The organism is Lawsonia intracellularis PHE/MN1-00, from assembly GCF_000055945.1.
In the GTDB taxonomy this organism is placed as follows: domain Bacteria; phylum Desulfobacterota; class Desulfovibrionia; order Desulfovibrionales; family Desulfovibrionaceae; genus Bilophila; species Bilophila intracellularis.
Map to the genome: position 1 here is coordinate 519,041 of NC_008011.1, position 57,671 is coordinate 576,711.

The following is a 57,671-nucleotide window of genomic DNA, read 5'->3' on the forward strand; positions in this document are numbered from 1 at the left end:
ATAACAAAAACAACTTTAAGAAACATTCCATTAACACAAGAACTAAAACAACTCTTTATAGTATAACATATGCTTTCCCTTACAGAACGTGATAAAAAAATTATATGGCATCCGTTTACACAAGAAAAAACTGCAGATCCAGTTATAAGTATTAGTCATGCTAAGGGTTCATATGTTTTTGATGAAAACGGAACAGCTTATCTTGATTGTATTTCTAGTTGGTGGGTTAATCTTCATGGCCATTCACATCCAGATATTGCACAAGCTATCTATGAACAAGCACTAAAACTTGAACATATTATTTTTGCAAAATTTACTCATTCCCCTGCAGTAGAATTGTGTGAACAACTTACATCCATTCTTCCACTAACATTAACAAAATGCTTCTTTTCAGATAATGGTTCAACTTCAGTAGAAATTGCATTAAAAATGGCATACCAATATTGGTATAACAAAAAACATCCTGAAAAAACACTCTTTTTAAGTTTTGAAGGTGCTTATCATGGAGATACATTTGGTACAATGTCTATAGGAAGCTCAGGCTTTCATAACATTTTTTCATCATTTTTTTTCAATGTATTACGTATTCCATACCCAGATACCTGGGATGGAGATAATGAAATAGAAAAAAAAGAAGCACATGCACTCCATGTCTTAGATAAATACTTATTGGAATATAAAAACACAATTGCAGCTATTGTTATTGAACCACTTATCCAAGCTGCAAGAGGTATGAGAATATGCAGACCTGCATTTTTAAACTCCATTATTAAAAAAGTTCGTAATGCAGGAATATTAGTTATTTTTGATGAAGTTATGACAGGGTTTGGAAGAACAGGAACCTACTTTGCTTTTGAAAAGCTAGATGTAATTCCTGACTTTTTATGTCTTTCAAAAGGACTCACAGGTGGATTTTTACCTCTTGCACTTACTATCACAACTGACGAAATTTACAATGCATTTTTACATGAAGAATGGAAATATGCTCTTGCTCATGGACATTCTTTCACTGCAAATCCTTTAGGTTGTGCAGCAGCACTTGCTTCATTAAAACTATTATTACATGAAAAAACGACATTAGCTATGCAGTCCATCCACCAGGCACACATAGATGGCATCTCATTTTTACAAAAATCCTGTTCAAATGTAACCAAAACACGTGTATTAGGTACTATTAGCGCCTTTGAACTTCATGATACTACTCATATTAAACAGATAGAATCCTCTTTTTTAGCTAATGGATTACTATTAAGACCACTTCATAATGTTATTTATATAATTCCACCATATTCAACAAATTATAAGGAATTAATGGATGCTTATAACAAAATATGTAAAATTTTATAAGGAAAGTCAGGTAAGAACTAAAATTACAATTTTTGTCTGATTTCTCTTATTCTATCACTATTATATTCCTTACTGTATAATAACTTTACTTGTCTTATCTAGCTTACTTAAAATTTCAACTAAATCATCTTGTGCAAAGGCAATACAACCATCTGTTCCTAAAAATCCTTCCCTTGCCACATGAATAAAAATAGCACTACCTTTACTAGGAATAGGTGGACTATCATTATAACCTACAACTATAATAAGATCATAAACATCGTCATCTCTATATAATTTTTCATGACTTATTGAATTGTTAAAACATGTTAAATCAACAAATTTATTATACTGAATAGATGTTGGATCATCACACCACCCATCATTCTTTTTTATTTTTCTACTAGGTAATCCTGTTTTTATGTTATTTCCTATTTTATCCTCTCTAAAAAATACTTTACGCAATGGAAACTTTCCTAAAGGAGTAGATTTATCTCCTTCTACCTTACAGTTTGAAGTACCATTTTTACCTATACTACACTTATATGTTTTTTCATCTAATGTTGCTTGGCAAATATTATCTTTATAAACTATATATAAATCATGAGCATTTGCATGAACTATTAAAATAAACAATATTAATAGAGTATGAAATAACTTTAGCATAATTAAGATCTTTATTATAATTATATATTAATAAATCAATATAAATAATATTAATAAAAAAATATAAATATAGAAAACATTAATTTTTTTTTTAGAATAGATATATTGTCTATCTATAACTTACTAAGTATAGTATAAAATTTTATTATTAGCTATTTATAATCTTTAGTAAATTAAAATAATAATATTATATTCGATAGGTCAATTATGGAGTATTCTATAGTTATATTATAACTCTATATAATAAGTAAAAAATTATATAGTATTAATACTACATTATGTAACTAAAACATTACGTAGTACTTCATATATTCTAATACCCAACTCCAACTACTTATTAATGACAACTATACTCTTTTCAGTGAGTTTACTAAGTAAGCTCAAGGAGATCTTATTTAGAAACCTTACATTCTGTAAGCAAATAATGCTGGTTAGCTAAACGAATAAAAACTGCACTTCCTTTCCCTAGGACAGTTGGACTATCTTATAACCAACTACAATAAGCAAATTAAAAAATCATCATGTCTATGTATAAAGTTTATTAGCATATATATCTTAGTTCTATATATTTATTATAATATTTAGCTTAAGAAGCTTCACATCAAACATTATAAAACTGTAATTTACGTGTATGTAAAACTGTCTTTAATATAGGATAGACTTTATTTTATCTAAAAAATTTATGTAATGGAAATGTTCCTAAAGGAGTATATTCATCTTCTTCTATTTTTTTTACTTGAAGTACTATTCTTACAAAGACTACGTATATACTTTTTACCATATAACGATGAAAAACAAGAATCATTATTATAAAATATTTCAATATATTGTTCTACAACAGTAGAAAAACATAATCAGAATAGAAAATAAAAATACTATACTTTTTTACTATAAATTATCTCTTAACTATATTATTAGTCCTTATAGAGAGTTATAGTATACCTAACTATATACTAAATATCTTTAGTGAAGATACGTTTTAGTTATTTAATTAATAAGGTAAAATAAATATAAAAAGGTACAAAAAGTTGAGAATAGTAATGGAGCGGGAGACGGGATTTGAACCCGCGACTTCAACCTTGGCAAGGTTGCACTCTACCACTGAGTTACTCCCGCAGATGGAGGCGGCATCCGGATTTGAACCGGAGAATAAAGGTTTTGCAGACCTCTGCCTTACCGCTTGGCTATGCCGCCATAGTATTTTATAAAAAGCAAGTAGGGCAAAAATGTTATTGTTTACTACACATAATAAGCCAACTTAAAATAACAAATAGAGATAACGTCTCTATTCCTATGTTACCTTATGATACTAGCGTAGATATATTCATAGCCAGCTGAAACATATGTCTATCCAAGTTCAATGTCAAGATTATTGTGTGAATATTATAAATGAGATCAGATATAAAGTAATAGCTATTAACAAAAAATGCTTGCTTAAAAACTCTAGATCTTCTATGTCCAAATTAAGAATAATGAATAAATATATAAGAGAAAAATGAATAGGTAAATGACATGGTAGAGAAACAAAAACGAGATAGTTTTACATCTAAAATCGGTATACTGGCAGCAACGCTTGGATCTGCAGTCGGATTAGGAAATATATGGAAATTTCCAACTGTAATAGGACAAAATGGAGGAGCATCATTTCTTCTTATCTATATTATTGCAACTATTGTTGCAGGTCTTCCAATTATGATTGCTGAAATTGCTATTGGCCGCTCTACTCGAGCAAATGCTGTAGAAGGATTCAAAAAACTTTCTTCAGGTTATTGGTGGTTAGTTGGATTTGCAGGTACACTCTCTACTGTCTTTGTCCTTGGTTTTTATACAGAAGTAGCAGGCTGGATATATGCTTATATTTTTAAAGCTGCAAATGGCTCTATAAATACAACACAACCTGTTGTTGCAGGATACATTTTTCAAGAACTTCTTAGTAACCCATGGCAAACACTATTATGGCAATGGCTTGTAATTATTCTTGTTGCTACGATAGTTTTACGAGGTGCATCAAAAGGTATTGAAAAAGCTGCAACTATCCTGATGCCGATTCTCTTTATCCTACTTATCATTATATGTATCCGTAGTATAACACTACCCAACGCAATAGAAGGACTACGTTTCCTTTTTATGCCTGACTTCTCAAAAATAGATGGTAGAGTTATTTTACTTGCAATGGGCCTTGCATTTTTTAAACTCTCAATTGGAATGGGTGTGATGCTAACCTATGGTAGCTACTTCAAAGATGATGTTAATATTCCTTATATGGCTACAAAAGTTATGCTATTAGATCTAGTTGTATCACTTCTCTCAGGGATAGCTATCTTCCCAGTAGTATTTTCTTTTGGCTTTGAACCAAGCTCTGGACCAGGATTACTTTTTATAACTATCCCTGCAGTATTTGATTCAATGCCTGCTGGACAGATTTTTACAGGAGCCTTTTTTATCCTTGCAGCAGTTGCATCTACAGGAGCTATGCTCTCACTTTTTGAAACACCTGTAGCTTGGGCAATCGACACTTTTAATCTTTCCAGAAAAAATACTACAATTATTATTATGTTATTCTTTATAGCCTTTGGAGCACCTGTTGCACTTTCTGAAAACATATTAAAACACATAACAATCTTTGGGATGAATTTCTTTCAGCTTTATGATTTTCTTTCCTCCAATATCCTTATGCCATTAGGAGGCTTTTTCCTCTGTATCTTTGTAGGATATGTTTGGAACAAACAAATGGTAATGCATGCTATTTCAAATGGAGGGACTTTACATAATCAAGGTCTTATCAAACTTCTTTTGTTTCAATGTAGATATGTTACTCCTGTTATTATTCTTATAATTATGCTACATGGGTTCAATTTATTTGCATATATATTTAATTAAATGTACAGAAATAACCAAGTAAAAATATTCTTATAGCTTAAAAAGAATATTTTTACTTGGTTTTGCTATTTTAACTTACTTATTAAGTAAACTATAAAAAAATCAGCTTTCCATAGTTAATGGTATTACTCCACTGAATATTTACAGAATTAATACCAATAGAAGCCCAATGCTTTTTAAGCATACCTGCATGCCCATAAAAAAAACCTTTACAAAAAGATGGTAAACAAACAGAAGATGGAGATTGACCAATTTGTTTTACTTTCTCATAAATAAGATGAAATAATGCTTCCCCCTGAATCATACTTCCTAATGCAGGATGTCTTGGCCCTGCTAAAATGGAAGCTTCCAATGTATCTTCAGGGGCTAAACTTAACCGAATAACAGGGATCTTTTTAGACCACGCCCTTACTAATCCCTTGCCCAATATTTTTACTGTTGTATTAATATCCCATGGCTGATATAAGCCCTTTCTCCATATATCAGCAAGTTGTGTACCATCAACAACTAAACATGGATAAAACCTTAAGCATGCAGGATTTTGTTCCAAAGATTGTTCAACGTCATTAAGAAAAACTTCTGCTGTACTTCCAGGCATTCCAGGAAGTAATTGGATTCCTAACCTAAGACCAGCAGATAATATGTTATAACATCCTTCTTTAATAATATGTTGTGTATAACCACGCCGTACAAGACTTAATGCTATATTTGAAAAACTTTGTACTCCAAGTTCAATAAGATTGATACCTGCAGCTTTAAGTTTAGTAAGTATTGCTGGGCTTACTGCATCTGGTCTAGTAGAACATCTTGCACCAGATATAAGCCCTTCTGCAAGACACTGCTTTACCATATTTAAACATAGTTGCATGCTAGCTGTAGGTAGTAATGTGAATGTTCCACCATAAAAAGCAATCTCAGGAAGTAATTTTTCACTAGAAAATGTATTTTTTTCTTTTTTCAAGCGAGTAAAAAGGTTGGCAAGGTTATCAGAAAGAGATATCTTGCTTCCTCCATATCCTAAGCCTGTTTGTTTATCTTGAGCACAGAATATACATCGATGTGGACATCCTTCAAATGGTAAAAAAATAGGTATAATACGATTATACTTTTTTTCCCCTAATACTCCAAGTTGGAAGGAATATGTTTTTATATTAGTATACATACAAATATAGCTCCAAGCATATATTAATAGTATATCCTAATTATAACTAGGTATAAAGAGAACATTTATGAGTATGTCAAATCAAACAGATTGCATTTTTTGTAATATCATACAAAAAAAAATACCCTGTGTTTCCATTTATAACTCTGATAACTTTATTGCATTGTTAGATATAAATCCTGTGAATAAAGGACATACACTTATTGTTCCAACACAACATGTAGAAACAATGTTTGATATAGACCCATCACTAGGGACAGATTTGCTTAGTATTATGCAACATATTGGCCCTGCCATTATGAAAGCGACAAATGCTGAGGGAGTCAATGTAATACAAAATAACTATGTGGCTGCTGGTCAAGAAGTTCCTCATCTTCACTGGCATATTATACCACGCTTTATAGGAGATTCACGTATACGCTGGGAAAAAGGAAAATATAAAAATCATCAAGAAATGATAGATATTGCTACAAATATTAATTCCATAATTTATAATGATTATTCATAAGCAATATCCTATTTATTGTCATACAATCATTCTTCTATCAATTCAACTTCTAGCCTACTCTTTCTGGAGAAGATATGAACAATGTACTAACTAAAGTAGATATCATTGATGCTATTTATGAAAAAATAAATAACAACAAAGCTGATATTAAAAATATTGTAGAAACTCTGTTATCTATCATGAAACAAGCCATTAAAACAGATAATACATTACTTATTAGTGGTTTTGGGAAATTTGAAGCTTATAGTAAACATACCCGTAAAGGTAGAAATCCACAAACAGATGAAGCTATTACTCTACCATCTAGGAAAGTCATTGTTTTTCGATTGTCAAAAAAATTTCGTACAGAACTTAATAAACTGTAGCATTCTATTTGTAAGAATAGAAGAAGTATAATAAATACATTATAATTCAAAAATAACTAGATTTAATTAATAAACTATAAAATAACTATGTAAGTTTGTAGCTTTCCAAGCTAAAAAGGAGGGTTTGATATTTCATAATTTTTATTAACTAGCTTTTTTTAATGCTACAAAAAATCGTTTTTCACCTCCTATAGAATATGGGTATGTTGTTTGGATATACCAACAACTATCTATATTCTTAGGAATATCATTTAAAAGTAGAACAATAACTCCTTTAAAAGATATCTTTTTTTCTATTAACTTAAGAAGAGCCTGCCATGGCATAAAGGCACGGCTTACAATTAATGCAACATCAGACAAACAGTTTGCTAACATAAATTCCTCTACACGACCACAATAAACATATGTTTGTGTAAGAGGATATTGTGCTAATAGTGTTTTAAGAAAAATTGCACGTTTTTCTCGAGACTCCACAAGCCAGTAAGAACCTTCTTTCCATATAATTCTAAGAGGGATACCAGGTAGACCAGCACCAGAACCAAAATCCCAACAAAGAGGATCTGTAGGTAGACTTAGGGAACGAATAAATATTGCCAGATGAAAACTATCTATAATAAGATTTGAACATATTGTTTTCCAAGTTGTAAATCCTACAAGGTTCATAACCTTATTCCATTTCGTCAATAAACAAAGATAACCTCTTAATGATTCAATCTCTTGATCTGAAAGGGAAAAACCTAACTGTAAACAATACTGTCTTATTTCTGTTAATGGAACTAAAGAACTGATTGGCAAAAAACTATTCCTTTATCTATCTAATATTTTTACTTAACAAAGTACAACATGTAACCACTATTTGAGTAGTACTGATAAGATAATACTATATTATAAAATTATTGTTTAATTATTATTAGAAAATAGCTTATTATGACTTTTAAAAAACTTAATAGAAATATAGATTATTAATATATCTTATTGATTCTTTAACTAACCCTATAACAAAATAATAATTTATCCATGTCAAAATCTACTAGTCATTATTTAGATACAGTACTAAAACTCTATTCAGAACTTTTAATAGCTAACTGAAGAGCTTTTTCAAGCTGTTCTGATGTGTATACATCACGAAGGACTAAAGGCTGATTTGCTTTTTCACCAGATGGGAATATGGCTGTCACAGGAATACTTACACTACCTAAAGCTCTTAATAATGCTTCAGCTTCACTATGCTTATTTGTTAAATCGACTTTTATAAGCTTTATACCATACTCATTAACCAACTGTTCAAGAAAAGATGTTGTTAATACTGTTTTTTCAAGTAGTTTACATGTTGGACACCAATCTGCTGTAAACTCTACAAGCATTGGAGTTAAACCAAGTTCTTTCCTAAACTTTGTATCAGAATATGACAGCCAATGTGCTTTTTCAGCAGGATGAAAACTCCACCACACAGACATTGCAATCATACAACTAACTACTACCCCTACAACCACTCTTTGAGTACTAGATACAGAAAGTCCACCCAAAACTCCCCAACACCATACAGCAAAAGCTGCTATTAGAAGAGTTACTATTGCTTGAATTAACATTGTTTCTGGTAAAATAGAAAGTAAATAAATAGTGGTACCTAAAAGGAAAAAGCCTACAAGTTGTTCAAGAGTTCCACACCATGCACCAGGTCTAGGTAAAAATCGAATGGCTTGAGGCTTAAAGGCAAAAATAATGTATGGAAGAGACATACCTAGCCCTGTAGCTAAAAATACAATAAATATTATATAAAATGGCTGTAACACAGCCCAACCTAGAACACCCCCTAACAAAGGACCACTACAAGGAGTTGCAAGCAAGGTTGTCATAACACCTGTAAAATAGGCCTGAATACGTGGAAAACTTGTTGTTTCTATTTTGAAATCAATAATAGGAAGTGTAAAAAAACCAAAGAGAGACAATGCTAAAATAAAAACAATAAGCATTAAACCATAAACAACTGGTACACTTTGAAAAAAGCCACCCCATGCTAATTCAAGAACTTCCACACCTAATGCTAACATAACAAACCAACTGAGAATTCCAGCTGCAAATAATAAATTTTGCTCCCTAACATAACGGAAACAATGCTCTCCTTTATACCCAAGATGAGAAAGAATAAAAGAAAACTTTAGTGTTAAAACAGGAAGCACACATGGCATAATATTTAAAATAAGTCCTGCAAGGAATCCAAAAAGTAGTGCAAGCTCAATACGTGTAGGTTCAAGCCCAGACTGAAAATAACGAGGATGCAAATCCCATGGGAAAAGACTTTCTGCAATATCTGTTGTTTGTTCTGTAGAGTCTATCAAGTGTTCTGATTCTGCTGTATGAACAACAGGATTTGTATATAATAGATATGTATCCTCCCATGGAACTTCATCAATACTAGGTAAAGGGTTAGGAAGTGTAATTGGAATAGTACGATTAACAGGCATACAATGTTTAGAAGAACATAATAATAAAGATAACTGTACTTCTGACTCAGGCGTTAATGCATCTCTCTGCACCTGCAAAAAAATAGGGAATTCGCCACTATAAACTTTCTTTATGCTTATACCAGAAGAAACATCTTCATGGATTTCTCCTTCAGGATAAAAAATTCTACTCTGAAGGATAGTTCCTGATGAATTTTGAAGGACAACTTTTGTTGGAAGTCCTTCTTTTTCATTATGAGTGTATGTATAATAGTTATCATCTACTGTTAATACCATTTTAATAATAACAGTTTCAGGAGAAGTTCCTGTATCAAGAGCATATGCAAATTTTACATCTAATGGTGAATATGTTATGTCTGCTGCTACTGGATGGCTTATCGACAAACAAAAAATAAAGTAAAATAATAGTAGATAAATAATACGATACTGTCGCATACAACCAGTATTCCTTACTATATAATATAAAAAACTTGACTTAACTTTTTACTATCGATAAACAGCTCTTCATACTTACCTGAAATATGGGCCATTAGCTCAATTGGTAGAGCAGCTGACTCTTAATCAGTTGGTTCGGTGTTCAAGTCACCGATGGCCCACCATTTTTTATACAATTCTGAGATACTCATTAATATATTTAATTATGTATAAAAGAAATAGTACACTAATTTTAACTTCTACGCCCTAACCATTATATATAAATATAATTATAAATGGTTGCCTGATGTAAATCAATAACTATCCATAAACTGCATGAAATCTATTAGATAACGCTTTACTATAACTTTCTAAAGTTTCTGATAAAAAAAGTTCACTTGTCTGTGACTTCATTCTATTTGAAGAAATATCTACTAACCATTTACGCCATGAACTATTAACAATAGCTTTTTGTATTACTTTCTTTAATGCTAGTATGTTTCCTGGTTCTACCAGTGCCTCCAAAGGAAGCAAGTCTGGCATTACACCTACATTTGTAGATATAAGAGGCCGTTTACAAGCTATAATTTCTAGTGCAGCTCTTGCTATAGTTTCTGAACTTAGTGAAGCTATTACTCCAAGATCCATTGCCGATAAATAATCAGTAATACTTTGTACATAACCTGTAATTATTACATATGGTTCAATCTTAGCTTCTTTTATCCAAACTTCAACCTCTTCTTTACTTATAGTTGTAGGAAACCCAATAAGTAATAAGCGAATAGATGTATACCCTTCTTGAATCAATAATGCGATAGCATTAATAAGCTCTTTTTGGCCTTTTACCCTATCAAAGCGCCCTAATAAACCAATGACAAAATGATTTGCTGTAAATCCATATTTAGAACGTACTATTCTTCTTCCTAATTCAGAAAAATAAAAACGTTGGTTATCAACACCACCAATAATAGTATCTATTAATGATTCTTTTACATTAAGTAATGACGTAATATGAGAACTCATTTTTGTATTTGTAGTAATTATGGCATCGGTCATACTTCTATAAAGAAGTTTATTAAAAATATTTCTCTTTGGTAAACGTTGATCACCACGAGTTCTTACTAGTGCATAGTTACCTTTCTTTCTTAATATCCCCCATAAAAAAACAGCCTCCCCTCTATGACAGTTTACGATATTTGGCTTGAACACCTTAATTTGTTGATATATACTTTGAATAAGTTTAAAAAAAATAAAAGGACATTTTGTATTTAATGGAAGTGGAATAGGAGAAAGGCCCATTTCAACAGCTTTATAGTGTGTTTCAGTATTATTAAGAGTCAAAACAAGTGTTTTATGTCCAGCTTTTATAAGAAGACGTGATAACTCAAGAGCATACCAGGCTGTTGCATTGAACCATCGAACATTAATAACTTGTATTGTTCTTAAACATTCTGGCGTTGAATAAAATAGTGATTTTGGAGTTGTTATAGCCATAATGTAAAAATATAGCATTATAATAATGCTTCATCAATCTAGATAATATTACCTTAAATGATAAGAAAAAACTATAAAAACAGCTAGTTATAAAATAGATTACAATTGAAAATATACATATTTTTTATTATCTAAAAAATATGAATAAATATAAGGGGCAGTTATGGCTCATACAAATAAACATTATCTTGATTTACCTGGCTCTTATTTTTTTACAGAGATCAACCAACGAGTTAACACATATAAAAAAACACACCCAGAAAAATCAATTATTCGTTTGAGTATTGGTGATGTAACACGTCCTCTTGTCCCTGCAGTTATTAAAGCACTTCATGATGCTACTGATGAAATGGGACAACCTTCTTCTTTTCATGGATATGGTCCAGAACATGGATATGAATTCCTTATAGGCGAAATCATAGCTAATGATTATACGTCTAGAAATGTTCATATTGAAGCAGATGAAATATTTGTAAGTGATGGTACTAAATGTGATATTGCTAACATCCAAGAACTCTTTGACCCCTCTGATACAGTAGCTATTATTGATCCTGTATACCCTGTGTATATTGATTCAAATGTGATGTCTGGAAGACTTGGAAAGCTTATAAATGGTATATGGTCAAAACTCATCTATCTTCCATGTACTATAGAAAATAATTTTATCCCTGAACTTCCAACACAACATCCAGATATCATCTATCTTTGTTATCCTAATAATCCTACAGGAACAGTATTATCAAAGGACCAGCTTACCATTTGGGTAAATTATGCAAAAAAAGAAGGAGCTATTATTCTTTTTGATGCTGCTTACGAGGCGTATATTACAGATCCTACTATTCCACATAGTATCTATGAAATAGATGGAGCTAAAGAAGTTGCTATTGAGTTTCGAAGCTTTTCAAAAACAGCAGGATTTACTGGATTACGTTGTGCTTATACTGTTATACCTAAAGAGCTTAAAGCAAATACAAGAGAAGGTAATGAACAATACCTTAATATGATGTGGAATCGTCGGCAAACTACAAAGTACAATGGATGCTCATATATTGTACAAAAAGCTGCAGCTGCAATCTATACTCCTGAAGGACAAAAACAAATCCAAGAATCTATCCAATACTATATGAAAAATGCCTTAATTATACAAAATGCAATTACACAAATGGGTATTACTGCTGTTGGTGGTATAAATGCTCCATATGTCTGGATAAAAACACCTGACAACCTAAGCTCATGGGATTTCTTTGATCTTCTTTTACAGAATGCTGGAGTTGTAGGAACGCCAGGAGTAGGTTTTGGACCTCATGGTGAGGGATACTTCCGACTCACAGGCTTTGGATCATATGAAGATACCAATAAAGCCATTGAACGTATTCAAAAGGCTCTTTTAATATAAAACAATGTAGAAATTCAATACACTTTAAAAGTTAACTACTCAACCTACACAATAAAAGTAAATGACTATCTTAACTCTGTCATAGAACACGTTTAGATTTCAGAAGAACTTTTTGTTTTGGTAATAAATTTTTATCAACTACGTTATCTATCCAATCTCTGAACTGCTTCTCACTACACTCTAGCTGCTCAGTATTTGTATATGAAGATGACGTATAAGGAATAACTTTTAACTGTTGTTTAAAAAACTTTTGTGGATACCCTACTGGACTTACAATTGCTTCTAACTCCTGGCAAACATAATGAATTTTTACAATGTTACCATTAGGAGTTTCCCATAATGTAAACATCAACATCCCCCCAGGAGGTGTCCCATTTGGAGGATAACCATGTATCTTCCACTGTAAGTTTAATAGCCCTGCAATAGATTGTATATTACCCTCATGCCCTGAAAATATAACTAATTTTGCTTTATTAATATTAGAATCTACATCTGAGCTTGTTAATGCATCAGCAATTGCATTCAATAATAAACTTCCTCTACTTGTAGCCATCTCAGGAAGCCTGTTTACAATATTAGATAACGTATTATAAATAGGGTAAAGCTGTTCTAGTTGTTCATAAGATATGTTCAAATTAGTTTGATTACCCCTTGGCCATTCTCCTTGCATAAATAAAAAACATTCTGTTGCCACAGAAGCAAAATGCAATCCTCCAATAAACTTTAATTTCTTCTTTTTTTTATTAAAAAAAACACTACTAGGAATATCTAAGATAGTACATCCTTCTGGTAATCCATACTTCTTGCAGGTTTCTTTAGGACATGGACCTAAAATATCTACAATGAGTCCTAAAGGTTTTTCAAGTTCTTTCTGTATCTCTTGAACTTCCTTATATTGTTGATAAAATTCTTGAAAGACTTTAGACATATCAACAGGATAATCTCCTGTTTCTGTTGAATTAAAAAGAGGATCCTTATTCTTAGAGTCAAAAAAAAATACTTAAGGCCGCATCCTGGTGCAAGACCATTTAAAATAGCAACAGCTGTTGCCTGTGTTCTCTCAGCAGTATTAGCACGAACATATATTAGCTCAGGATTAGGACATATATCTTGAGGAAGTAACTCATTTAACCAAGGGTCTTCGCGTAATGCTTCCCATAAATTACTAATAAGAATACTTCCTCTAGAAGTAAGATAACCATTATTTACAGGCCAATATGGCCACTCTTTTTGTGTCCACTCATCTAACTCACTATTTGGAACTATTGGAGAACGAAGTCCATGTCGAGATAGGACAACCATCTTGATTAACCTTTCTTGATCTTGCTCTTTTGCTGCTATTGGCTGAAACGTACCTAAAATTAACCCTACTAGTAAGAGAAATAAAGAAAAGTTATACATTATTACCCCAAAAAATAACTATATATTATTTTAAACTTCATTGTGTTTATAAAGATAATATGATTTTTCATTATATTGACCATTTTTTTATCATAACACTCATTAACTAATTATAAATTAGCTAAGGGAGTACCAAACCTTTAGCGATTACAAGATATAAATATAACTTTAAGAGTATAATAAACTTAAAAAGTATATCCTAATTTATTTCTACTAAGATATACTTCTTCAGTTACCTCTAGATATTACATTAATATAAAGTACGTTTTGATATTAATGGTCTAGTTTCTTTTATTATACAGTCTTTCTTAACTAAACGATAAACCCATTCTTTAAATTGTTTTTCACTGTATTCAAAAGGTTCTTTATTGACTTTTTTAGACGTTGTTGGAGAAACAGAGTACAACTGCTGCTTATAAATTTTTTGTGGATATATAGAAGGTGTTGTTACTGTTTCTAAGGACTGACAAATATAATGTGCTTTCACTATATTCCCATTAGGTGTTTCCCATAAAGTAAAAACAAGCATACCTCCAGGAGGAGTTGCGCCAGAAGGATACCCAGGAATATCCCAATCTACAGACAGTATACCAGCAATATTAGCAATATTAGTATCATGGCCAACAAATATGACTAACTTTGCTTTATTAACGTCAGAATCAGTATCTGAGTTAGTTAGAGCATCTGTTATTGTTTTAAGTATTCCACTTGCTTTAACTGTAGCCATTTCTGGTATCCGATGTATTGCATTAAATATTTTTGTTTGAAGAGGAAAAACTTTCTTAACTATATCTTGAGAAACATTAATACCACTTAAATTACCTTTAGGCCATTCTCCTAGTTCAAGAAAAAAGAGTGCAGCAGATAAAGCAGAAATACCTAATCCCCCTGTTAGATGTACCCCATTGTGTTTATTCAAAATAATTGTATCAGGAATATCAAGAACACTACACTCAGAAGATAATCCATACTTTTTACACGTAGCTTCAGGACAATATCCTAATACATCTGCAACTATCTTCAAAGGCTCTTCCAAATCTTTCCGTAATGTCTGGACTCCCCCATATTGTTGATTAAATTCTTGAATAACTTTGGTAAAATCCAAAGAACAACATCCAGTCTCCAAAGGAGTGAACAAAGGATCCCCTTCTGTAGTATCTAGTACTCTGTATTGAAAATCACAGCCTGAGGCAAAACCATTTAAAATTGCTATAGCTGTAGCTTGAGTACGCTCCATAGTATCAGATCTAACATAAATTGACTGAGGATCAGGACATATATTACGTGGAAACAATTCTTTCATCCAAGGGTCTTCATGTAACCCCTCCCATAATATACTAATAAGAACACTTCCACGCTGAGTGAGATAACCATCTTTTACAGGCCAATATGGCCATTGTTTTTCTGACCATTCTTCTAAAAATTCATGCGTCTCTACAGGAGGACGAAATCCATGTCTTGAAAGAATAACCATTTTTATTAGTCGTTCTTCTGCCTTTACCTCTTCAGCTATAGAAAAAAATACTATAAAAAATGTTGCTATTAACCATATAATAAAATTAACTCTATTATACATAAAAATCCTTTAGTAAGTCTAAGGCTAACTACTATTTTTTAACTTCAATATAGTTTTCAAAAAACAAAAATTTTATAGTCTATTTAGTAAGATATAAGTTAAATAAGGTTCCTTTTTAATTTATAAAAAGCATAATCTATCCTATAAATAAAAAAAACATTTTCTTATTAACTAAAACTAAAATATCTTAAAAAATATCATTGTTATTATATAATGTTACTAAGTAACATGAATAGATTGCAATATATATTAAATACATTCTTATAGACATAAAGAAGAGAAGTGTTATTATGAACAAGATAAATATTGACTTTTTCTTATTGCCCACACTAACATGGAATGGTATAAAGTAAACATAATATGCTGTAATTATGTAAAATTATTAACTAAACAAAGGATAGCTTCATGAACTACCCACCGGAAACTCAATATGAAGCATTGGAAAAACGAGGTGTTAGTCGTCGTGACTTTCTAAAATTTTGTTCCTTTGCAGCCGTTTATTTAGGCCTTGGCCCAACAGGACACCTAGACATAGCAAATGCAATGGAAAATAAACCTCGTCTTCCTGTTGTTTGGATAAACGGGTTATCATGTAGTTGTTGTACAGAATCTTTTATACGCTCAGCGCACCCTCTTGCTTCTGATATTGTCTTATCTATGATTTCATTAGACTATCAGGATACAATTATGGCTGCAGCAGGACATCAAGCCGCAGAAGTTTTTGAAGAAACAATCACAGAATATAAGGGTCGCTATATCCTTGCTGTTGAAGGAAATGCTCCTCTAGCTGACCAGGGTATGGCATGTTTTCAAGAAGGAAGACCTTTTCTTGAAACCCTCAAACGTGGTGCAGAAGGAGCAAGTGCTGTTATTTGTTGGGGAACTTGTGCCTCATGGGGATGTGTACAAGCTGCTCATCCTAATCCTACCCGTGCAACACCTGTACCTAAACTTATCCATGATAAACCTATTATCCGTATTCCAGGTTGTCCACCTATTCCTGAAGTAATGAGTAATGTTGTTGCATATATTCTTACCTATGAGAGACTTCCTGAACTTGACTCTCAAAAAAGACCAGCCATGTTTTACGGTAAAACCGTACATGATCAATGTGTTCGAAGAGCTCATTTTGATGCAGGTCAATTTGTAGAATCATGGGATGATCCTGCAGCTTCTCTTGGTTATTGCCTTTATAAAATGGGATGTAAAGGTCCAACAACGTATAATGCATGTCCTGTTACTCGATGGAATGATGGTGTGTCATATCCTATTGAATCTGGGCATGGCTGTATTGGCTGCTCTGAGAATGACTTTTGGGATAGAGGCTCATTCTATGATAGGATAACCACTATTCCACAATTTGGGACAAATACTACTGCAAATACAGTAGGGTTAGCTGCTGTTGGTGCTGTTGGTGCAGCTGCAGCAACACATGCTGCTATTAGCACTGCCGTACATTTAAAACGCAAAGCTAATGCAAAAGTTGAAGAAGAAAATGCTCAACCTCATACTTGCTGTCACTCTCATCAGTCAACAGATAATACAACTGCTCACACCTGTTGTAGTAACTCTGCTGATGAAAAAACACAAAATACTACAGCCTGCTGTCATAGTAAAAATGTAATGAACTCAGGTAATTCTAACGAAACTACTGATAGTTAATAAAGGATTCAACTATGAGCTATCAATATAGCACTCAAGGATATGAAGTAACTGACGCAGGAAAACGTATTGTTGTTGATCCTATTACACGGATTGAAGGACACTTACGTTGTGAAGTTAATATTAACTCATCAGGAATAATTACAAATGCTGTTTCATCAGGAACTCTTTTTAGAGGGCTTGAAATTATTCTTAAAAATCGTGATCCTAGAGACGCTTGGGCCTTTGCAGAACGTATTTGTGGTGTTTGCACAGGAACTCATGCTCTAACCTCTATATATGCAGTAGAAAATGCTTTACAAATTGAAGTTCCAGCAAATGCAAACTTTATCCGCAATATGATGCAATTAGCACTATGGTGTCATGATCATATTGTACATTTTTATCAACTTGCAGGACTTGATTGGATTGATGTCGTTTCTGCAGCAAAAGGTGATCCTAAAAAAGCTTCTGAACTAGCTCAAAGTATCTCTTCTTGGCCAATGTCTTCTCCAGGTTATTTTGCTGACATCAAAAAACGTCTTGTAGATATTATTGGCTCTGGTCAATTAGGTATTTTCAAAAATGGGTATTGGGGTCACCCTGCTTACAAACTTCCACCAGAAGCAAATTTAATGCTTGTGGCACATTATATCGAAGCACTCAACATGCAAAAGGAAGTTGTAAAAATCCACACTATTTTTGGTGGTAAAAACCCTCATCCTAACTGGATTGTAGGTGGTATGCCTTTAGCTCTAAACTTAGATGCAAAAGGTGGTGCTGACGTTATAAATATGGAAAGATTGGAGTATGTCCAGCGTATTATCAATATTTGTAAAGACTTTACTTCAAAAGTACTTATGCCTGATACTATAGCACTTGGGAAATTTTATCCTGAATGGTTGTCTATTGGTAAGGGTATATCTCATCTATCTATACTTTCTTATGGTGGATTCCCAACAATTAGCAATGACTTTTCAAATGACAGCTTACTTGTTCCTAATGGAGCTATTATCAATGGTAACTTCAATGAAGTTCATCCTGTAGATCTTTTTGCAGAAGATGAAGTTCGAGAAGAAGTTAGTCATTCATGGTATCGTTATCCTAATGATATAACATCACTACATCCATTTGAAGGAGAAACCATTCCAGAATTTTCTGTTGGACCTAATACAAAAGGAACAGAAACTGATATTAAAGAACTGGATGAACGTGCACGCTATTCTTGGATAAAAACACCTCGTTGGAAAGGGCATATGATGGAAGTTGGCCCTCTACCTAGAGTGCTTATTGCATATTATATGAAGAGAGAAGAAACAGTCACAGCTGTTGATGAGATATGTCGGCAACTTAATGTTCCTGTCACACATATGTGTTCAACACTTGGACGTATTATTGCTCGTAGTCATGAAGCAGTATGGGCTGCTGAAAAACTTCAATACTTTTTTGATCGCCTTATAGCTAATACAAAGGCTGGTGATTTAACTGTAGCCAATACTACAAAATGGGAACCTAGTACATGGCCTAAAGAAGCTAAAGGCGCAGGTTTTACTGAAGCACCTCGTGGAGCTTTAGGGCATTGGGTTGTTATAAAAGACACAAAAATTGATCGCTATCAATGTGTAGTCCCTACTACTTGGAATGCTGCACCTCGAAGTGATAGTGAACAATTAGGTCCTTATGAAGCAGCACTAATGGATACACATCTTGCTGAACCAGAAAAACCTCTTGAGCTATTACGTACTATCCATAGCTTTGACCCTTGTCTAGCTTGTGCAACACATATTATTGGACCAGATGGAAATGAGGTACTAAGTGTCCAATGTAATACAGCTGGATGTTGATAATAACAGTAGTATCCTGAATCATAGATAAAAAAGGTAGTAGTAAGATATTAAAAAGCCACCTGTTTAATCACTATATAAACTTGGCTTAACATAGGTAGGATGTATTATGGAAGAAACTCCACCACCACAAAAAGCTAAATATATTATTGAACTACCTGTTAGAATCTGGCACTGGAGTATTGTTATCTGTATTGCTACACTGATTCTTACAGGATACTATATTGGATATCCCTGGCACTCTATAGATGGACACCCAACCTATCTCTTTCTTATGGGATATATGAGAATAGTACATTTTAGCGCAGGCTTTATACTTGCTATTGGTATATTTTTACGTCTTATTTATGCATTCTTTGGTAATAACTATTCAAAACAAATTTTTGTTATTCCTATATGGCAAAAATCATGGTGGCATGGCCTCATAGGAGATTTTAGATGGTATTTATTTATAGATAAAACTCCACATGTCCACTACGACCATAACCCATTAGCTCAAGTAGGAATGTTTGGCTGTATTTTTCTTATTTTCTTCATGACATTCACTGGAATGGGAATGTTTATAATGAGTTCTGACAATCCATGGCTTGTCCATACATTTCATTGGGTTCTTGATGTTGCATACTGGGTTGGTGGGAATGGTATAGATCTCCATAACTGGCATAGACTTGGAATGCTCTTTATTATTGCATTTATCATTATCCACTTGTACATGGTAATACGTGAAGAAATAATGGGTAATACAACACTAGTTAGTGCTATGTTTAATGGATTTAAACTAGTTCGACTTATAAAACAACCCAAAAAGAATTAAGTATGGAATCTATTATTGTTCTTGGATTAGGTAACATTCTATATGGAGATGAAGGTTTTGGTGTACGAGTAGCTGAACAGCTTTATACTCGTTATGATTTCCCTGATAATATAGAAATCATTGATGCAGGCACGCGAGGTCAAGCATTATTACAATATGTTGAAAAAGCAGATAGATTACTTATCCTTGATGCAGTAGATTTTAATATGCCACCAGGAAAAATTATTTTTAAAGATAACAATGAAATTCCCTCTTACCTTACAGCTCATAAAATGAGCTTACACCAAACAAGCTTTTCTGAGATTATTGGGTTAGCCAGCCTACAAAAACTATTACCTAAGGAAATGGTTTTACTAGGTGTCCAACCAATATCTTTAGAGTATGGAACCTCTTTAACTCCAGATGTTTTTCATCTATTGGATAAAGCTGTTGAACTTGCATTGAACCAACTATTAAAATGGAATATTACGCCACAACCAGCAGTAACAAAAAAAGTATTCCAAGCAGCAGGAATTTCTTTATCAAATTTTAATTTATAACTATTGTTATATCACAATGTAATTACGTTTGTTTTTTATTTTTTAATTGATACTTCTTGTTTTAATATGAATTAATAATAGGAGGTTATCAATAGTTTATTATAGCTGACTTTATATTACATATATTTATGTAACTATACGTAAAAAATATATACTTTACTATTACTATATTGGAATAATATGACTATAGCACTATTTTATAATAAGCTATAAGATAGTTACAGACTATAAAAAATACAACAACTATTTTTTTCATCAATCAATTATCTTAAAAAAAGAAAGATAGCTCTTATAATATATGATATAACTATACGTAATAAAAAGATAATAAAAGATTATATACAAAAAAATAACAGTTATTTCCAATTTACAAGAACAAATAATAATAATAATAATAATAACAACAATAAATCTCTAACAAATATACAATATATTTTTTACACGGGTATAATAAAATATTTCTTATAAATGCTATAGTAAAATTACTAAAATAGTGTATTTAAAGGGTAACAAAAAAATAAATATACAATGCTATATGATAGTCAGTAATATTATTTGATTATGGTTTGGTTAATAAAAAATATATACAAAATATAATATCCAAAAAACAACAACCTTGTTCTAAAAGTAAAGGTTAATTCTTTCATAAGAAAATCACTAGCTAACTAAAACCATATTGTTTGGATTTTTATTGTGATAAACAATAGCCCTTATAATATAATTGAAATATTAACAAACTTTAGTATCCTTATGGAGGATATGAACTTTTCTAATGAACTAAATATACTTAAGATTAACAAATTTTGTTTTAGAAAACGTAAGAAGGCATACCAACATATGCAAGCTATTGCTGTTAGCTTATGGCGTCTTGCATTACAAAACTCTTTCCCTTCAGAATATGAAATTATTTTTGGAGCATATCTCTGTAAAAAAAACTCTCATATTCCAATAAATAAACAAGGTATACTAGATCCATACTTTCAAAAAGTCCTACAATCTTATATTGAAATTCTTAATACTCATGGTGATAGCGATTTCACAGAAGTTAGCTCTCACCTTATTAATATGTTACAACTTTCCAAAGTAAACAATGACGCAATAAAACTAAAATTAGCCCTCACAATTAGAACTATGTATAATGATATCTTTAAAAAACTTATTTAGCTCTATGCAAATTCTTACTATAACTTCTTCTACCAATAGGAGTGGTGGTACTCGTCAAGCAATATATCAAACTCAAGAATTTGCAAAGCGTGGGTATAATGCAAGGCTCTGCTTACCCCATGACTCAACTTTTTGGGAGTTACCAAAAAAAGAACAAAATCCTCTTTGGATTGCATTACCTGAAAATCATTCAAAACAAAAAATTTTTATAGAAAAATTATTATCTGAAACAAGCCCTACAGTTATTCATGCATTCCATAATAAAGCTATTAAACGTATTGCATGGTGGGGACTTTCATGGAAATATAAAAATGTAACATGTGTTGCACACCGAGGTGTCATTTATCGACCTAAAAACCCTCTGCCATACCTATCCCCTGCAATAAAAGCTTTTATACCTAATTCTAAAGCATGTGCTAAGGCACTCCGATGGCATTGTCCTCGTAAAAAAATCTATATTGTACCTAACGGGTTACCAGCCGAACGTTTCACTCCAACAATATCTCAAGAGGAAGCTCTCAAGCATATTGGAATTTCTTATATTCCTAAATTTTTATTTGGCTTTGTTGGAAATAACAAACCACAAAAAGGTTTCGACATATTATTAGAAGCGTTTTCAAAAGCACATATAGCTGATGCACACCTCTTAACCATGGGTGTAAAAGAAGAATACTGGCGTCCTCTATGCGAACAATTTCATATTGCAGAACAAGTACACTTTCTTGACCATGTAGAACATATTTCTAACTACTTACAACTCTGTGATGCTTTTATTGTTCCATCCCGAGCAATGGAATCTTCACCTAATACTCTTATTGAAGCAATGTCTATGGGACTTCCTATAATAGCTACAAATGCAGGAGGGATTCCTGAACTAGTTAAAGGGAATGGAATTATTGTTCCTGTAGCCGATGCAAAAAGTATGGCCAATGCATTAGCTCATATGCTCTCTAATCCTGCACAAAGGGAAGAATGGTCTAAACAAAGCCGTCTATTAAGTCAACAATATTCAATAACTACACGTTGTGATACACTAGAAGGGATTTATCATAAGATAGGAGCATGGTCTAACTAACTATTGCAATAAAAATAATTAACATAATAAAAAATAAAAATTCTAAAAAATCTACAAACCTACTAATAAGGTATTCTTCTAACTCTCACTAATAAGAATATACTTATAAAAATCATATAACTATGATGTATACTCTTCTGAGTCTATTAAAATAGTTACAGGTCCCCAGTTTTCAAAATATACGTCCATGTCTGCTCCAAAAACACCCTTTTGAACTTTTCCTGGTAAACGTATACACAGTTGTTCATAAAATGTTATAAAAAACTGTTTGGCAACCTTTCCTGATGCAGCTAAATGAAAAGATGGCCTTCTTCCTTTATGGCAATCTCCATATAGAGTAAACTGAGGTACTAATAGTAACTCCCCATTGATATCTTCAAGTGAATGAGCAAATTTCCCTTCTTTATTTGGAAATATTCGAAGTGTTGCAAGCTTTTCTACAAATAATAAACAAATATTATTATTAGGTAATGAACACTCATCAACAAGACCAAAACCAATTAGAACAACAAGACCTACTCCTATTTCTGTAGTGAGGTTACTATCAATATACAATCGACTGTGATGAACACGTTGAATAACTAATCTCATATTTCTATGAATTAAAATGTTATTATCTAGTTGTAACTTATTATGATATTCGAATAGCTGTTACAATAACAATGGCTTTAATTCCTTTACATTCTCCTGTAAAACCTAAACCTTCTTCTGTAGTGGCCTTTATATTTACATTTGCTAGATCAAGATCTAATAATCTTGAAAGATTACTTCTAATAGCTTCACGATATTGACTAATCTTAGGAAGTTGAGCAACTATTGTTGCATCCATATGGACAATCTTTATAGAAGATTCCAATACTTTTGTTAGCACATGATCAAGCAAAATAGCTGAATTTATTCCATCGTAACGCTTATCAGAGTCAGGAAAATGAAGGCCAATATCTCCGCCTCCAATACAGCCAAGCAATGCATCCATAAGTGCATGTAGTAATACATCTCCATCAGAGTGTGCAACAACGTTTGGTGCATTGGGAATAGATATTCCCCCCAATCTCATAGAACGAATTGGCTGATTTATTTGATCTTCAGTTACATATTTATGAACATCATAGCCATACCCTACTATAGGAACTGTAGTTTTTGGTTGTTCGACCATATATAATAAATCCTGAGGGAAACTTATTTTCCTATTTTCTATTTCACCATTAATAACTTGTACAGTATGCCCACACAACTCAAGAAGTGATGCATCATCTGTGACAGTCCACTTTTCTAATGTAGCCCTATTATGCCCTTCAACAATTGTTTTTAAATGAAAACCTTGTGGTGTTTGTACAGCAATAAGTTGTTCCCTAGGTCGTGTAACTATAACTTCTCCTTGAATAACCTGTTTAATTGTATCTGTAACAGATATACCTGGAACTACTCCAACTGCTCCAGCTTCTAATACTTCAATAACATTATTAATCAACTTTGGAGAGATAAAAGGTCTAGCTGCATCATGAATAAGGACATGAGAGCAGTTTTTTGGGAGAGTGTTCAATGCATTTTTAACTGAGTCCTGACGCAATTTCCCGCCAGAAATAACTATATATGGAAGTCTTAAATCATACTGAGCTGCTAATCTATCAACAACTTTTTCTTCATTATCTTTTACTTCTGAAGGAAAGACCAACACAACACCACGGATTCTTGCACAATGCATAAACTGCAGCACAGATTGCCAGTAAAGAGGTATGCCTTTCCATACAAAAAATTGTTTTGCTATACCTATTGTACTTAATAACCGACTACCCTGTCCTGCTGCTAAAATTAAAGCCCAAGTCTCCATTTTACACTCTCAAATATGAGTCTATAATCTATCTGACTATTATGAAGAAAACTATAATAAAGGAGTCAAGCTATAAGCCGGGTTCTGTACCCTAATGGGCGACTGTCATTCATCTAGGAATATAGTTACCTATATTCTCAAGCAACCTACCCAGGAACATTGGCCGGGTCAGCCTGTTCCCCTATTTGGTCTTGCTTCAAACGGGGCTTGCCTAGCTCGCTATATCACTATAACGACTGGTAGACTCTTACTCCACCGTTTCACCCTTACCACTATTATTAATAATGGCGGTTTACTTTCTGTTGCGCTTGCCGAAGATCACTCTTCCTGGGTGTTACCCAGCGTTTTACCCTATGAAGCCCGGACTTTCCTCTCCATAAATCCATAAAAGGATATGCAGCGACAGTCCACTTGACTCCTAATACATAAGCCCTCAATAATATATATTAACTCTCTATTTCTTCAACAGGCTCCTGCTTAATCTCTTCTTCACTAAAATGCTTACTCCAATAAATTAGGCGCTGGCAATTAGGACAATTAATAATCTTGTGTCCTCCTTGTAGTTCAATGTATGTTTGAGGAGGAACAACAATATGACATCCACCACAAACACCATCTGTGACAGGAACTATCACAGGATGTGATAAACGACGTCGAATAAATTCGTAGCGCTCAAGTATAGGACGAGGAATATCACTTGTAGTCGTTGAACGTGAACTTTCTAGCTCTGCTAAACGATTCTTTGCATCCTTTAAATATTCATCAAGACCTGCTTTCTTAAGTTCAAGTTCTTCTTTTATTGCCGTCCATAAAGACTCTATTTCTGCAAGAGTGGTTTCTTGAAGTTGCTTTTCTTCAAGTAATGTATTGCGTTCTTCTTCACGAGTACGATTAAGACGCTCCATATTATCCATTTCTCGTGCCATAGCTTGGTATTCACGAGAGTTTGAAACCTGCATTAATTTGCCTTTACTTCTCTTTATACGTCCCTCATCATCTTCAATTTCATGATGAATACGCTTTTCCCTTTCTTTAAGATGTTCTAGTTTTTCTATAACAAGAGTACGCTGGCTATCTACTGATTCAAACTTAGCAGCAAGTGTTTCTAATTCTTTGGGTGCTTGTATAAGCTCTTCTTCTACAATATAAATAGCATCATCTACATGTTGAAGCGATACAAGTTGACATATTTGGTTTATATACAGACTCACAAATTTCTCCTAACGGCTGTCTTAATCTAACTCTCTAATTTTCTTTTATACAAAAAGAACGTAATGGATCTTGAGTTGGTACAAATACCACAGTTACATCTAAAAGAACACTCTGTAAATATTGAGAAAAACGACGCATCATTTCTTCCTCAAGACAGAAATGTCCAACATCTAAAACAGGTAAAGAAAACTCTAACGCTTGATGGTACTTCACATCTCCAGTAATCAAAATATCAGCCTTCTGTCTAGCTGCTTCAGCAGCATACTCTGCTCCAGCTCCAGGACAAAAAGCTACTCTATATATTTGTCTTGGAAGTTCACCTATCAATCTTGGTACAGCTTCACCTATCAATGGATATATACGTTGACAAAAATTTTCAACAGGTACAGGTGAAGAAAAATGACCAATACGACCAAAACCATATTGAGACGACACCCCATTAGTCGTATGAATAGATTCAAGCACACTACATTCATGTAACTCTAATACTTCAGCAAGCCATGAGGCAGGACCGTAAAGATTTGCATCAAGAGATGTATGTGCTGAATATAGCAAAATATTTTTAGATAACAATAACTTTAACACACTATAATAATTATCAATAATAGTTGGGAATCGAGGCCTCAACCCTAATGGATGGTGTGATAAAATCATGTTTGCTCCTAACTCAGATGCTTTATAAACCGATTCTGGAGTTGGATCTAAGCATACAGCAAGACAAAAAATTTCATCTTGACTTGAAGCAACTTGTACACCTGAGTTATCCCATGTAGCAGCAACTGATAATGGAGCCACCTCTTCTATTATATTAATAATATTATTATAGTTCATTTACTATAACACCACTTATAACTACCTTAATACTAATATATATATATACTACCAAAAAGCTAAGGGGTCTACTTTAAAAATATCAATATGTAAATCAACTATCAAAAAAAAATAAAATATTATTATTTATCAATAGTTCTGCAAAAATCTACAGCATTTTGAAATATTATTGTTCCTAATATAGTTTGTTCTCCTCGTGGCCAGCCTGGATGATTTGTTCTATGATGAAAAGCCTCAGGATGTGGCATAAGACCAAAAATTCTTCCTGAAGTATCTGTAAGCCCTGCAATAGCAAATGGGGAGCCATTTGGATTATAAGGATACTCTTGTGTAGCCTCACCTGTAGTAGGGTCAGCATACTGAAGAACAATATGCTGCCCATCAATAAGCTGTTGTAGAATGCTAGGCTCCCTAACAATACATTTACCCTCACCATGTCTTACAGGCATAGAAAGCAAATTCTTTTCACTCAAACCACGAGTAAACACACATGGACTATCTTGATTTACTCTTAAAGAAACCCACCGATCTTCAAAACGTGCAGAATCATTATGACTAAGTGATACTTGGCGATCAAACAACTTTCCATCAAGAGATGGTAACATACCCAACTTAACTAATAATTGAAAACCGTTACATATACCAAGAACAAGACCACCTTTTGCTATAAAATTTTTTAAGCTTGTAAGTAATGAAACACCATTTTTATCAGATAGATATCGCCAACGTTGTGCAGCAGCTTGAGCAGCACCAAGGTCATCACCATCTAAAAAACCGCCAGGAAAAACTAACAGTTGATAACTATCAAGAAAAACTTCAGCTGCAACAACTTCTGAAAAATGTTTAATATCAACATAATCTGCACCAGCAAGCCTTATTGCATGTGCGGTTTCATTATGAGAGTTCGTTCCATATCCAGTAATTACTAAAGCATTAACCTGTGCCATGTAGTATCCATAGATGTAAGTAGATTTTAGTATAATAATTAATTTTATGTCGATGAAAAATTTCAGTCAATGGCTGTCTTTTTATAAACAATCATAGTATTATTTCTGTCGAAGGAAAGTTTGTAAGCTAAACTCTTGAAAATTAGGGTACAGAATTATAAGAAATTAGCTATCTTTTGTTTCCCTTGATCTTATAATGTATAATATGCATTATCTTGTTTTATTAAAAGGACAAAATACATGAAGACAAAATTTATCTTCATTACAGGAGGAGTACTATCCTCACTTGGTAAAGGTCTTTCAGCTGCTTCTATAGGAGCACTACTGACCTCTCGAGGTATGACAGTCACTATTCAAAAACTAGATCCTTATATCAACATAGATCCTGGTACAATGAACCCATACCAGCATGGTGAAGTTTATGTCACTGATGACGGTGCTGAAGCAGATCTTGATCTTGGACATTATGAACGGTTTCTTGGTACCTCGCTTTCACAAAAGAATAACTCCACTTCAGGAGCCATTTATTACAAAGTTATTAGTAAAGAACGTCGTGGTGACTATCTTGGTGCCACAGTACAGGTTATCCCACATATTACAGATGAAATTAAGTCAACAATATTAAGCCTTGCAAAAAGTTCCATAGACAATAATACTCCGGATATTGCTATCATTGAAATTGGAGGCACTATTGGGGATATTGAAGGACTTCCATTCCTTGAAGCTATCCGACAATTACAAACTGATCTTGGTAGGCAAAACTGTCTTTATATCCACCTTACATTAGTACCCTACCTTGGGACAGCTGGTGAACATAAAACAAAACCAACACAACATAGTGTGAAAGAGCTTCGTTCTATTGGAATTCAGCCAAATATCATTCTTTGTCGTTGTGAAAAGCCTATCCCTGATGATATCAAAGCAAAAATCTCTTTATTTTGTGACGTAGAAAAAGATGCTGTTTTTTCTGCTGCTGATATAAATAATATTTATGAGTTACCACTCAAGTTTTATACAGAAGGACTTGATCAAAAAATTACAAGTTTTCTTAACTTACCTACTAAACAAGCCAACCTTAAACCATGGGAACAACTTGTTAACACAATTAATAACCCTAAAGGAAAAGTAACAATCACAATCGTAGGTAAGTATGTAGGACTTACAGAAGCATATAAAAGCCTGCATGAAGCTCTTTGTCATGGAGGAATAGCAAATGAGATTACAGTAGACTTACAATATGTTAACTCTGAAATTATCACAGAAGATAATGTTAATGAAATTTTTAAAGGTGTTGATGGCATTCTTGTTCCAGGTGGATTTGGTTCTCGTGGTATCGAAGGCAAAATTGAATCTATTCGCTATGCACGCCAAAAAAATATTCCTTTCTTTGGCATATGTCTTGGCATGCAATGTGCTGTCATTGAGTTTGCCCGTAATGTTGCAGGAATAGAAAAAGCAAACTCAGAAGAGTTTAATCCTGTAGCAGCTGATAAAGTTATTTATCTTATGAAAGAATGGTACGATTTCCGCAACAATGCCATAGAATATCGTGACTCACTATGTGACAAAGGAGGAACTATGCGTCTTGGTTCTTACCCTTGTACTCTTATAAAAAATACTAAAGCTTTTAAAGCATATCAAACAGACTCTATAGAAGAACGTCATCGTCATCGATATGAATTTAATAATATATATAGAGACCAGTTTGCTGAAAAAGGAATGATATTTAGTGGAACTTCTCCTGATAATACACTTGTAGAAATTATTGAACTTCTCAATCATCCTTGGTTTATTGGATGTCAATTTCATCCTGAGTTCAAGTCATACCCTATGAAACCACATCCACTATTTAAAGACTTTATCCATGCTGCTTGCAACCATAATAAACAATAACACTGTAATATATATATATATTCACTGCTTATGACTACAGATGATCTTTATCACTCCCTGGTTTCAAAACATTTTATTTTTGCTGGACCATGTGTACTAGAATCTAAGGAACTTGCGTGCAACTCAGCTACTATTATTGCCGAACAAGCTTGTAATACAGGACTCCTTGCTGTCTTTAAAAGCTCTTGGGATAAAGCAAATAGAACTTCTAACTCATCTTTTAGAGGTCCAACGTTTAAAGAGGGTATGGAATGGTTATATAGCGTCAAAAAAGAGACAGGATTACCTATTGTTACAGATATACATCTCCCAGAGCAAGCAGCTCTTGTCGCAGAAGTTGCTGATATTATACAAATCCCTGCATTCCTTTGTAGACAGACAGACTTATTAAAAGAAGCAGCATATACTGATTGCATTATTAATGTGAAAAAAGGCCAATTTCTTGCTCCATGGGATATGAAAGCTGTCCGTGATAAAATTTTTGCAACAGGTAACAAAAAATTACTCTTTACTGAACGTGGTACAACTTTTGGTTATAATAATCTTGTCGTAGACTTTAGATCTATTCCTATTATGAAGGAACTTGGAGTACCTGTTATCTTCGACGCAACACATTCAGTCCAACTTCCTGGAGGAAAAGGTGAATCTTCTGATGGCCAAAGACAATACGTGTCAACGCTTGCTTATGCTGCTGCAGCAACAGGTGTTAATGGAATTTTTCTTGAATGCCATCCAAATCCTGACAAAGCCTTATGTGATGGTCCCAACAGTTGGCCACTAAATCAACTGGGGACATTGCTTGCTCAGTTATCAGCTATATGGAGTGTTGTAAAATGAGCTTTAATAATAATAATAATAATAATAAAATAGCAAATAAAACTTTAGAACATCAGTATACTCATACATCTTTTCAAGAACAACTATTAAAAGAACGTGCACATAGTATACGTCTCCTTATCCTTGATGTGGATGGTGTCATGACAGATGGTAGTCTTTACTATGAGGATACAGGATTATGTATGAAACGATTCAATGTACTAGATGGGATAGGTATTCGACTAGCCAAAGAGGCAGGATTATCAATTGCTATTGTTTCTGGAATGGATGTTCCATGTGTAGAGCGTCGCTTAAAGGATCTTGGTATTTCTGACTATCACCCTGGGATTAATAATAAACATGCACACATTGATAAGCTGCGTACTCAAAAAAATCTTCAATGGAGTGAAATTGCATATGTTGGAGATGATTGGGTAGACTTAGCTCCCATGACTTCTGTAGGCTTACCTATTGCTGTGGATAATGCTGTACCTGAAGTAAAAGAATTAGCACTTTATATTACTAAACGTAAAGGTGGAGATGGAGCTATACGAGAAGTTATTGACTTATTGCTCATATATCAAAATAAAAAAGAAGCTCTTCTTCATACATGGATGAATCTTAAATGAAAAAATTTTTTATTTGGACTATAATACTTATACTCATTTTTTCTTTTGCATATTGGTTATATACTCAAAAAGTCATGGATTCTTTATTCACTACAGAAAAAAAACAGGCTGGAAATGAGTTGTTAAATATCAATGATAGTGACCCAACATCAGTAGATCACTCTCTTTCTCTTGAAAACTCCTTAGGTTTAGCATTAAAAGGTGTAAATCTTTCCCAAGGAGAAAATGGAATTGAGCTTTGGCGTCTTAAGGCTTCTTGGGCTCGTCTCTCAAAAGATAGAGAATCTATACAAGTAGATAGTCCTATTGTTCAATATCTACTTGGCGATGGTTTGAATAATGATGCTATCACAGTACGTGCAGATAAAGGGAAAATAGTAGAAAATCAGAATACTATTATACTTTGGGAAAATCTTCTTATTGCACAAGATAATAAAAGCATAACAGGTCCCTATATGGTATATGATACAAAAAAACGACATATATATTTTCCTAATGGAGCTCAATTTACAAGTCCACAAGCTACAAGTGCAGCAGGAAAAGTTACTTGGGATCTTAAATCAAATATTATTAGTGGTAAAAATGGGATCAAAGTTACTATCCATGCAAAAAATATATAATAAGTTATAACGCTACATAATAAATAGATTATATGGTTAAAGGTGACTATATTGTATTTAATATTATATCTAGTATGTAAAAGCTGGAGTAAAAAAGTAATGAAGCTATATTTTGTCTCACAAGTTTTATTACTTATAGGACTAATATACACCTATAATCAACCTACATTATATGCACAACCTATAAAAAAAGGTTCGCTTGGTACTGTTGAAACAAAAATTTTTTCTGATGAATTAACTTATGACTTAGAAAAACAACAAATTACCTTTAACAAAAATGTTCATGTACAACGTCCAGACTTTCAACTCACAACAGATACATTAACTATTTATTTAGCACCACAAAAAAAATCTCAAAAAAATGAAGATCTATCTACAAACCCTATTTCAAGTAAAATATCTGCTGGCGAGTTAAAACATATTGTAGCAAAAAGAAATGTCTGTATTAAAGGGGATAAATATACAGGTACTGCAGGAAAAGTCACCTATACAGAAAAAACAGGTATCCTTCTTTTAGAGGATTCGCCAGTTCTTACTGATGGAGAAAATACTATTACAGGCGATAGTATCCGTTATTATATATATGAGAATCGAAGTGAAGTTATTAGAGGAAAAAACAAACGTGTTGAAGCTACATTTATGCAATATTCAAATGAAAAGGTAAAATAATGGCAACACTTAAAGGTGTTGAGCTACAAAAATGGTATGGAAACCGTGAAGTTGTTTGTGGTGTCTCACCAGTTATCCATCAAAACGAGATAGTAGGTCTTCTTGGCCCAAATGGTGCTGGTAAAACAACTTCATTTTATATGCTCACCGGAATCATTAAACCATCAAGTGGAAAAATTTTCTTTGAAAATCAGGACATCAGTTCATGGCCATTATATCAACGTGCACGTGTTGGTATTTCATATCTCCCACAAGAAAGTTCTGTTTTTCGTCACTTAACTGTTAGGCAAAATTTACAAATTATATTAGAATATACAACATATTCTAAAAGTAAACAAAAACAGAAAGCTGATGCTCTTCTTGAAGATTTTGGTCTTACTTATCTTGAAAACTCTTATGCTGTACATCTTTCTGGTGGTGAAAGACGTAGGCTTGAAATAGCTAGAGCACTTATCCGACAACCAAAATTTATTTTACTTGATGAACCATTTGCAGGAATTGATCCTTTAGCTATTCATGATATACAAAGTATTATTCAGCTCCTTCGTGAAAAGAATATTGGTATTCTTATATCTGATCATAATGTACGAGAAACACTAAATATTTGTGATCGAGCTTATCTTATGGTGAAAGGCCAAGTTATTCTTACAGGAACACCTGACGATATTATTAATAGTAAAAAAGCTAGAAGTATGTACTTAGGAGAAAGTTTCTGTTTATAATTAAGGCTAGTTGTAATTTCTATTTGTGATCTAGCAAAGGTTTTACATCTTTACTGTTGCAACATCATATACAGTACGATATGGTGTATATAAAGCTATCCTCACTACTTGTATATAAAAAGGCAATAGTAACCAGGATGATGAAATGGGACTAGAACTCAAGCAACAGCTTAAACTTAGTCAACAGCTTGTAATGACTCCCCAGTTGCAGCAGGCGATCCGTCTATTGCAACTATCACGGGTTGAATTAGCTGAAACAATTCAAAAAGAATTGTTAGAAAATCCATTTCTGGAAGAATCGCAGGAAGAAATAGCTTCTGAACGTCAAGAAACACGGACAGAACATGATCCTTCTGAAGCCTACGATCAGGATGTATCCAACACTGCAGACTGGGAAGATTATCTTGGTGAATTTGCAAGCACACCAAAACAACTTCAATCTCGTGAATACGAACTTTCTGAAGAGATGTCTTCTCTTGAAGCAAGATATGCCTCTCGCCCAACACTTGAAAGTCACCTTATGTGGCAACTTCGCCTTTCAACGCTTACTGATGAACAAAAAAATTTAGGTGAAGCTATTATAGGAAACCTATCTTCATCAGGCTACCTTCAGGCTTCACTTGAAGAAATAGCAAATAGCGAGCACACAGATATAGAAAAACTTAAACCTGTTCTCCATGCAATACAAAGATTTGATCCTGTGGGGGTAGCAGCTCAATCTCCTCAAGAATGCCTACTTATACAAATAGAAGTCTTAGGCTATGATAGAGATCCTATCTTGGTAGAACTTATACAAAACCATCTTGATGATCTTGAAGCACACCGATATAAACCTCTTCTACGTAAACTCCACATTACTATGGAGGAACTTAAAGAATATATTGATATAATTCAAACACTTGATCCTCTACCTGGAGCAAGTTATGGAGAGGGAGATCCTACTTATGTGAGCCCTGATGCATTTGTCTATCAAGTTGATAATGAGTTCATTATATTACTTAATGATGAAGGATTACCTAATCTTCATCTAAACCAAGCTTATGAACATATTTTAGAAGAATCAAGTGACAAAGATAAAGAGTATTTTTCAGAAAAAATTCGTTCAGCTGCATGGCTAATCAAAAGCTTGCACCAACGACAAAGAACACTATATAAAGTAGTAGAAAGTATTGTAAAATATCAACAAACCTTTTTTAAAGAAGGTATCACAAAGCTTCGTCCTCTTATATTAAAAGATATTGCTGATGATATTGGTATGCATGAATCTACAGTTAGCCGAATAACTACTAATAAATACATTGCAACACCATTTGGAATTTTTGAATTAAAATTTTTCTTTAATAGTGCACTTGGTGTTGATGATGGTAGTCAAGTTGGCTCTGAAAGTGTAAAAGCTATTATAAAAAAATGTATCAATGAAGAAGATCCTAAAAATCCTCTTTCTGATGAACGAATTGGTGAAATCTTGAAAGAACAATTAAAAGTTAATATTGCTAGACGAACAGTTGCAAAGTATCGTATGTCTATGGATATTCCATCTTCATCACGTAGAAAAGTACATTTCTAACTATTCATTATAAATAAAATAAAAAAGGATTATTATGAATATTGTATTTACTTTCAAAAACTTTGAACCATCTGATCATTTGCGTAAATATGCACGACGTCGCCTTGAAAAACTTACTCGTTTTGTAGGAAAAAAAGTATCTCTTGAAATACAACTTCTTATGGATGTCGATAAATTTCGACAAAAAGTAGAAGTACAAGTAGTAGGAGAAGGACTTAACATATCAGCAGCAGAAACAACTGAAGATATGTATGGCTCTATTGATCTAGCCATTGATAAAATTGAATCTCAAATAAAAAAATATACTGCACGCTATAGGGAACAAAGACGCAGTGGTCGCAATAAAAATATTGATATTTTCCCATTTGAATTAATTGATGAAGATGGTGTACGGACAATTACAGGACGAGAACATTTTTCTCCAAAACCTATGGACCTTGATGAAGCAGCTATGCAACTAGAAACTTCAGGATTTGAATTCCTTGTGTTTCTAAATGCAGAAACTGATCGTGTTAATGTCATTTATCATCGAAAAAATGGTGACTTTGGTTTAATTGATCCTGTTATTTAATTTATTGTTAACCATTTTTACTTTCATTTACCCAATGACTTTAAAAAAAATAATACCTAACCTACAAAAGACACAAAATAATAATAATAATAGTATTTCTTCTCCATTATTACCTCATACAGTTCAAGAATATTTTCCAGTAATTATTATTGTAGGTATGTCTGGTGCAGGTAAAAGTACTGCTTTACATGTATTTGAAGATCTCCAGCTTGTCACAGCAGATGGTATTCCACCGTCACTAGTTACAAGTATGATTCATACAGTTCAAAGTTCTTCACTAGAACACGTTCAAGGGTTAGCTTTAGGTATTAATCAACATAGAATACATACAATGCAAGAGCTTGAACATACTTTTCAAGAAATGCGTAGCCAACATATTTACTTTACGCTTCTCTACCTTGAAGCAGATATGCCCACTCTTATAAAAAGATATGCAGCTACACGAAGGCCTCACCCATTAGAACAATACCATATTGGTCTTGAACATGCCCTTGAAGAAGAAGCTAAACGTCTTATCCCTATAAGACAAACAGCAGATATTGTACTTGATACTACAACATATTCTATTCATGACTTACGAAGGTTTCTACAAAAATCTTGGAACCCTTATCCAGAAAAAATACGATCTATTAAAATTAACATTATTTCTTTTGGATTTAAGTATGGTGTACCTAACGAAGCGGATTTACTATTCGACCTAAGATTCCTACCAAACCCATACTTTGTAGAAGAGTTACGTCCCTTATCTGGAATGGACAAAAAAGTTGCAACTTATGTTCTTAATTCTGCTTCAGGAATAAAATTTAAAAAACATCTTATTAGATTTCTTTCATTCCTTCTTCCTCTCTATGATGCAGAAGGTCGTTATCGTATTACTATTGCTCTTGGTTGCACAGGTGGTAAACATCGTTCTGTTGCTATTTCAGAACTATTATTACATGAACTTACTAAAAAAAACTATACTGTTTCTATAGAGCATCGTCATATGGAACTAGGATAACTGCTATTATAGTAAAACAATCAGTATAACATAAGAAAACTCTTGCCAAGCGTGTAAATTACGCATATATACATCATACGCCGAGGTGGTGGAATTGGTAGACACGCTATCTTGAGGGGGTAGTGGGCACTCCCTGTGCGGGTTCGAGTCCCGCCCTCGGCACCACCCTTACCCTAGGAAGTTTGTTGTTATAACTAACCTAGCTTTTTAGTAGTGACTTCCTTACTCTTTTTTCTATTTAAAACCTACCTGTTAACGTATATTCTTTTTTACTATCTACATTCAAATACATTTAGCTACATCTCTAGCTATAAAAACGCTATAATAACTAACGTTAACTTATTAAAACGCATATAATAATTATAATGTTAGTGTAATAGAATATCAAAGACAGTAAAGCAATAGTTAAGATAAATAAAAAGTTATAAGTATTATTATTCAATAACCAACATTATTATATTAATTGGAGTAATTATGAAAAAACTGATTCTAACTTTTGCTTTATTATTAGTAACAAATATAACTACTTTTGCTTCTGAGCCTTTTACTCTATCAAGCCCACAAATGAAAAATGGAACTATTGCAACTAATCAAGTTTATAATAGTTTTGGATGCAAAGGAAAAAATATTTCTCCAAGTCTAGAGTGGAAAAATCCTCCTGAAGGAACTAAAAGCTTTGCTATAACTATGTTTGATATAGATGCACCAACAGGTAGTGGATGGTGGCATTGGATAGTTTATAACATTCCTACATCCACTTCCTCATTAGTACTAGGAGCAGGAAATGATCCTAAAAAACTTCCCAAAGGTGCAGTTCAATCAATAAATGACTTTGGTTTTATTGGATTTGGAGGACCTTGTCCTCCAGTTGGTGCAAAACTTCATCACTATATTTTTACTATCTATGCTCTCAATGTAGAGACAATGGATTTACCAGCAACAACTATGCCTGCAGCTATTGGATTCAATATTCATATGCATATGATTGACAAAGCTACTTTTACTGCTACTTATTCTCGTAAGTAATAATAAAAAACATAACTGATGCACCATTATCGAATACTAGATTATAGAAAACTTCAGAACAATATACTTTTCTTTGTATTTACTTTAATAACTATATAATAAAATTTTCTCTTAACAACCTATGTACGAAAAAATTAATTTCTTCAACGAAATATAAAAAGAAAACTATCCTTGATAATTCAAGGATAGTTTTCTACTAGAATCTTTTTTAATTTTAATTAGAATTGATACTTCATATTTAAACCAGCACGATAGGCATTCTTATCAACTTCTCTTTGAAGGTTCCATAGTTTTTTATCAAGTTCAAGACGAATATATGACAGTTCAAGAGCTACACTTAAGTCTTTATAGATTTTATATTCAGTATCAAAATCTACTTCCCAAGCATAATCTTTCTTTGTTAAGTAAAGCATATTATCACCACCACGTGTGTCATAAATGGTAGTAACGTATGATAAACCTAAGTGTTCAGGAACGTCTTTATTATTTGTACCCTGAATTCTAGCTCCACGGATAACATGAGTTAGATTTTCTAAGAAAGAAATATCTTTCAACTGAACTACAACACCCCATGAGCCAGCAATAGTATTTCCAAAAACAGAATCTTTGCCTATACCATAGGCTCCACTATATCCAAAACTTGTTGCTGACCAGTTTCCAACTAATGTTGGTATTCTTTTAGAGGCGCCACGTGAATCAACTTTATCTCCTGAGGCATACCAACCTATAACCCCTGGAGTTACATATTCAAATTTATATTCTGCTAATAATGCTGCATACCAACCTTGACGTTTTAAATCAATCTTATCTAGTAAGAAGTCACCAATAACAACATTTCTAAGACTTCCTAAGTCTGCTCGTCCATAAGCACCATCAACAGCTATATGCAAAGGACTTGAGCCAGCAAGTTCAGCTGATAAACCAACCCACCATGCATTACCACGCTTTTTATTTGGAAAAACATCTCCAAATGGATTACCAGCTCCCCAGCTATATCCAAATCCTGCTGGCATTGCTGGTAAAAGACCTGCTCTTACATCTTCAATATCTCCATAGCTTTCCCCTAATAAGCTCTTCTTACCTGCAAAAGCAAACATACCCCATGGAGCAATTTTTATATCAGATATTGTTACAGGAATAGTTAATCCAACTACATCTAATGTTGTACCTTTAAAGTTAGGTAGCTTTGATATTCCATAATTACTATCATAGTTTTTATGCAATGCACGCATCCAGAAAGCTGTAGCACCTAAATAATCATTAAATACAGCAGAAACAGTAACACCTGCTCCATCAGCATCTAATATTGTAGAACCTGCAACAAATCCTGGAAGGACATAAGGTTGTAAACCCATACGGACTTGCACATCTGTGTAAGGAATAACCCAATCAACATAGGAATAACGGAGCTTTATAACATTTTTACCATCTGTTCCAATAGAAGCACCATCAACACCACGTCCCCAGATAGTCTTACCTAATTCAAAGAATACAACACCCTTAAGACTCTCTGATGCAACAATGTCTATTTGAGTACGTAAACGTTGTTTAGGCGAAAAACGTTGATCTCCATCGCCCTTCATAAAACTAGATTGTTGCCACTCAAAATTGAAGTCCCACACACCCTTTGCCTTAAAATCAATAGCTTCTGCTGAAAGCGATGCTGTAAGCAATGTTCCAACAAAAAGGAATGCACTAATAAGCACTTTTTTCATAAAAGTCTTCCTTTCTCTAGTTTAAAAATTGATACCATACTTATTTAGGATAAATGCTAGATCATTAGCCTAAAACTGAAATAGACCTATCAGTAAATTCTAGTTCAGTCAACTTTTTTGTACTTTTTATCATTAAAAATGTGGAGTTATTATATATTATAACTGAAAGCGTAACTTATCTAATCTAGCTAGGACTTCTTTTTTCCCAATTACTACAATAAGTTCTTGTAGGCTTGGTCCTCCTAAAACACCAGATACAGCTAAACGAAGAATTGGACCAATCTCTTTAAACTTCAGATTGTTACTTGTGATATACTCATGGATAAGCTGTTCAATATATAATGGTTCAAAGTTTATTTCAGCTTCTAATAAATTACGTAATCTATCTAAATGCTCTTTACTTTCATTAGTGACAATTTTTTTTATATCATCTTCTTTATATGTAAGATCTGAAGCACTAATAAGCACAGGTTTCATAAGATAAACTAATTCCTTAAGAGTATCAGCTCGTTCTACATACAATGGTAACACTGCTTCAATCCGTTCTTTTGTTATATGAGTAAAACCTTCTTTTCTAACAAAAGGTAACATAAGGTTTGCAATCTGGGAGACTGGTAATCTCCTTAGATAATGAGCATTAAGCCAAAGTAACTTCTCTATATTAAAAGCAGCAGGAGCGCTATGAAGATTTGTTCCATCAAAAAAACTTATCAACTCCTGAAGAGTAAAAATTTCTTGATCACCATACGACCAACCAAGCCGGACAAGGTAATTGAGCATAGCTTCTGGTAAAAAGCCATCTTCTTGGTATTCAATAACTGCACGTGCACCATGACGTTTAGAAAGCTTCTGACGGTCTGAACCAAGAATCATAGGAATATGACCAAATATAGGTATTTCCCAACCTAGCGCATTATAAATTAAGATCTGTTTTGGTGTATTTGAAACATGATCATCTCCACGAATAATATGTGTCACTTGCATATCATGATCATCTACAACTACAGCTAATTGATATGTTGGTGTTCCATCAGAACGTTGTAAGACCATATCGTCAAGCTCTGTATTTTGGACTGTAACTTGTCCTTTAACAAGATCATTAAAGGTAACTTGACCTGCAGAAGGAACTTTTAGACGCACCACACCAGAAGGATTAGCAGATAACTTTTTCTCTCTACAACAACCATTATATCGAGGCTTCTCACCTTTTTGACGGGCTTCCTCTCTCATCTTTTCTATTTGTTCAATAGAACAATGACACCAATATGCATGACCAGTCTGCAAGAGTATATCTATGACCTCATGGTAACGCTCATTCCGTTTTGATTGATAAACAATTTCTCCATCCCAATTCAAACCAAGCCATGACATGGATTCTAGAATAGTATCTGTATATTCTTGCTTAGATCTTTCAAGGTCTGTATCTTCTATCCTTAAATGAAATATCCCATCAAAATGCCTAGCTAACAACCAAGAAAACAAAGCCGTGCGTGCCCCACCAATATGTAATTGTCCTGTAGGACTTGGGGCAAAACGTGTAACGACTTTCTTCATTATAATCCTCCATACTACAAGTAATAACATTACCCATTTAATAAAATGATTATTTCTATCTTTATGTTCTATGTTATAAAGAATGTTATCATTCTCTAATTTATTATTCTTTCTCTAAAGTAGATACCCATTCAACTTTTAATGCACCTGAACGTATATCTCTCTGGTTTCCTGGTAAAGGCTTACATAATACTCTTGCACCTGATGGAATACCACGTGTATAAGACATAAGAGCTAAACCTTTTTTTGTACAAACATATTGAGCTGTTCCCATACCTAAAACAGGAAATCCTCCAGAAAGGACCCTCCCAGTTAAAAAAGAAGTAGTATTATCTAATAGTTTCAAAGTATTCTTTCTATACCTTAATAACTGAAAAGAAAAACTTACTTTAACTTTTGATAAATTAGCTGCTTGACTAAGGTTTAATAACCATTGTGGTGCATCTACATCAAACAAGACATGACACCAAAGATTATTTGTACTATTAAATAAAGGACAAAAAGCTGTATGTGTGCAAGGAGCAATAGAAATAAATGTATCTTGTATAGCAACTTCTCTTAATGTAGACATAAGCTTTCCACCCAAACGTGTTCCAGGCTCTACAAACAATGCTGCTCCATCAGAGTGTAAAACATTATTTATGAGCATTACCATTTGTTCCATACGGCTTCTAATAAGATGATTTGTTTTTCCCTTTAATTCATTAAGCATATTTCCAGACATAATAAGGTGCAAAGGGGAACTAATAGATTTTAGTACTTGGGTATAATTACCACGTATCAATGTAACATCCCACACAAAAGATTCTTTTAGTTGTGCAGCTATTTGTTTAAAAAGTTTCAACCCTATATTCATAGGTTGAATTGCAGTATCCACACAAATAAGCTTTATTTTGCAATTACGCCAGGTTGGTTTGGAAAGCCACAAGGCCACAGGTAACGTTAAAGGACCACTACCTAAGTCCATAATAACGACTTCAGATTTAGGTTCAGGTAATGCAAGATTTGATATTAGAGACGTAAGACGTATAAGATTCCACGGGAAAAAATACCATAAATAAGCTGAACAAAAACGTGCATTGCTCCAATATGATTTATATAAACCTTTTCTTTCAGAGGTTAATAAACAAGAAAGGTTATGAATATCATCAGGTAATGCTATTCTCTGTGAGTGAGAAAGATGAAGAGTCTTATCCAAAATGTAAGGTAAAATCTCTAGTAATTGTTTTGTAAAAGGTGTTAAATCTGAAATAATTGGTTGAAATAACGGCTGTTGCTGTTTATTCCTCACCTTATCTAACTTACAAATTTTTCCTCCCCTACTGTAATTAAGTCTTGCTTTACTAATATTCATCCTTTTTTGATTAGTACCTTTTAATACCTGCTTAGCAAATAGTAATTCATTTTTCACGATGAAGCAGATGCCTCAAGTGCAGCTACAGCTGGTAAAATTTTGCCTTCTAACATTTCAAGAAAAGCTCCTCCTGCTGTTGAAACATAATCAACCTTATCTAAATATCCATATTTCTCAAGTGCAGCAATACTATCTCCTCCACCAACAACTGTATATGCTTTTGTTTCTGCAACTGCATGGGCTATAATTTTTGTTCCTAAACCAAACTGATCAATTTCAAAAACACCTACTGGACCATTCCATACCACAGTTCCTGCATTCATTATGTATTCAGCAATCCTCTGAGCTGTTTCAGGACCTATATCAAAAATTTTCTCATCAGGCTTAATATCATCAACTTTACGTATTATTGCAGTTGCTTTCTCACTAAGTTCAGTTGCTACAACTACGTCACTAGGCAATGGAATAGATGATATTCCCCTAGAATCTTCTTTCCGCGTTGTTTCACCTAAAGAATCAAATGGTGACATATGCTGAGAAACCTGCTCTATCACTTTAGCTCCTAAAGTTTCAAAAGGGAAACCTTGTTTATAAGCATTTGCCATCAACTTACCCCCCAAATGATCAAAAGGTGATACATGTCGATGTGTTTCTCTCATAATTTTTGCTGCTGTTGAAACCAATTCTGGTTCATATAAAGATAAACCAATTTCAAAACCAGCAGCTTTTAAAAATGTATTAGCGATACCCCCACCAACAATCAATCGATCCACCTTTCGAGAAAGATTTTCAATAAGTTGAAGCTTTGTTGAAACTTTGGAACCTCCAATAATTGCTACTAAAGGATGATTTGGACGATGAAGAATATGTCTAATAGCTTTTAACTCAGCAGCCATCAATGGACCAACACATGCATGTTTGGCAAAACGGATTGCACCTTCTGTAGATGCTTGTGCACGATGCGCCGTAGCAAATGCATCCATAATATAAATTTCTCCAAGTGCAGCTAATTTACGTGCTAACTCTTCTGAATTTTTCTTTTCACCTACAAGAAAACGTACATTCTCACACAATACACACTTTCCTGGAGATACTGTTACTCCATTTAAGTAATCTGTAATCAAGGGAACATCCATACCTAACAATTCAGAAAGCCTTGCTGCAACAGGTGCAAGAGAAGCTTCTTTTGTAGGCTTACCTTCTTCTGGTCGGCCAAGATGTGAAAGAATCACAACACCAGCGCCTCTTTCCAATGCAAACTTAATAGAGGGTAAAGCTGCACGAATACGCTTATCACTGGTAATAACACCATCTTTTAATGGTACATTCAGATCTTCTCTTAATACAATTTGTTTTCCTTGTAAGTTAAGTTCAGACATGGAGCACATATGCATATTGTCTTCTCCTTTATTAGAAAAACTTATAAAAACAGTTGGCTTTTACTGTTCCCTAACTGAATGTTTTACCTAATCTAATTTTATATTACATAATATTAGGTTGTAGCAATAACTTCTAAAAAATAGACTACCACTTACTTAAGGAACTGATAGATTCTTATTACTACTTCTTAATTTGTAAAAAATAAAATATAGTAGAATCTTTTTATTTAATATTTTATAAAAATTGATGTACAACACCCAAATAATATATAAAAAATGTAAAAAGGGCGGTATTAGAATAAATAATAGTATGATATTCAAGAATTTTTTGTACTAACCTTTTTACTTCATGCATACTTTAATATAACCTCTATTTTTTATTAGTCATGTAATTTAATGTCCCCCTTTGGAGACTATAATGGATTTACATATTATTACTGAACCTCTCATTGATCTTTACGACAGAGTTGCTTTTTTTTGGCAATCACCAAAAACACAAAAAATATCTTCTATTATTATTTTAGTCATCTTTCTCTGTGCACTAGCTAGTATAGAACTTAATCGAGAAGGATACCTTCCTAAAAATCTATCAATTATAGTACCAACAAATCATTTTAGAGCTATTAGCTTAGCGTTCACATGTATATTATGTATTGAACTTATTGCTTTGGTCCTTAGTATTTCACAATCTCTTTCAATCTCTGTAGGAAAACAGCTTGAAATTATGGCACTGATTTTATTACGCAATGCATTTAAAGAGTTAGCATATTTATCAGAACCTATTAATATGAATGATAGTGCATATCACCTATATACAATTTGTCTTGCAGCTATCACATCTCTTGGAATTTTTATATGCCTTGGATTTTATCAACATATGCCAAAACTTACAAAATATATTTATAATCCTAGAGAACGGTTAGGTTATATTAATGCAAAAAAAATAGTTGCCCTTTTTCTCTTATGTCTTCTCACAGTTATAGCAATTCGTGACACATATCAACATCTTATTACAGGAAAAGATGTAGCTTTTTTTGAAACAGTCTATACTGTTTTAATCTTTGCAGATATCCTTATTGTACTTGTTGCACAAAGGTTTATGCCAACATTTAGTGCCATTTTTTTACACTCTTCCTCTGTTGTAGCAACATTAATTATGAGGCTTTCTCTGTCTGCAAACTCACCATGGAATGCAATAGGAGCTATGTTCTCAGGACTATATATTCTTGCTGTTACCTGGGCTATAACATACTTTATGAAAAAACCATTCTCTATAAGAAAAAACAAACATATAGTAGACTAAGGAATAACTACCACCAACTTTTATACTATCTACCTATTGTTATAAAAAGTGGTGTTACAAAAGTTGGAGTGCCAATTCCATGCACTTGCAATAATTTGATCAATATTTGAATATTGTGGCCTCCATCCAAGTAAGGAGGCTGCTTTTTGATTACTTGAGATTAAACATGGAGGATCACCTTCTCTACGCTGGCCCAGTCTATATGGAACTGACCTACCTGTAATCCTTTCAACACTATCAATAATCTGCCTTACTGAAAAACCACTTCCAGTACCAAGATTTATGGCCTCTGAGGTTTCACCTTTAGCTAAATAATTTAAAGCCAACACGTGTGCACGTGCAAGATCACAAACATGAATGTAATCTCGGACACATGTACCATCTTCAGTTGGGTAGTTATCCCCAAAAATAGTTAATGGAGTATTACTTGTAATAGTTTTTAATATTAAAGGAATTAAATGTGTTTCAGGTTCATGCCACTCTCCTGTTTCCCCATCTAGATCACAACCTGCGGCATTAAAGTATCGTAGTGAAACCCAAGAAAGACCGTATGCTGCTTCAAAAGACTTCAGCATAGATTCCATAACAAGCTTACTTACTCCATAAGTAGTTACAGGGAGCTTTGGCATATCTTCATGAATAGGCATTTGTTCTGGTTGCCCATAAACTGCACATGTTCCAGAAACAACAATATACTTAACTTTACTATTGTATATTGTTTCTAGAAGATTCAGTGTACCTGTAACATTATTACGAAAATAATACCCAGGATTGCTCACAGACTCACTAACAATAGATTTTGCCGCAAAATGGATCACGCCATCTGGTTTATGCTTATGAAAAACAGACTGTAATCTAGAAAGATCTAAAATATCTCCATATTCAAACTCACCCCACTGAACAAGGGACTTATGACCTGTAGACAAATTATCATATACAATAGGATTATATCCCTGACGTGCTAATTCTTTACATGTATGACTTCCAATATAGCCAGCTCCACCAGTAACAATTACCTTCATATATTCCTAATGTTTATATAGCTAAGGCTAACTAATGTTAAATATTCATATAGTTATCAGTTAAAAAAGTTAGTAACATTATAAATTAATATTTTTATGGTTAGCAAGAAGGAACTAAAACAAAAAACTCTTTCTTTATAGGATCATATTGTAATAACTCACCTGATACAATATCAAAATACCAACCATAAACTTTGAGGTTTGATTTTTTTACAGCCTCTTTAACCCATGGGAATGTCAAAATATTATTCATAGAATTTACAACACTAAACTGTTCACATGCTTTTTGTCTAACTTCAAAAGGAGCATTAGGAAATTTCTTCTCAGCAAGTATCTTAGCAGGCTTAGCAATACTCATCCATCTATCAATGAAACTTTTTCCAGTATAGCTTCCTGGTAACAATAAACTATGAATTCCTCCACATTTTGCATGTCCCATAATAATAATTGTATCTACATGCAAGTGCTCTACAGCATACTCGATTGCAGAAGTGACACCATGATAACTTCCATCCTCTTTAGTACATGGAGGGACCAAATTAGATATATTACGAACTACAAATAAATCTCCAGGCTTAGCTTCTGTAAGAATAGCAGGATCAACCCTTGAGTCACTACAAGAAATAAAAAGAACTCTAGGTTGTTGTCCTTCACTCAATTCTTTTTTATATGGTGAGTCAGGATTACAAAAGTGAAGCTTTTGAAAACGACGAAAACCTTCTTCTAATATTTTTACTGCTTCTACATTGTTAAGAGATTCCTCCATAGACTTACCTTTTATGCTTTTTTGTGCATTAGCAAAATTTGGTGGTATAAAAAAAACTATACATCCCCAAAAAACTACTAAATGTATACTGATATAAAAAACTTTTTTCATAGCTATTACAACTAACTCTCTTTTATTTATTTAACTTTCTTTTAACCTTAACACCCTTTTTTATTTAAATATAATAAATAAAAACTTTAACTATAAATTAATAATTACCATTCTACTAGTAGTATATTAATATAAAATAAAAAAATTATTTCATTACAATACAATTTATTATACTAACCAAAAATTTTAGTTATAGTTTTAAAAAAAGTCAATTTAAAAAATAGGTTAGTGGTTTTACTTGTACATATCACAAACAGAATAGATTTATTAACAACTATTTCAGGATATATATATATATCATCCACTAACTTAAAAATTAGCTGTATTAATGAAAAATACAATATAGAGATATATTGACAACCAAATGACTCTTGTCTAACTCATACATATAATAATTGGGCTGTCGTTCAATGGCAGGACAGCGGATTCTGACTCCGTTAATCAAGGTTCAAGTCCTTGCAGCCCAGCCATATCCACCCCTATACTACTATCATAAATACTATAAATATTAATTCAACATTTTCTACTTTTTCTTTATCTACACATAGTTCCTTCTAACTACTTATAAAAAATGTGTATAACTGTTATTATCCGCTAGTTATATCTAGTAAGGAATAATAATAATAATATATTAAAATAATTAACTTTTTATTATTTTATTACTATAAATGCATGGCAAAGTACTATCATTAATTTTGTATACCCCCTTCTCAACTACTAATACTTTTGAATTAATACTATTAACGAATTATTTCGTTATGTTACTCTTTTTACTATAAAGAATTTTGCATTTTTTCCTATTTTATACTATAATATATGACATATATTTTCTTGTTATAAAAAAATATTTTCTTTAATATATTACATCAACTCTCAATAGGATAATATTAGTTAACCCGCCAAGTAAATTGGAACTTGTTTTTCATGTCTAACAAAAGCAAAATAGATCCTATTATTACTGTAAAACAACTTTGTAAGTCATACCCACTATATACCAAAAAACAGGATCATCTTCTTGAACTTTTTGATCCTTTTAGAAAACAGCGTCATACACTTTTTCATGCACTTAATTCTATCTCATTTTCAATTTATAAAAATGAAAGTATTGGTATAATGGGTATTAATGGTTCAGGCAAATCAACTCTTTTAAAACTATTAACAGGTGTACTTACACCCTCTTCCGGGGAAATATCCGTAAAAGGAAAAGTATCTGCTTTACTAGAACTTGGTGCAGGTTTTCATCCGGAAAGAACAGGTCTTGAAAATATCTATTTTCAAGGAGCACTTCATGGACAAACAAAACAAGAGATAGACTCTTACCTTGCAGAAATTATCCAGTTTGCTGATATTGGAGAGTATATCCATCAACCTGTAAAACTTTACTCAAGTGGAATGTTTATACGATTAGCATTTGCTACTGCTATTCAAGGTAACCCAGATATCTTGATTATAGATGAAGCATTAGCTGTAGGAGATGTACGTTTCCAACGTTTATGCTTTCAACGTATTGAAGAATTAAAACAACAAGGGGTAACTTTCATTTTTGTTTCACACTCTAGCGATCAAATTGTAGCACACTGTAGTAGAGCATTACTACTTGGAAACGGTCAACTCATTATGGATGGAGAACCACGCAATGTAGTTAATCGCTATATGGATATTTTATTTAATCGTAATGATAAATTAAGCAACACAATAAAAGCAAATGTTACTCTCCCTGAGAGCATAAGCACCGTTACAGAAAAACCAACTGAGCTTACTACTAATTATGACCTAAAAGATAAAGAAAAACTTAACGACCCTTACTCATTACATCCCTGGTATAATCCTTATGAATACCGATGGGGAGATGGTCGTGCAACTATTTCAGATATTCATATTACCTCATCTGGAAATATAAATAATGTTCAGCCTGGTGACTACTTATCTATTCAACTAAAAACAGTATTTCACACATCCATTATTAGACCTATTTTTGGGTGTACCATAAAAACACATGATGGTATTATTGTATATGGCTCAAATACAGAGCTAACAGGTTCTGAAATATTATATGACCATGTTTCTGCTGGATCCATAACATTTGTTACTTTTACTATGCATTGCAATTTAGCACCAGGAGACTACTTTTTCTCATTTGGTGTTGCTGTAATGGAAAAAGATACTGTACCTCTTGATAGACGGTATGACTCTCTTCTTTTAACTGTGCATGGCCCTGCAAACTTTTTTGGTCTTAGTAATTTAAATATGATAATTAGGAATTCAGGGATTAAGCATGTATAATGTCTTATCACAACTATATAATTATCAAGCTGAATTGAATATTTGGCAGTGTGACACTCCAAAAATATTTAATTATTCTGATGGAGATGAAATAGAAGATAGGTTGTATACCATACTAAAACAAGTGGAAGATAAAAGTATCCTCTCTGATGAACTACAAACTTTCCAAAAAGATTGGGCCACTACCTATCATTTATCTGCCTCCAGAGCCAACTTATTACGCCCAATTGAAAAAACATTGTTAAAAGATGCCACTGTATTAGAGTTAGGTTGTGGTTGTGGAGGAATAACTCGCTACCTTGCAGAAACATGTGCACATGTATGCTCTGTAGAAGGAAGTCAACGTCGTGCATCAATTACTGCGTTACGCTGCCAAGACTTAACTAATATAACTATCATATCTGACTCTATTTATGATCTGTCTCCTAAAATTGGGTCTTTTGATATTGTAACACTTATTGGTGTATTAGAATATGCTCGTCTTTTTGGTGGAGAATATGCAGAAACTCGTCTATTAAAAAAAGCTTGCTCTTTTCTTAAACCAGGTGGTGCTCTTATTATTGCTATTGAAAACAAACTTGGACTCAAATATATTGCAGGTATTCCTGAAGAACATCTAGGAACATCATGGACTGGTGTTATGGATGGATATACTTCAGATGGTATAGTTACATTCAACCGTAAAGAATTAGAAGATCTTCTTATCCAAACTGGCTTTTCACAACTCCAACAGTTTATCCCTTTACCTGACTATAAACTTCCAACTACTGTTTTACACCCAGAAGGTATTGTAGCAGAGGAAAAAGAATTTCAACGTGCACCACTAATTGCTGCTTCCTCTAGATCATTTGAAGAAAAACCCCTTTTTAATATTCAACAAGTTTGGAAGGGTATCTGTAATACTAATATGTTAGCTAACATGGCTGACTCTCTATGCTTTATTGCATGGAAAACTTATGAATCAGATAAAACTATACATAGCTGGCCCAAAAATATTCTAGCTTCACATTATGGAACATTCATTCAAAAACAATACGCCAAAGAAACTCAATTTATTCGTTCAGATGATGGTATACAAGTATTACGCCGACACTTAATACCAGGCTTACAAAAGCCTAATGCTATCTTTTCACAACTATTAGAAGAAGAACCTTACATAAAAGGAGAACTCCTTATAGAAAAAGTGAGACAGCTTATGGTAAAATATAACTGGACAATTGAACAAATTGCAGCTGTATTACAACCTTGGTTTAGTTGGCTTTGTTCACAATGTATTCCTGGTACAACTGATTTACCAGCCGAACTACAAGATATAGCACCTTTTAATGTTGTCCTTGATAAAGATGGTGCTATCAATCCTATAGATATAGAGTGGACAAGCATACAATCTATCCCTTTATTAACAATGCTTGTACGAACACTATCATCAACATTCATCCGTATAGGTCAAGTTGCTCCTCCTGCAACTAATGTCCCTTTGAAGATTATTCCCCTACTTCATCAAACTATTTGCATACTATATAAACCAATATCAATGGACTCTATTCATGCAGCATGGGAAGATACAGAAAATAAAGTTACATGTTATCTAGGAGTAGATTGTCCATGGGAAACTATGATCCATGCTGAGTTGTCAGTTATTCCTAATATGCCCCTCTCCATGATTCAATCATTAAAGACAGACCTATGTTCTCTCTCAGAAGAAAATAAAAATCTTAGAGAAGAACTAACTTCATGTTATAATTCCCGCTCATGGAAGCTTACAAAACCATTACGTTTTTTTAGTAACAAGTTACACAATTATCGTGCAGTTATTAAAAATTTTTTTACTTTTAACATGTTACTTTTTATAATTATCACATATTAGTATCACATTACACTACTAGTTACACCTCTAACTAAATAATGACTCTATCTTCCAAGATATATTCAAGCTATAATTCATACTTTTTACTTATTCCCCCTACCCTTACTATGCTAAACTATATTAAGGATAACTAGTATGAATTACCTTATAAAAATTGGATCTTAATTGTATCTCCTTTAAAATATTGAAAGAAGTATCTATGCTCTAAAAAAATAAATAATATTTACCCTTATTAAAAAGAGTGTTATGGGTTTAACTACATTGTATGAATTGAAACCAATTATTTTTTGTTTCCAATGTAAATTTATTGCATGACTATCATTGTACAATATTGTATCCTCTGATATTTATTTCTATTATTTAGAATTACATATTGTATATCTTGGAGACAGTATGCCATTATTTACCCGTTCTTACTCTACTTTTTGGCTAACTCTTAATTTAGTTTTTTTATTACTACCTGCTTGTGGAACTAAAGAAAAATCACTTCAATCAAATGAACTCCTCTCACAACCCATAGAAAGTCAAGATAATACCACCTCAAAGACAGAACTACCTAAAATTAGTCTTATCAAACCTACACAAGGGAAACATATTTCTTCTGAATTTGGAATGCGTAGTCATCCCATAAAAAGAAGACAACTTCTGCACACCGGGATAGATATATCTGGAAAGCGAGGGGACAAAATTATAGCTTCAGCTAATGGAACTGTCGTTTTCTGTGGACGTAGAGGCTCATATGGTCTTACAATTGATTTAGACATTGGAAATGGTGTAATATTACGATATGCTCATCTTGATAGATTACATGTCAAAAAAGGTGTAGAAGTTTATCAAGGACAATGTATTGGAAAACTTGGAAGAACAGGTAGAGCAACTGCTCCTCATTTACATTTTGAAGTCCGTGTAAATAATATCCCTGTAGATCCTATGCAATTTATTATACCAACACACCACTGGACAAAAAAACCTCAACCACCCAGTACTACAACAAAAAAAGAAATGTAATTTCCATTCATTGGTAATAGAGTATATAGAGCATATTATGACTCAAAGCCTCCCTGTATTAATGTATCATTATATATCCAATTATCCTAGCTCAATAAGCGTATCTCCTCATAATTTTGAAAAACATTGTCAAGGAATGGCAGAAAATGGTTGGAGAGGAATAACTCTTCAAGAAGCTGAATCTTTTTTTCTAAAAGGAGAAAAACTTCCTCCTAAATCTGTGCTCATTACATTTGATGATGGTTTTTTAGATAACTTTGTCTATGCATGGCCAATATTAAAAAAATATGAACATAGTGGTGTCATTTTTACTGTTACTGAACGTATTCTATCTGAACAAATTGTTAGACCTACACTTTTTGACGTCTGGGATAAATCTATTTCTAATAAGGTTCTTTATGAACTTGTAGATATGCCTATAAAACAAACAAAACTTGGACTCAAAAAAAGACAAGATGTATTTCTTTCATGGGAAGAATGTCGTATAATGGAAAAAAGTGGTGTAATTAGCATTGGTGCTCACTCTGCCCATCACCTTTCTGTTTTTGCTAATAACACATGGAAAGATATATATATTCCTTCAGATCAGCATAGAACATTCTATAAAATTGATGCTCCTATAGTATGGGGAATGCCATGTTTTAAAGAAAAATCTGCCTTACACTGTAAGGCATTTATTCCTTCGAATAAACTTACTGAACTTATTACCTATCATGTACCACAACAAAAACAACAAGCCTATGAATACTTTCAACAACCTCATAATATAACAAGCCTGAAACAAAAAATTCAAACACTTTCCTCTAACTCTCTTGGAAGTTTTGAAACATGGGGACAACAGCAAAAACGTCTTATTTCAGACTTTGAACAATGTAAAAATACTCTTGAAAAAGAACTAGGACATAATGTGCAATCATTCTGTTGGCCATGGGGTGAAAGTTCAATTATTGCTCAACGTATTGGGAAAAATTTTGGCTTTTCATATTTTTATAAAACTTCTATGGGAGCAAATCCATCAAAAAAATATACGGCTATTAATCGTTTTAAAGTCAGAAATAAAGGATGGAACTGGTTACGTTGGCGATTAGAAATATATTCTCGTATAATGCCTGCAACTGTGTATGCAAAAATACGTATCTAAATTTAGTCACTAAGTAATATAAAAACATTTCTATTTATTACAACTTCTATCTGTTATTTGTAGTGCTTGTAAACTTTCTTTTGATGCCTGTATAGCTATTGCTACAAGAATAGGTCCTGCTACTATTCCAACAGGTCCAAACGCTGCAAGACCACACAAAATAGATAAAATAAGAGCAATAAGTGTTGCATCTATACCTGTTTTCAAAAAAAACGGCCTTAATAAGTTATCAACGCCTGCAACAACAATAACACACCAAATAATCATGGCAACCATAGCTACAGTCTCACCTTGAAGCCAAAGCCAAATACATACAGGTATCCAGACTAATGACGTACCCACAAAAGGGATTGGTGCTACAAAAGCTGTAATGAGTCCCCAAAAAGCAGGCTGTGGAACATTAGCCACAGCAAAGCCAATACCACATAGAAATCCTTGTATTATAGAAACTAAAACTATACCTACTAATACACCAAAAATAGCATTTCTTATTGTTACAATAAATCGATTAAGTACTTCATAAGAAAAATTAGAAGTAATACGAATCATAGTATAAAGTAATTCTGCATTTGTAATACATAATACAGTAACCATAATAAATATAAATATAGTTAATACTGCATGAAAAGCTCCACCTGCGATTCCTAAACCACCAGCTAACACAGACCTTGTTACTGACCCTACAATACCTGCTATGCTGCTTGCCAACTGTTTAACCCCACCTTCAAGACCAGGAATTTCTTTTAACCACCTATCAATAGAATCTAACATTTGATCAGCATTAATACTCTGTAAAAAACCAGGTTCACGTAATTGGTCAAGAATTTTTAACCCTGCTACAGCCTGAGGGACAATAAGAGATATCGTTATTATTAAAGGTAATAAAATTAATAGGCTAAGACATATAGTGTAAATTACAATTGCCCAATATCGAGAAATTTTCTGAGTAAGCTTAAGAAAATATGGATATGAAACACAAGCCATACTTGTAGCTAAAAATGTAGTAACTGGAAAAGGCCATAAAAGTAAAAACCAAGCGCCTATACTCAATAGTGAGAGAATTCGTGTCATATTATAATGTCTCTTTACCCTTTTAATTACTATGGTAACATACTGTTAATACACAAAAACTGTCTAACCAAGTTACTATCCTCCCACACTTCTATCTATAGTTCAAAAAAATTTTATTGAAGATATATCTACCATAGTAATAGATTAACATTTCTCAAAATTATATCTATAGTATATAATTATATTATAGTATATAGTGATAGCATGACATTGCCAATACCTAAAAAAATCAGAAAGTTACAACCATAAGAAAAGGTTAAAATACAAAGAATAGCTATCTTGTTTTTCTATAAAAAAACATATACTCCTACCGATTAACATTAGTAAATTAACATTAGTAAAATTTTACTAACTTACTATTCTAGTTATTATAATAAACAAGGGGGACGCACTGGTTTCGACGGGGATGTGGAAACCAAAGTGGCAGGTCGAGGCGCCGCTGGCCTCGTAAAAAGCGGCAACAATGTAATTGCAAACAACAATTACGACTACGCTCTTGCTGCATAAGTAATAGCGTACCTGGCTATTTAAATAGCCACGTCAATCCTGCTGATGTCTGATAAGCTGGTGCGGCGACAATCATCAGGCTAGCAGCCTATTGTGTTTACTGGATAGTCTGCGAAATTATTACAGTAAACTTGTTTTGATCTGCCTGGCTAAGGGCTAGAATCAAAATAAGATGTAAACTTAGCCTAAACCTGTAGATACTTTGTGTGGAACTTTCTCGGACGCGGGTTCGATTCCCGCCGTCTCCACCATTTTTTTATCCAGAGACATCCAAATAAATACGTAACAATTTAAAAATATTGATTTTTTAGAAAAGATCTATCTAACAACATCTAATAAAATCCATTGACATATTACAAGTTTTTGGGGTTAACTTTACAGGAAATGAAAAAATAAAGTTACTCCCCCCCCCCCCCAAGGTTTACTTTTTATATGTATAGTAAGGATTAAACAAAATTCTATATGCCCTTAAATAATATTTTTATTAAAAAGCTTACACCACAAAAAACAAAGTAAGTTTTCCAATAATAGTGGACTTTTTTATTAGTTAGTCTTTCAGATTGGAGCAGGATAAAATGATGCTAAACAGTGTAGATAGAATGGTTTAATAAGATAGCCTTTGAGGTTCAAATATCTTTTGAAGGAAAAGCCTCAGAAACATTATTTACAACTACGTTCTTAAACATTGAGGATTGTATTACTACTACATTTACTAGAGGCAGTTCTACATAAAGGAAAAGGCTTACATCCTATTACTATTGATACTATCGTGAATATAGAAACCAGGTAGGATTAACTCAATTTGTATATTGATTTCCTTTTATTATATGTTTTTCTATATTCATATCGAATAAAGGTAAAAATTGTTTAGTCATAGATGTAAGCTGAGAATAGTCACTTATACTTACTAAACCATCATATTGTTTTTGATACTCAGGGATTAGCCAATGTATAATTCCAGCCTTTTCTTCTTCTGCTTGTATGTTATATAACTCCATTAATCGTGATAATGCTTCATGAGTTTTAATATCCTTTGGCCATCCATAGGCTTCAGCCACAGCTTCATCAAGTTCTGTATGGAGCCTTAATAAATTATAGATATCTCCTTGAAGGCTTATCTTTGACTCCTTAGAAGATAATGGAACATTATGTTGTACCTTCTCCATAATAGCATACATATGTGTAAGTGTCAAATAAGGATATTGTTTTTGTCTTTCTTTACGGTGTGTATCTAACATGTTGGCAATAGAACGGATACGATTCTTTTGCTGTTCTGTAGCTTGAGGAAATGGAAAAGTATCAAAACAGATTTTATTATATACGTCATTAGTATTAGGTTTAAGACCTCGACTTGTGGCTGTGACAGTCAACCAGACGCTATGGAATTTACTTGAGAGTATCCCTAAAATATATGGATCATCGCTAGCAATAACAGTCAGACTATCATCAGGTACTACTAGTTTATTTATAAAGGCAAAATACCTCCTACCAGCAGTTCTTGGAGTAGCTATATATTGTTTAAAATTATTAATGGCATTTCGTAAGCCTATTCCTTGCGATCCAAATAACCACCAGTGATTCCTACGAAATGCAAGTCTATTCTTTTCCCGAATAGGTTTTACTTTAGTAGCAATCCATTGATATATAGTAGGATAGTTCTGTTGGACTTCATTAATACTTAGTCCAAATAAATCTATGACATATGTATTCTTTGATATCCCTGCTAAATCTCTACCTTTCATATAGGGTTTAATATACTTTTCTAACCCTGGGATTGTTCCTAATCCTAATTTTTTTGCCTCATCTAGTGTAATAATAAAGTGTTTTCCTCTAATACTGACACCTGACCATGCTATGCCTTTATTAGCCTTTAAAGGTACAAGTTTTGTAGTATCAACATCAACAGAAAGATTAGCATGTATTTTCCCTTGTGAGCTATTAAAAGTAACCTCTACAAAGCCATCTTGTTGTTTCTCATGTATGGATGTATATAATATACCTTGTTTATCACCTAAAGAGCAGGTTGTCATAGCAATACGAACTCGAGCAGCATCTTTTGCTCCAGTCCAAGGATGATCAGGTATAGCCATCACTATTGATAGTTGAGGCTTATTCTCTAGATAAGACTCAACTATTTTTCTATTAGACGGATTTTTAATACTGTTTGTTGTTATAAATCCAAATTGGCGTACTTTGTTCTCCCTAAGTAACAATGCCGAACGATGCCACCAATACATCACATAGTCTATATTCTTTGGTAACATTGGATAAGCAGAACGTAATGCTTCAACATAGCCGTCTCCTAGTGCAGATCTTATACGATTATTACCGATAAAAGGAGGATTCCCAACAATAAAGTCTGCTTTAGGCCAAGGATCTGCTGGTCTAGGATTTATATATGTTTCTTGAATATTTCCTAATGAATCTTTTCCTTTTTTGATAGAATCCCATGTAAGAATAGCGTCCCTACATTCTATGAATTGGATGTTATCCATAATCGGTTCTGGTGGTTGGACATTCCCATATACTTTATAATGTCTTTGTAAGTAACTTATCCATACCACAAGCTCAGATATAAATGCAGCACGAGGATTATACTCAATACCTTTAAACTGTTTTGGTGTTATAGAGTAGCCTTTCTTTTGTATCTCATTTTCAGATAACCCTAAGTCTTTAAGGGATTGTACTACCTCACCCTCAATATCTTTTAATACATTCATAGAAACAGCTAAAAAATTCCCACTTCCACACGATGGATCAAGAACAATGGTTTCACTTAATCGTTTATGGAAAACTTCTATTTCTTGAATGGCTTCTTTATGACTCCCTTTGACAACATGAGATAAGGCTAAGAGTTTTACATTTTCCCAATCTTCTCTAACAGGATCAACCACTGTCGGAATAACCAAACGTTCAACATAGGCTGTTGGTGTATAATGGGCACCTAGCTTGTACCTATCTTTTGGAGATAAGGCACGTTCTAATAATGTACCAAAGATACTTGTTTCAACGCCACTCCAATTAGCTTTAGCTGCTTTATAGATTATAGCTAATTGTTCTTTATTTAAAGGTAATGCCTCAGCGTCTTCAAATAAATGGCCATGGAAGCATACTACTTGTTTACCCAAAGCTGTTGAGTTTCCTCCTGTCTTCATAGCTTTCCATACGTCTGTAGTAGCTGATGCAAATTGTTCTGGAGTCTTTTCAAGTCTAGCCAATAATTGTGTGTAAGAATTAAAAGGTAGTAAGCCACAATCCTCAGCAAATAATGTGAAAATGAGTCTCATAATAAATAATGCCACAACATCTGGGTCATGTCCTTCATTTTCTAAGGATTGAGCTAAGTCAGATAATGTTAACACAAGCTGATAGGTAACTTTTTCATTTTCTCTTGAAGGGTTTAATGAAAGAGGATCCGTCCAAATCTTTCTAAGACGTTCACGTATTTCAGGCTTTCTTAGATCTTCAAGGAGGATAGTGTTTTCTCTTGCTGATGGATATGGAGCATAGAATCCTGTATCATTAA

48 protein-coding genes, 5 tRNA genes and 2 other RNA genes (2 of these 55 running past the window's edge) are annotated in these 57,671 nt (G+C 33.2%); 31 read left to right on the forward strand and 24 right to left on the reverse strand.

The features are described 5' to 3' along the window. Together bioD and bioA are read left to right on the forward strand one after the other, a co-directional pair. Positions 1-66 carry the final stretch of a dethiobiotin synthase gene (gene bioD, locus LI_RS02330; protein ID WP_011526509.1) on the forward strand. It extends 546 nt beyond the left edge of the window, so 66 of the gene's 612 nt are visible here — the last part of the coding sequence; its start codon lies off the left edge, out of view; its stop codon occupies positions 64-66. A gap of 3 nt (positions 67-69) precedes the next feature. Further along, positions 70-1,347: an adenosylmethionine--8-amino-7-oxononanoate transaminase gene (bioA, locus tag LI_RS02335; RefSeq protein WP_011526510.1), complete on the forward strand. Its 1,278-nt coding sequence runs from the start codon at positions 70-72 to the stop codon at positions 1,345-1,347. 69 nt (positions 1,348-1,416) lie between these two features. Here the strand turns inward: bioA and LI_RS02340 are convergent, their stop codons facing one another. The 3 genes from LI_RS02340 to LI_RS02350 form a co-directional block, all read right to left on the reverse strand. After that, a complete protein-coding gene (locus tag LI_RS02340; protein ID WP_011526511.1) occupies positions 1,417-1,992 on the reverse strand; it encodes a L,D-transpeptidase family protein in 576 nt (191 codons plus the stop codon). Positions 1,993-3,033: 1,041 nt separating this feature from the next. Next, positions 3,034-3,108: transfer RNA gene (locus LI_RS02345), tRNA-Gly, on the reverse strand. 3 nt (positions 3,109-3,111) lie between these two features. Further along, positions 3,112-3,186, reverse strand: a tRNA-Cys gene (locus LI_RS02350). A 318-nt stretch (positions 3,187-3,504) separates the two neighbouring features. Here LI_RS02350 and LI_RS02355 point away from each other — a divergent pair. Further along, positions 3,505-4,872, forward strand: a complete 1,368-nt coding sequence (locus LI_RS02355; RefSeq protein ID WP_011526512.1) for a sodium-dependent transporter — start codon at positions 3,505-3,507, stop codon at positions 4,870-4,872. A 91-nt stretch (positions 4,873-4,963) separates the two neighbouring features. Here the strand turns inward: LI_RS02355 and LI_RS02360 are convergent, their stop codons facing one another. Beyond that, positions 4,964-6,034 (reverse strand): elongator complex protein 3, encoded by a 1,071-nt coding sequence (locus LI_RS02360; protein WP_011526513.1) that lies wholly within the window; start codon positions 6,032-6,034, stop codon positions 4,964-4,966. A gap of 67 nt (positions 6,035-6,101) precedes the next feature. On the opposite strand from LI_RS02360, the gene LI_RS02365 reads away from it, so the two are divergent. After that, positions 6,102-6,542 (forward strand): HIT family protein, encoded by a 441-nt coding sequence (locus LI_RS02365; RefSeq protein ID WP_011526514.1) that lies wholly within the window; start codon positions 6,102-6,104, stop codon positions 6,540-6,542. A gap of 74 nt (positions 6,543-6,616) precedes the next feature. Then, positions 6,617-6,907 (forward strand): integration host factor subunit alpha, encoded by a 291-nt coding sequence (locus LI_RS02370; protein WP_011526515.1) that lies wholly within the window; start codon positions 6,617-6,619, stop codon positions 6,905-6,907. 144 nt (positions 6,908-7,051) lie between these two features. On the opposite strand, the gene LI_RS02375 is transcribed toward LI_RS02370, so the two are convergent. Together LI_RS02375 and LI_RS02380 are read right to left on the reverse strand one after the other, a co-directional pair. Then, complete coding sequence (locus tag LI_RS02375) at positions 7,052-7,702, reverse strand: 16S rRNA (guanine(527)-N(7))-methyltransferase RsmG (RefSeq protein WP_011526516.1); 651 nt, start codon at positions 7,700-7,702, stop codon at positions 7,052-7,054. Between the two features lie 266 nt (positions 7,703-7,968). Continuing rightward, entirely contained in the window at positions 7,969-9,807 is a 1,839-nt protein-coding gene (locus LI_RS02380) for a protein-disulfide reductase DsbD family protein (RefSeq protein WP_011526517.1), read from the reverse strand. Between the two features lie 88 nt (positions 9,808-9,895). Between LI_RS02380 and LI_RS02385 the strand changes: the two genes are divergently transcribed. Continuing rightward, positions 9,896-9,971 (forward strand) — tRNA-Lys (locus LI_RS02385). A 136-nt stretch (positions 9,972-10,107) separates the two neighbouring features. On the opposite strand, the gene LI_RS02390 is transcribed toward LI_RS02385, so the two are convergent. Beyond that, on the reverse strand, positions 10,108-11,298 hold the full coding sequence (locus LI_RS02390) for a glycosyltransferase family 4 protein (RefSeq protein ID WP_011526518.1): 1,191 nt from the start codon (positions 11,296-11,298) through the stop codon (positions 10,108-10,110). Positions 11,299-11,443: 145 nt separating this feature from the next. Between LI_RS02390 and LI_RS02395 the strand changes: the two genes are divergently transcribed. Further along, positions 11,444-12,676 carry an LL-diaminopimelate aminotransferase gene (locus tag LI_RS02395; RefSeq protein ID WP_011526519.1) on the forward strand — a complete coding sequence of 411 codons (1,233 nt, stop codon included), beginning with the start codon at positions 11,444-11,446 and terminating at the stop codon, positions 12,674-12,676. Between the two features lie 79 nt (positions 12,677-12,755). On the opposite strand, the gene LI_RS07605 is transcribed toward LI_RS02395, so the two are convergent. From LI_RS07605 to LI_RS02405, 3 genes are all read right to left on the reverse strand, one after another. Further along, complete coding sequence (locus tag LI_RS07605; RefSeq protein ID WP_011526520.1) at positions 12,756-13,604, reverse strand: histidine-type phosphatase; 849 nt, start codon at positions 13,602-13,604, stop codon at positions 12,756-12,758. Then, positions 13,526-14,077 (reverse strand): histidine-type phosphatase, encoded by a 552-nt coding sequence (locus tag LI_RS07610; RefSeq protein WP_011526521.1) that lies wholly within the window; start codon positions 14,075-14,077, stop codon positions 13,526-13,528. The genes LI_RS07605 and LI_RS07610 overlap by 79 nt, the downstream gene beginning before the upstream one ends. Before the next feature lie 250 nt (positions 14,078-14,327). Then, entirely contained in the window at positions 14,328-15,653 is a 1,326-nt protein-coding gene (locus LI_RS02405; RefSeq protein WP_011526522.1) for a histidine-type phosphatase, read from the reverse strand. A 405-nt stretch (positions 15,654-16,058) separates the two neighbouring features. On the opposite strand from LI_RS02405, the gene LI_RS02410 reads away from it, so the two are divergent. From LI_RS02410 to LI_RS02435, 6 genes are all read left to right on the forward strand, one after another. Further along, positions 16,059-17,315 (forward strand): hydrogenase small subunit, encoded by a 1,257-nt coding sequence (locus tag LI_RS02410; RefSeq protein WP_011526523.1) that lies wholly within the window; start codon positions 16,059-16,061, stop codon positions 17,313-17,315. Positions 17,316-17,329: 14 nt separating this feature from the next. Continuing rightward, a complete protein-coding gene (locus LI_RS02415) occupies positions 17,330-19,138 on the forward strand; it encodes a nickel-dependent hydrogenase large subunit (protein ID WP_011526524.1) in 1,809 nt (602 codons plus the stop codon). A gap of 109 nt (positions 19,139-19,247) precedes the next feature. Then, positions 19,248-19,952, forward strand: coding sequence for a Ni/Fe-hydrogenase, b-type cytochrome subunit (gene cybH / locus LI_RS02420; RefSeq protein WP_011526525.1), 705 nt, complete (start codon positions 19,248-19,250; stop codon positions 19,950-19,952). Between the two features lie 2 nt (positions 19,953-19,954). Further along, positions 19,955-20,491 carry a HyaD/HybD family hydrogenase maturation endopeptidase gene (locus tag LI_RS02425; RefSeq protein WP_011526526.1) on the forward strand — a complete coding sequence of 179 codons (537 nt, stop codon included), beginning with the start codon at positions 19,955-19,957 and terminating at the stop codon, positions 20,489-20,491. Between the two features lie 759 nt (positions 20,492-21,250). Then, positions 21,251-21,655 (forward strand): hypothetical protein, encoded by a 405-nt coding sequence (locus tag LI_RS02430; RefSeq protein WP_011526527.1) that lies wholly within the window; start codon positions 21,251-21,253, stop codon positions 21,653-21,655. A gap of 4 nt (positions 21,656-21,659) precedes the next feature. Continuing rightward, a complete protein-coding gene (locus LI_RS02435) occupies positions 21,660-22,730 on the forward strand; it encodes a glycosyltransferase family 4 protein (protein ID WP_011526528.1) in 1,071 nt (356 codons plus the stop codon). A gap of 120 nt (positions 22,731-22,850) precedes the next feature. Here the strand turns inward: LI_RS02435 and dtd are convergent, their stop codons facing one another. The 6 genes from dtd to LI_RS02465 form a co-directional block, all read right to left on the reverse strand. Next, positions 22,851-23,321 carry a D-aminoacyl-tRNA deacylase gene (dtd, locus tag LI_RS02440; protein WP_011526529.1) on the reverse strand — a complete coding sequence of 157 codons (471 nt, stop codon included), beginning with the start codon at positions 23,319-23,321 and terminating at the stop codon, positions 22,851-22,853. Positions 23,322-23,361: 40 nt separating this feature from the next. Further along, a complete protein-coding gene (ispD, locus tag LI_RS02445; RefSeq protein ID WP_011526530.1) occupies positions 23,362-24,561 on the reverse strand; it encodes a 2-C-methyl-D-erythritol 4-phosphate cytidylyltransferase in 1,200 nt (399 codons plus the stop codon). 57 nt (positions 24,562-24,618) lie between these two features. Next, an RNA gene (gene rnpB / locus LI_RS07375) (RNase P RNA component class A) lies at positions 24,619-24,980 on the reverse strand. Positions 24,981-25,007: 27 nt separating this feature from the next. Further along, positions 25,008-25,772: a zinc ribbon domain-containing protein gene (locus tag LI_RS02455; protein WP_011526532.1), complete on the reverse strand. Its 765-nt coding sequence runs from the start codon at positions 25,770-25,772 to the stop codon at positions 25,008-25,010. A gap of 34 nt (positions 25,773-25,806) precedes the next feature. Next, positions 25,807-26,604: a Nif3-like dinuclear metal center hexameric protein gene (locus tag LI_RS02460; RefSeq protein ID WP_011526533.1), complete on the reverse strand. Its 798-nt coding sequence runs from the start codon at positions 26,602-26,604 to the stop codon at positions 25,807-25,809. Between the two features lie 122 nt (positions 26,605-26,726). Continuing rightward, positions 26,727-27,551, reverse strand: a complete 825-nt coding sequence (locus LI_RS02465; protein ID WP_011526534.1) for a phosphoribosylformylglycinamidine synthase subunit PurQ — start codon at positions 27,549-27,551, stop codon at positions 26,727-26,729. Positions 27,552-27,791: 240 nt separating this feature from the next. Here LI_RS02465 and LI_RS02470 point away from each other — a divergent pair, with 240 nt between their 5' ends. From LI_RS02470 to LI_RS02520, 11 genes are all read left to right on the forward strand, one after another. Further along, on the forward strand, positions 27,792-29,444 hold the full coding sequence (locus tag LI_RS02470; protein WP_011526535.1) for a CTP synthase: 1,653 nt from the start codon (positions 27,792-27,794) through the stop codon (positions 29,442-29,444). 30 nt (positions 29,445-29,474) lie between these two features. Next, positions 29,475-30,281: a 3-deoxy-8-phosphooctulonate synthase gene (kdsA, locus tag LI_RS02475; protein WP_011526536.1), complete on the forward strand. Its 807-nt coding sequence runs from the start codon at positions 29,475-29,477 to the stop codon at positions 30,279-30,281. Beyond that, a complete protein-coding gene (locus tag LI_RS02480; protein WP_011526537.1) occupies positions 30,278-30,889 on the forward strand; it encodes a KdsC family phosphatase in 612 nt (203 codons plus the stop codon). The genes kdsA and LI_RS02480 overlap by 4 nt, the downstream gene beginning before the upstream one ends. Next, positions 30,886-31,509, forward strand: a complete 624-nt coding sequence (lptC, locus tag LI_RS02485) for an LPS export ABC transporter periplasmic protein LptC (protein ID WP_015353736.1) — start codon at positions 30,886-30,888, stop codon at positions 31,507-31,509. The genes LI_RS02480 and lptC overlap by 4 nt, the downstream gene beginning before the upstream one ends. 99 nt (positions 31,510-31,608) lie before the next feature. After that, complete coding sequence (locus tag LI_RS02490) at positions 31,609-32,178, forward strand: LptA/OstA family protein (RefSeq protein ID WP_011526539.1); 570 nt, start codon at positions 31,609-31,611, stop codon at positions 32,176-32,178. Next, positions 32,178-32,900, forward strand: a complete 723-nt coding sequence (gene lptB / locus LI_RS02495; protein WP_011526540.1) for an LPS export ABC transporter ATP-binding protein — start codon at positions 32,178-32,180, stop codon at positions 32,898-32,900. The genes LI_RS02490 and lptB overlap by 1 nt, the downstream gene beginning before the upstream one ends. A 145-nt stretch (positions 32,901-33,045) precedes the next feature. Further along, on the forward strand, positions 33,046-34,467 hold the full coding sequence (gene rpoN / locus LI_RS02500; protein ID WP_011526541.1) for an RNA polymerase factor sigma-54: 1,422 nt from the start codon (positions 33,046-33,048) through the stop codon (positions 34,465-34,467). Positions 34,468-34,501: 34 nt separating this feature from the next. Beyond that, positions 34,502-35,038 (forward strand): ribosome hibernation-promoting factor, HPF/YfiA family, encoded by a 537-nt coding sequence (gene hpf, locus LI_RS02505; protein WP_011526542.1) that lies wholly within the window; start codon positions 34,502-34,504, stop codon positions 35,036-35,038. A gap of 34 nt (positions 35,039-35,072) precedes the next feature. Beyond that, a complete protein-coding gene (rapZ, locus tag LI_RS02510; protein WP_011526543.1) occupies positions 35,073-36,038 on the forward strand; it encodes an RNase adapter RapZ in 966 nt (321 codons plus the stop codon). 79 nt (positions 36,039-36,117) lie between these two features. Next, a tRNA-Leu gene (locus LI_RS02515) sits at positions 36,118-36,203 on the forward strand. A gap of 309 nt (positions 36,204-36,512) precedes the next feature. Continuing rightward, complete coding sequence (locus LI_RS02520) at positions 36,513-37,064, forward strand: YbhB/YbcL family Raf kinase inhibitor-like protein (RefSeq protein ID WP_011526544.1); 552 nt, start codon at positions 36,513-36,515, stop codon at positions 37,062-37,064. Positions 37,065-37,282: 218 nt separating this feature from the next. On the opposite strand, the gene LI_RS02525 is transcribed toward LI_RS02520, so the two are convergent. The 4 genes from LI_RS02525 to LI_RS02540 form a co-directional block, all read right to left on the reverse strand. Continuing rightward, positions 37,283-38,779 (reverse strand): outer membrane homotrimeric porin, encoded by a 1,497-nt coding sequence (locus tag LI_RS02525; RefSeq protein WP_011526545.1) that lies wholly within the window; start codon positions 38,777-38,779, stop codon positions 37,283-37,285. 156 nt (positions 38,780-38,935) lie between these two features. Then, positions 38,936-40,333 (reverse strand): glutamate--tRNA ligase, encoded by a 1,398-nt coding sequence (gltX, locus tag LI_RS02530; RefSeq protein ID WP_011526546.1) that lies wholly within the window; start codon positions 40,331-40,333, stop codon positions 38,936-38,938. A 103-nt stretch (positions 40,334-40,436) separates the two neighbouring features. Continuing rightward, a complete protein-coding gene (locus LI_RS02535) occupies positions 40,437-41,744 on the reverse strand; it encodes a small ribosomal subunit Rsm22 family protein (protein WP_015353737.1) in 1,308 nt (435 codons plus the stop codon). Continuing rightward, the gene (locus LI_RS02540) at positions 41,741-43,081 is read right to left on the reverse strand and encodes a phosphoglycerate kinase (RefSeq protein WP_011526548.1); all 1,341 of its coding nucleotides are present in this window, start codon (positions 43,079-43,081) and stop codon (positions 41,741-41,743) included. Before LI_RS02540 ends, LI_RS02535 begins: the two co-directional genes overlap by 4 nt. Positions 43,082-43,484: 403 nt before the next feature. Here LI_RS02540 and LI_RS02545 point away from each other — a divergent pair, with 403 nt between their 5' ends. After that, positions 43,485-44,369 carry a hypothetical protein gene (locus tag LI_RS02545; RefSeq protein ID WP_011526549.1) on the forward strand — a complete coding sequence of 295 codons (885 nt, stop codon included), beginning with the start codon at positions 43,485-43,487 and terminating at the stop codon, positions 44,367-44,369. A 29-nt stretch (positions 44,370-44,398) separates the two neighbouring features. Here the strand turns inward: LI_RS02545 and galE are convergent, their stop codons facing one another. Both galE and LI_RS02555 read right to left on the reverse strand, forming a co-directional pair. Then, on the reverse strand, positions 44,399-45,391 hold the full coding sequence (gene galE, locus LI_RS02550; protein WP_011526550.1) for a UDP-glucose 4-epimerase GalE: 993 nt from the start codon (positions 45,389-45,391) through the stop codon (positions 44,399-44,401). A 100-nt stretch (positions 45,392-45,491) separates the two neighbouring features. Beyond that, entirely contained in the window at positions 45,492-46,268 is a 777-nt protein-coding gene (locus LI_RS02555) for a carbonic anhydrase (RefSeq protein WP_011526551.1), read from the reverse strand. Positions 46,269-46,664: 396 nt separating this feature from the next. On the opposite strand from LI_RS02555, the gene LI_RS02560 reads away from it, so the two are divergent. The 5 genes from LI_RS02560 (at position 46,665) to LI_RS02580 (ending at position 52,567) form a co-directional block, all read left to right on the forward strand. Next, a tRNA-Gln gene (locus LI_RS02560) sits at positions 46,665-46,738 on the forward strand. Between the two features lie 454 nt (positions 46,739-47,192). After that, the gene (locus LI_RS02565; RefSeq protein WP_011526552.1) at positions 47,193-48,551 is read left to right on the forward strand and encodes an ABC transporter ATP-binding protein; all 1,359 of its coding nucleotides are present in this window, start codon (positions 47,193-47,195) and stop codon (positions 48,549-48,551) included. After that, positions 48,544-50,418, forward strand: a complete 1,875-nt coding sequence (locus LI_RS02570; RefSeq protein WP_011526553.1) for a class I SAM-dependent methyltransferase — start codon at positions 48,544-48,546, stop codon at positions 50,416-50,418. Before LI_RS02565 ends, LI_RS02570 begins: the two co-directional genes overlap by 8 nt. A gap of 393 nt (positions 50,419-50,811) precedes the next feature. Next, positions 50,812-51,426, forward strand: a complete 615-nt coding sequence (locus tag LI_RS02575; RefSeq protein WP_011526554.1) for a M23 family metallopeptidase — start codon at positions 50,812-50,814, stop codon at positions 51,424-51,426. Between the two features lie 37 nt (positions 51,427-51,463). Then, entirely contained in the window at positions 51,464-52,567 is a 1,104-nt protein-coding gene (locus LI_RS02580; protein ID WP_011526555.1) for a polysaccharide deacetylase family protein, read from the forward strand. A gap of 30 nt (positions 52,568-52,597) precedes the next feature. Here the strand turns inward: LI_RS02580 and LI_RS02585 are convergent, their stop codons facing one another. Then, positions 52,598-53,638, reverse strand: coding sequence for an AI-2E family transporter (locus LI_RS02585; RefSeq protein ID WP_011526556.1), 1,041 nt, complete (start codon positions 53,636-53,638; stop codon positions 52,598-52,600). A gap of 382 nt (positions 53,639-54,020) precedes the next feature. Here LI_RS02585 and ssrA point away from each other — a divergent pair. Beyond that, positions 54,021-54,396: a transfer-messenger RNA gene (ssrA, locus tag LI_RS07425) on the forward strand. A gap of 546 nt (positions 54,397-54,942) precedes the next feature. Here ssrA and LI_RS02590 read toward each other — a convergent pair. After that, positions 54,943-57,671 carry the 3' portion of a class I SAM-dependent DNA methyltransferase gene (locus tag LI_RS02590; RefSeq protein WP_231850145.1) on the reverse strand. The gene runs 514 nt beyond the window's last position, so 2,729 of the gene's 3,243 nt are visible here — the last part of the coding sequence; the start codon falls outside the window, past its right edge; its stop codon occupies positions 54,943-54,945.

What these genes read in the sequence shown, in the direction of transcription:
- bioA (WP_011526510.1), top strand. Translation starts at nt 70, where the DNA reads ATGCTTTCCCTTACAGAACGTGATAAAAAAATTATATGGCATCCGTTT.
- LI_RS02340 (WP_011526511.1), bottom strand. Translation starts at nt 1,992, where the DNA reads ATGCTAAAGTTATTTCATACTCTATTAATATTGTTTATTTTAATAGTT.
- LI_RS02355 (WP_011526512.1), top strand. Translation starts at nt 3,505, where the DNA reads ATGGTAGAGAAACAAAAACGAGATAGTTTTACATCTAAAATCGGTATA.
- LI_RS02360 (WP_011526513.1), bottom strand. Translation starts at nt 6,034, where the DNA reads ATGTATACTAATATAAAAACATATTCCTTCCAACTTGGAGTATTAGGG.
- LI_RS02365 (WP_011526514.1), top strand. Translation starts at nt 6,102, where the DNA reads ATGAGTATGTCAAATCAAACAGATTGCATTTTTTGTAATATCATACAA.
- LI_RS02370 (WP_011526515.1), top strand. Translation starts at nt 6,617, where the DNA reads ATGAACAATGTACTAACTAAAGTAGATATCATTGATGCTATTTATGAA.
- LI_RS02380 (WP_011526517.1), bottom strand. Translation starts at nt 9,807, where the DNA reads ATGCGACAGTATCGTATTATTTATCTACTATTATTTTACTTTATTTTT.
- LI_RS02390 (WP_011526518.1), bottom strand. Translation starts at nt 11,298, where the DNA reads ATGCTATATTTTTACATTATGGCTATAACAACTCCAAAATCACTATTT.
- LI_RS02395 (WP_011526519.1), top strand. Translation starts at nt 11,444, where the DNA reads ATGGCTCATACAAATAAACATTATCTTGATTTACCTGGCTCTTATTTT.
- LI_RS07605 (WP_011526520.1), bottom strand. Translation starts at nt 13,604, where the DNA reads ATGTCTAAAGTCTTTCAAGAATTTTATCAACAATATAAGGAAGTTCAA.
- LI_RS07610 (WP_011526521.1), bottom strand. Translation starts at nt 14,077, where the DNA reads ATGTATAACTTTTCTTTATTTCTCTTACTAGTAGGGTTAATTTTAGGT.
- LI_RS02405 (WP_011526522.1), bottom strand. Translation starts at nt 15,653, where the DNA reads ATGTATAATAGAGTTAATTTTATTATATGGTTAATAGCAACATTTTTT.
- LI_RS02410 (WP_011526523.1), top strand. Translation starts at nt 16,059, where the DNA reads ATGAACTACCCACCGGAAACTCAATATGAAGCATTGGAAAAACGAGGT.
- LI_RS02415 (WP_011526524.1), top strand. Translation starts at nt 17,330, where the DNA reads ATGAGCTATCAATATAGCACTCAAGGATATGAAGTAACTGACGCAGGA.
- cybH (WP_011526525.1), top strand. Translation starts at nt 19,248, where the DNA reads ATGGAAGAAACTCCACCACCACAAAAAGCTAAATATATTATTGAACTA.
- LI_RS02425 (WP_011526526.1), top strand. Translation starts at nt 19,955, where the DNA reads ATGGAATCTATTATTGTTCTTGGATTAGGTAACATTCTATATGGAGAT.
- LI_RS02430 (WP_011526527.1), top strand. Translation starts at nt 21,251, where the DNA reads ATGAACTTTTCTAATGAACTAAATATACTTAAGATTAACAAATTTTGT.
- LI_RS02435 (WP_011526528.1), top strand. Translation starts at nt 21,660, where the DNA reads ATGCAAATTCTTACTATAACTTCTTCTACCAATAGGAGTGGTGGTACT.
- dtd (WP_011526529.1), bottom strand. Translation starts at nt 23,321, where the DNA reads ATGAGATTAGTTATTCAACGTGTTCATCACAGTCGATTGTATATTGAT.
- ispD (WP_011526530.1), bottom strand. Translation starts at nt 24,561, where the DNA reads ATGGAGACTTGGGCTTTAATTTTAGCAGCAGGACAGGGTAGTCGGTTA.
- LI_RS02460 (WP_011526533.1), bottom strand. Translation starts at nt 26,604, where the DNA reads ATGAACTATAATAATATTATTAATATAATAGAAGAGGTGGCTCCATTA.
- LI_RS02465 (WP_011526534.1), bottom strand. Translation starts at nt 27,551, where the DNA reads ATGGCACAGGTTAATGCTTTAGTAATTACTGGATATGGAACGAACTCT.
- LI_RS02470 (WP_011526535.1), top strand. Translation starts at nt 27,792, where the DNA reads ATGAAGACAAAATTTATCTTCATTACAGGAGGAGTACTATCCTCACTT.
- kdsA (WP_011526536.1), top strand. Translation starts at nt 29,475, where the DNA reads ATGACTACAGATGATCTTTATCACTCCCTGGTTTCAAAACATTTTATT.
- LI_RS02480 (WP_011526537.1), top strand. Translation starts at nt 30,278, where the DNA reads ATGAGCTTTAATAATAATAATAATAATAATAAAATAGCAAATAAAACT.
- lptC (WP_015353736.1), top strand. Translation starts at nt 30,886, where the DNA reads ATGAAAAAATTTTTTATTTGGACTATAATACTTATACTCATTTTTTCT.
- LI_RS02490 (WP_011526539.1), top strand. Translation starts at nt 31,609, where the DNA reads ATGAAGCTATATTTTGTCTCACAAGTTTTATTACTTATAGGACTAATA.
- lptB (WP_011526540.1), top strand. Translation starts at nt 32,178, where the DNA reads ATGGCAACACTTAAAGGTGTTGAGCTACAAAAATGGTATGGAAACCGT.
- rpoN (WP_011526541.1), top strand. Translation starts at nt 33,046, where the DNA reads ATGGGACTAGAACTCAAGCAACAGCTTAAACTTAGTCAACAGCTTGTA.
- hpf (WP_011526542.1), top strand. Translation starts at nt 34,502, where the DNA reads ATGAATATTGTATTTACTTTCAAAAACTTTGAACCATCTGATCATTTG.
- rapZ (WP_011526543.1), top strand. Translation starts at nt 35,073, where the DNA reads ATGACTTTAAAAAAAATAATACCTAACCTACAAAAGACACAAAATAAT.
- LI_RS02520 (WP_011526544.1), top strand. Translation starts at nt 36,513, where the DNA reads ATGAAAAAACTGATTCTAACTTTTGCTTTATTATTAGTAACAAATATA.
- LI_RS02525 (WP_011526545.1), bottom strand. Translation starts at nt 38,779, where the DNA reads ATGAAAAAAGTGCTTATTAGTGCATTCCTTTTTGTTGGAACATTGCTT.
- gltX (WP_011526546.1), bottom strand. Translation starts at nt 40,333, where the DNA reads ATGAAGAAAGTCGTTACACGTTTTGCCCCAAGTCCTACAGGACAATTA.
- LI_RS02540 (WP_011526548.1), bottom strand. Translation starts at nt 43,081, where the DNA reads ATGCATATGTGCTCCATGTCTGAACTTAACTTACAAGGAAAACAAATT.
- LI_RS02545 (WP_011526549.1), top strand. Translation starts at nt 43,485, where the DNA reads ATGGATTTACATATTATTACTGAACCTCTCATTGATCTTTACGACAGA.
- galE (WP_011526550.1), bottom strand. Translation starts at nt 45,391, where the DNA reads ATGAAGGTAATTGTTACTGGTGGAGCTGGCTATATTGGAAGTCATACA.
- LI_RS02555 (WP_011526551.1), bottom strand. Translation starts at nt 46,268, where the DNA reads ATGAAAAAAGTTTTTTATATCAGTATACATTTAGTAGTTTTTTGGGGA.
- LI_RS02565 (WP_011526552.1), top strand. Translation starts at nt 47,193, where the DNA reads ATGTCTAACAAAAGCAAAATAGATCCTATTATTACTGTAAAACAACTT.
- LI_RS02570 (WP_011526553.1), top strand. Translation starts at nt 48,544, where the DNA reads ATGTATAATGTCTTATCACAACTATATAATTATCAAGCTGAATTGAAT.
- LI_RS02575 (WP_011526554.1), top strand. Translation starts at nt 50,812, where the DNA reads ATGCCATTATTTACCCGTTCTTACTCTACTTTTTGGCTAACTCTTAAT.
- LI_RS02580 (WP_011526555.1), top strand. Translation starts at nt 51,464, where the DNA reads ATGACTCAAAGCCTCCCTGTATTAATGTATCATTATATATCCAATTAT.
- LI_RS02585 (WP_011526556.1), bottom strand. Translation starts at nt 53,638, where the DNA reads ATGACACGAATTCTCTCACTATTGAGTATAGGCGCTTGGTTTTTACTT.